The organism is Caulobacter sp. KR2-114 (assembly GCF_049446115.1).
Lineage (GTDB): Bacteria > Pseudomonadota > Alphaproteobacteria > Caulobacterales > Caulobacteraceae > Acaudatibacter.
In genome coordinates this window covers 334,592-389,775 of record NZ_JBMSEC010000005.1, presented here as the reverse complement: position 1 = coordinate 389,775, position 55,184 = coordinate 334,592, and the positions used below count along the sequence as shown (strand labels likewise).

The following is a 55,184-nucleotide window of genomic DNA, read 5'->3' as shown; positions in this document are numbered from 1 at the left end:
GAGGTCGAGCGCAACCGCATGCTGTTCGCCAACATGCCGCCGACCCTGTCGCTGGTGATCATGAGCGACATGGTGATCTACCTGATCGTCCGCGCCACCGGGCCTGAGACGCACGAGATGGACACCGGCGTGCTGGTGGCCCCCGGGGCCATGGAGGACCCGGCCTACGAGCATCGCATGAACATGAACATGGCGGCGGCCTACGAGATCATCGCCCAGGACATGCACGTCGACGAGATGGTGCAGATCGGTCTGCGCTCGCGCTTCGCCCCCCGCGGGCGCTATTCCTGGCAGGAAGGCGCCCAGCGCGCCTTCAACGGCTGGCTCACGCCGCGCTATCAGGAGACCTGGAAGAAGATGAAGGCCGAACAAGCCGCCAAGGGTCTGGCCAGGCCCGCGGGCGTCGCCTGATGGCGCGCCTGCCCGCCGTCTTCTTCGGGCACGGCAGCCCGACCATCGCCCTGGAGACCAACGAGACCACGGCGACCTGGAACCGGATCGGCCGCGAGATCGGCAAGCCCAAGGCGATCCTGTGCATCTCGGCCCACTGGCTGACCAACGGCGTGGGGGTCACGGCGATGGCGCGTCCGCGCACCATCCACGACTTCGGCCGCGGCCTGGGTGAGGCCCTGTTCCAGGTGCAGTACCCGGCCCCCGGTGATCCGGCGCTGGCCGCGCGGGTGAAGGAGCTCCTGTCGCCTGAGCTGAACGTAGTGCTGGACCAGAACCAGTGGGGCCTGGACCACGGCTGCTGGTCGGTGCTGTCGAAGGCCTATCCCGACGCCGACGTGCCGATCGTGCAGCTCAGCATGGACGCCTCCAAGCCGCCGGCCTGGCACTACGCCATGGGCCAGAAGCTGGCGCCCCTGCGCGAGGAGGGCGTGCTGATCGTCGGCAGCGGCAACGTCGTGCACAATCTGCGGGTCATGGACTGGCCCGGCCGCTGGGCTCAGCCCTACGACTGGGCGGTCCGCTTCAACGACTACATCCGCGACGCGGTGGCGACCGACCAGCCGCAGAAGGTCATCGACTACGCCAGCCAGGGGCAGGACGCGGTGATGTCGGTGCCCGACCCCGATCACTACTGGCCGCTGCTGTATGTGCTCGGAACGCGGGCGCCGGGCGAGGCGGCGCGCTTCGATCCTGATCACTTCGAGCACAAGTCGCTGAGCATGATGAGTATTGTGCTGGGCGCGCACGAGAATGGGGCTTCAAAGGCGGCGTAACATTTTACGCGAGACCCGAGAGGCACTTCATGGCGTTCATCTGCGAGGCCGGGGAAACCCGCGCCGACACCCTCCCCGGCGCCCTGCACCATCTGCCGGCCACGCCGGCCACCGTGCACTGGGGCTACTTCGACGCCGCCAAGGCGCCGGTGATGCGGGTGAAGAGCGGCGACCTGGTGCAGGCCGAGGCCGTCACCCACCATGCCGGCGACGCCCCCGAGCTGATGTTTGACGCCGGCGTCGAGGCGCTGTTCAAGGAGATCCCGGAGTCCGACCGCAACCCGGGCGTCCACATCATGACCGGGCCGATCTGGGTGGAGGACGCCAAGCCGGGCGACATCCTGGAGGTGCGCTACCTGCGGATGGTCCCGCGCTGCAACTACGGGTCAAACCTCGCCGCCAACTGGGGCTACCTGTACAAGGAGTTCGGCGAAAAGGAGCGGGTGACCATCTACGAGCTGGATGCCAACGCCGGCCACGCCCAGGCGCTGTACGCCTACGACTTCCCCGGCAAGTACCTGGTCCCCGGCACGATCACTCACTGCCCGGTCTGCGACCGCCAGCCGGCCCTGGCCGGGGTGCGGGTGCCGGCCCGGCCGCACCTGGGCACCGCCGGCGTGGCGCCGGACACCACCGGCCGCGTCTCCACCATCCCGCCCGGCCTGCACGGCGGCAACATCGACAACTGGCGCATCGGCGCTGGGGCGACGATGTACTATCCGGTGCAGGTGGACGGCGCCCTGTTCTCGATCGGCGATCCGCACGTGTCGCAGGGGGACGGCGAGCTGTCCGGCACGGCCATCGAGGCCTCGCTGAACGTGCTGTTCCAGGTGGTTCTGCGCAAGGATTTCCAGGTCGCGAGCCCGTTGCTGGAGACGCCGAAGTACTGGATCGTGCACGGCTTCAACGAGGACCTGAACGTGGCCATGCGCGACGCCTCCAAGGAAATGCTGAGCCTGCTCACCGAACACGTCGGCCTGACGGCCAACGACGCCTATTCGCTGATGAGCGTGGCCACCGACTTCGGCGTCACCCAGGTCGTGGACGGTCGCCAGGGCGTGCACGTCCGCATCCCGCGCGACATCTTCCCGGCCCGGGGGACGGTGAAGGGGTGACGTCAACGGTGCTGGTGTCGGGCAATAGCGCCCCTCCCCCCCGCGGGGAGGGGGTGGGGTGGGGGCGCCAGCACAAACCCGTCGACGTTGGCGCTACACCCCCACCCCCTGCCCCCTCCCCGCAAGGGGGAGGGGAGTGCGAGCTTCTTTCCCCATGAAGGCCTGGTCGTTCACCACCGACGTCTATCCGCTGCACGCCCGCCGCCAGGCCTGGCGCGAGGCGATGGTGCGCCTGCGCCTGCCGGTCGAGGCGGCGGCGGAGGACGATGGCTCCAGCGCCTCGGTGAGCTCCCTGGTCTCGCCGATGGGCATGGAGTTCTCCGTGGTCCGGGCCGGCGCCCAGACCATCTCCGGGCGCAACCCGGACCAGCCGGCGGCGATCTGGGTGGCGGCGCTGCTGGACGGCTCGGCGATCCTCAAGGACGGCCCGGCCGAGGCCGTGGTGGAACCGGGGGACATCGTCTTCGGCCCCACCGGCATGGCCGCCTCGCTGACCCTGAAGACCCGCTTCCGTCTGCTGTTCATCACCGCCCCGCGGGTGGCCCTGGACCACCGCCTGGTCTCGCCAAGATCGCTGCGCATCGGTCATCTGCCCGCGGCGATGGGGGTGAACCACGTGTTCTCCGGCCTGCTGCGCGCGGTGGCCGAGACGCTGGAGGACCTCGACGACGACCAGATGCGGCCGGTGGAGATGGCGGTGACCGAGTTCCTGGCCTCCAGCCTGTCGGCCGGCGAACAGCTGGCCCCCCGCGGCCCCGCCGCCACGCGCGAGGCGCACCTGCATCGCGTGCGCCAGACCATCGAGACCCTGCTGGCCGAGCCGGACCTCAGCCTGCGCCGGGTGGCCGAGACCGAAGGGGTCTCGCCGCGCTACCTGCAGAAGCTGTTCACCGCCGCGGGCGAGAGCTTCACCCATTACATCCGCTGGCGGCGGCTGGAGCGCTGCCGCATGGAGCTGGTCAGCCCGCGCTACGCCGACGCCTCGATCTCCAGCATCTGCTTCCGATGGGGCTTCAACGGCTCAGCCCACTTCAGCCGGGCCTTCCGTCAGCAGTACGGCGTCTCGCCACGGGAGTACCGGCGCGCAGGCGGGTAGGGGCGGGGAGAGTCTATCACCGTCTTCCCTCGCGCAGCGGGGGCGGCGCCCCTTCGCTGGGGGCGCGGGTGGCAGGCGACTGCCTACAGTCAAGTTTCTGACGCTATCGCGGAAAAGAACAAACCCGCCGCGGGGGATAATCGCGGCGGGTCTGAAAGGCCTTGGTCTATCGATCCAAGCGGGCGTTTCCTCCCCGAAACGCCGGAGACTTAAGGCTCTTTGGTAGGCCTCGTTGTCTCTCGCAGTGTCAGAAAACGGCAAAATCCGCCCGCTGTCAACGCGCCCGATACCCCAAAATGAAAGATTTCACGCCGAACTCAACACATCGGGGTGTTTTTTGGACTGACTGGTCAAAACTAGTCGCGCATCAGGCGACTACATTTTTGACGATCGCGTCAAAAGACCTTTCAGCCGCCCACGATCGCCGCCAGCGACTCGGCGACGGGGCTGGTCGGCTCGAACACATAGGCCGGGTGACTGACGCTGACGGGGCCAACGCCCGCGGCGGCCAGCGCCTGGGAGGCGGCGAACAGGTCGCGCGCATCGACCAGCACGCCGTTGGCGCGGGTGGCCTGGTCGGGCTGGGTGAACGGCTGGATCGCGGCGCGGGCCGCCGGCTCCTGTTCCGCCGGCCACACCAGCGAGCAGATGGTCTTGCCGCGCGCGCGCGCCTCGACGATCGCCATCAGCCGGCGCAGGGTCTCGATCTGGCCCGCGTCCCAGGTCGCGGCCAGGGAGCCGGCCAGCTGGGCCTGGCTCTTCAGGATCAGGCCGTCGCCGATGATCTTCAGGCTGTTGGCCTGCAGCGTGGCGCCGCTGCTGGTGATGTCGACGACGATCTCCGCCGCGCCCGCCGCCGGCGCGCCCTCGGTGGCGCCGCTGGATTCGACGATGCGGTAGTCGGCGACGCCGTGCCGGGCGAAGAAGCTGCGGGTCTGGGCCAGGTACTTGGTCGCCACACGCATCCGCCGGCCCGTGCGGGCCAGGTACAGGTGGGCGACATCGTCCAGGTCGGCCATCGATTCCACGTCGACCCAGCTCTTCGGCGCGGCCACCACCAGGTCGGCGCGGCCGAAGCCCAGGGCGCGCAGCAGCATCACCCGCGCGTCCAGCGTCTCGCCGAACTCGCGCAGCAGGTCCTCGCCGGTGACGCCCAGATGCACCTCGCCCTCATAGAGCGCCGCGGCGATGTCCGAGGCCGACAGCAGGCGAACCGAGACGCCGGCGATGCCGTCCATGCGCGCGGAATAGCCCCGACCGCCGCCGGCGTTGGTCACCGGCAGGCCGGCGTCCGCCAGCCAGTGCTCCACCTGTTCCTTCAGCCGCCCCTTGGACGGGATCGCCAGGATCAGATCTTCGCTCATCCTTGTTCTCCTCCCCCGATGGGGGAGGGGGACCGCGAAGCGGTGGAGGGGGCTCCAGCGGAGAACCGATCCATCGCGCCCGGCTGAAGCCCCCATCCCCGGCTTTGCCGGGACTTCCCCCTGAGGGGGAAGAGAGTCGCCTTGCTCATGGCCGTCCCCCAACCCAGGCCCGGCCTGGCCGGACCATGCAGCCCACCGCCCCGGTCGCGACCTTGGCGCCCAGGCGGGCGGGCAGGCCGTCGTAGCGGCCGCCGGCGGCCACGGGCTGGTCGTCGGGCAGGGCGGCGCTGCGCACCTCGAACAGCATGCCGTCGTAGTAGCCGAAGTTGCGGCCGAAGGCGGCGCTGAACCGCATCGCCTCGGCCGGCACGCCCTCGGCTCGCAGGGCGTCAAGCCGCCGGTTCCAGCCGGCCAGGGCCGCCTCCAGCTCGCGCCGGCCCGATCCGCCCAGCAGGGCGATGGCGGCAAAGGCTTCGCGCGGCGAGTCGGAGATGGCCAGGAAGCGGCGGATCAGCTGCGCCTGGTCCTCGCGCAGGCGCGTCGCCCGCGACAGGGCGGCCCGCTCGGCCAGCCGGTGCACGATCTCGCCGGCGGAACGGCCGCCCACCGGCTCGATGCCGGCCAGGGCCCAGACCTCTTCCAGCACGGCGGTGGCCTCGTGCTCCGGCAGGTTGGTCAGCAGCGCCGCCAGCCGTTCGCCGCCGCGGCCGCTGGCCCGTTCCGTCTCGGCGCTGCCGTCCAGCTCGGCGCGCAGCCGGCGCGGACTGCCGAAGGCGCGCTTCAGCCGCTGCGCCAGGGGCGCCGCCAGCTCCAGGGAATCGATGAAGGCGCCGAACAGGCCGACGTCGCCCAGCAGCAGCGTCAGGTCCTTGCGCCCGCCGGCGGCGGCGGCGCGCCAGCCCATGGCGGCGATCTCGGCGTCTGCGCCGGTGACGTCGCCGGCCTCGAACACCTCCAGGCCGATCTGCAGGAACTGCTCGGCGCGGTCGGACCCGCGCGGCGCCACGCGATAGGCGTGACCTTCGTAGAAATAGCGGCCGATGGTCTTGCCGCCGTCGATGAACGCCCGCACCGCGGGGATGGTGAAGTCGGGGCGCAGCGCCTCCTCCGCCGCGCCGTCGCCCTGCACCACGAACAGCCGCTCGCGCAGCTCCTCGCCGGCCAGGTCCAGCAGCACGCCCAGGGGCTGCAGGATCGGCGCGTCCAGAACCGTGGCGCCGGCCTCGTCGAACGGGGCGCGGATCTGGGCCAGCACCTTGTCCGGCGCGGGGATCTCCATCCTCATCGGCCGGCGGCCTCCACGATGGCGCGGACCGTGGCGACCAGCTCAGCGCGGGGGACGTTGACCTGTCCTGGCCGTTCCTTGCGCCAGGCCTCGTTGTCGGCGACCCCGGCCGACAGGGCGCGGCCCAGGTCCAGATCCTTGATGGTCACGGTCCCGGCGGCGATCTCGTCGCCGCCCAGGATCACCGCCGCCGGGGCCAACCGCCGGTCGGCGTACTTCATCTGCGCCTTCATGCCGGACGAACCCAGGTAGACCTCGGCCGCCACGCCCGCCGCGCGCAGGTCGGCCGCCGCCGCGAAATAGCTGGCCATGTGCTCGGCGTCGAAGGCGATCACCACCACCGGGCCGCGCGCCTGCGCCGCCGTAGCGCGGCCGCTGGCCGCGAGGGCCGCGGCCAGCCGCGAGACGCCGAACGAGAAGCCCGTCGCCGGGGTTCGTTCACCGGTAAACCTTGCCACCAGGTCGTCGTAGCGGCCGCCCCCGCCGATCGAGCCGAAGCGCATCACCGCCCCGCTCTCGTCGGTCACCTCGGCCAGCAGTTCGGCCTCGAAAACCGCGCCGGTGTAGTACTCCAGGCCGCGGACCACGGACGGATCGAAGATCGCGCGATCCTCGCCGACCCCGAGGCCGTTCAGCGCCGCGCCGATCCTCGCCAACTCGGCCAGGCCCTCGTCGCCTTCCGCCGATCCGCCGATCACCTGCGCCAGCCGGTCCAGGGTGGCGGTGCGACTGTCACGGCCCGCCTCGACGAAGGCCAGCACGCTGTCGATTGCCGCCGAGCCCAGCCCCGCGCCCTTGGTGAAGGCGCCGCTCTCGTCCTTGCGGCCGGCGCCCAGCAGGGCCTTGACCCCCTCGGCGCCCAGCCGGTCCAGCTTGTCGACCGCCCGCAGCACCACCAGCTTCTGCCCGGCGTCCTCGACCCCCGCCGCGCTCAGGAGGCCGTTCAGGAGCTTGCGGTTGTTGATCTTCAGCACATAGCCGTCGGTCGGCAGGCCCGCGGCGGCATAGCCCTCGACGGCCATGGCGATGATCTCGGCGTCCGCTTCCGGGCGGGCCGAGCCCACCGTGTCGGCGTCGCACTGCACGAACTCGCGGAAGCGGCCCGGTCCGGGCTTCTCGTTGCGCCACACTGTGCCGAACGCATAGCGGCGGAACGGCTTGGGCAGGCCGTCCCAGTGCTCCGCCACGAACCGCGCCAGGGGCGCGGTCAGGTCGTAGCGCAGCGCCATCCACTGCTCGTCGTCGTCCTGCAGGGCGAACACGCCTTCGTTCGGGCGGTCGGAGTCGGGCAGGAACTTGCCCAGGGCGTCGGCGTACTCGAACGCGCCGGTCTCAAGAGCCTCGAAGCCATAGGCCTCGTAGACTCTCGACACCGCCTCCAGGATGCGGCGCTCGGCGCCGAGGGCGGCCGCCCGGCGGTCCTGGAAGCCGCGCGGCGCGCGGGCCTTGGGTCGGAAAGGGGCCTCGCTGGTCATGGCCGCGCGCTTACCCGTTCGCAGGGGCGGGAGCAAGGAAAGCAGGGGTCCATCGTCGAATCCTCTTGCGGTGGTCGACGGATGGAGCGTCTGGCGCGCCCCATCCGGTTGGCGGGGCGCGGGGAGCGGGCTTGTCTCTTAAGCCAAGCGCATCCGGCCCGGCCCGCGGTGGCGGGTGGGATGAGAGCCGTGATGATGGTGGCCAAGGCCGGTCATGGCGGCGTCTCTAGCGCAGGCTCCGGGGCGGGGCAATCCCGCGCACCCGCGCTACGCCGGTCCACTTGAGAACAGATCGCAGAAATGCGCTTGCGTGCCGATATCTTTTCGATATATCAAAATAACAGATATATCGAAGATCGTCTTGGAGCACTCTCAAATGCCGGATTTGGAACAGCCCCGCCGCCGCCCGTCCCTGGCCGTCTGGCCGCTCACCGTCGTCGACGCCCTGGACGTCACCCCGCGCATGCGCCGGGTCCGGTTCGTCGGCGAGAGCCTGGAGGCCTTCCCCTGGCGGCCCGGCCAGGATGTTGTGCTGAACATCCCCACGCCGCAGGGCGAGGCGCGGCGGCACTATACGGTCCGGGCCTTCGACCGCGCCGAGCGCCGGCTGGACATCGACTTCGCCCTTCACGGCGACAGCCCGGCCACCCGCTGGGCCCGGCAGGCGAAGATGGGCGACACCCTGATGGCCAACGGTCCCCGGGGCCGCACCGTGGTCGACGCCGAGGCCGACTGGCATCTGTTCGTCGGCGACGAGACGGCCATGCCGGCGATCATGGCCATGATCGAAAGCCTGCGGCCGGGCGTCCGCGCCCAGGCGATCATCGAGGTCCGCGACGCCGACGAACGCCAGACCCCCTCGACTGTGGCCGACGTCGACATCGAATGGTTCTACCGCCAGGGACCGGCGCACGCCGCCAGCCGCGCCCTGATCGACCGCATGGCGCTCTACGCCATCCCGCCCGGCGTGGGCCAGGCCGCGGTGATCGGCGAGACCGCCATGGTCCGCGCGGTGCGCCAGGGCCTGATCGCCCGGGGCTTCCCGCGTGAACGGATCAGCGCCGAAGGCTACTGGCGTCCGGGCCGCATCGGCGGCCACGACCACGTGTTCGACGCCGCCGAGGTGATGGACCGTGTGGCCGGCAAGCTGCGCGACGGCGTCGCCGCGGCCTTCGGGGGGCGGTGAGGGCGGCGGTGGGACGGACGAACTCGTTGCGGGAACGCCCTCCTGACGCCTCCGCCTTTGACGCCTCTCCCTCTCGTCACCCCGGCCGGAGCGAAGCGCAGAGCCGGGGCCGGCGGTTCCGCCACCGAGACGAACTCCAGCGCATCGCGGCGGCCAACCGCCGTCTTCTAGAGAACGGCGCGGCTGGCCCCGGCTCTCCGCTGCGCTCCGGCCGGGGTGACGAGGGGAAGAAGCAAACGGCGGGCGGCTAGCCCTTCAGCCGCGCGATCAGCGCCGCCGTGGAGGGGTCGTGGCTCCCGCCCGGGCCGCCCTGCAGTTCGTCCAGCACCCGGGTGGCCAGGGTCTTGCCCAGTTCCACGCCCCACTGGTCGAAGCTGTTGATCCCCCACAGCGTGCCCTCGACGAAGGTCTTGTGCTCATAGAGGGCGATCAGCGCGCCCAGGCTCTCGGGCGACAGGTCCGGCAGCAGGATGAAGCTGGTCGGCCGCTCGCCGGGGAAGGTGCGTTGCGGCGCCAGCCGGTCGATCTCGTCCGGCGCCGCGCCCTTGGCCCTCAGCTCCTCGCGCACCGCCGCCTCGCTGCGGCCGGCCAGCAGCGCCTCGCCCTGGGCGATGGCGTTGGCCAGCAGCTTGGCGTGCGCGCCGGGCGGGCCTTCGTCGCTGCTCGCCGCGGCGATGATGTCCACCGGGATCACGTCGGTCCCCTGGTGGAGCAGCTGGAAGAAGGCGTGCTGGCCGTTGGTGCCCGCGTCGCCGAACACCGCGGCGGCCGTGCCGCGGCTCAGCGGGGCGCCGGCGGCGCTCACCCGCTTGCCGTTCGATTCCATCTCCAGCTGCTGCAGGAAGGCCGGCAGCAGGGCCAGTCGCCGGGCGTAGGGCACGACGGCGCGCATGCGCCGGTCCAGGCCGTTGCGGTTGGCCAGGTGGGCCAGCGCCAGCAGCACCGGGGCGTTGTGCGGCAGGGCCGTGTGCCGGAAATGCTCGTCCATCCGCCGCGCGCCCGCCAGGAAGCGGGCGAACACGTCCCAGCCCAGGCCGACGGCGCAGGACAGGCCCACGGCCGACCACACCGAATAGCGCCCGCCGACCCAGTCCCAGAAGGGGAATACCCGGTCCTGCGGCACGCCGAACGCCGCGGCGCCCTTCACGTTGGCGCTGACGGCGGCGAAGTGCTGCGTCGCGCCGTCCTTGCCCAGGGCCGCCTCCAGCCAGTCGCGCGCGGCCTCGGCGTTGGCCAGGGTCTCCAGGGTGGTGAAGGTCTTGGAGACGGCGATCACCAGGGTCTGGGCCGGGTCGAGCCCCGCGGTCGCCGCGGCGATCTCGGCGCCGTCGACATTGGCGGCGAAGCGCAGGGTGATCGGCGCGTCCAGCGGGCGCAGGGCCTCCCACACCAGCCGCGGCCCCAGGTCCGAGCCGCCGATGCCGATGTGCAAGATGGCGGTGAACGGCTTGCCGGTGGCCCCGCGGATCGCGCCGGAGCGCACCCCGTCGGCGAAGGCCGCCATCTTCGCCCGCGCGGCGTCCACCTCCGGCGATACCGGTTCGCCCATCGCGCGGTAGTCGGCGCCCTCTTCCGCCCGCAGCGCCATGTGCAGGGCGGGGCGCCCCTCCGAGGCGTTGACGATCTCGCCGGCGAACAGGCGGCTGCGCGCGCCCTCCAGGCCCGCCACTTGCGCCAGCGCCAGGGCCGCGTCGAGCGCCGCGGCGCTGAGCGGCTGCTTGGAAAGATCCAGCCGCAGCCCGGCGGCCTCGACCGTCAGCGTCCGCAGGCGCCCGGGCTCGATCCGGAACAGTTCGGCGATCGGCGCGGCGCCGTGAACGGCGGCCTCGAAAGCGGCCCAGGCGGCATTGCGGTCCATGACTGATCCTCTGACTTCGGTAGGCGCTCGTTTACCCTGTTCGCCCTACCCTGGCTTCCCAGACGCCCCGCCCCCCCAATCCGTTCCGAGGCGTCCGCCCGAAGGGGATTTTCAGATGTCCTGTGACGCCGTTTCCGCCGCCGCCATGCTCTGGCTGGCCTCCACCGCGCCGATGCATCCGGCGACGCCCGGCCTTACCCTCATCGCCGCCGAGGCGCCACCGCCCTCGGTCGCGACCGAGCCGCTGTTCGCCGACATCGTCGGCCGCGCCCGCGCGCTGAAGGCGCAGACCGAGGGCTACATGAAGGTCGACCTCTCCGGCGACGTCTCCGGCCTGCCCGACTACGCCACCTTCAAGGCGCGTGTGGCCCAGCTGTCCGACCTGGACATGCAGGGCCACGTCACCCTGACCCAGCGCGGGCTCAAGGACGACCTGAAGTGCATCCTCAAGGGCATCTCGCAGGACCTGCCGGTGCGCCTGCGCGACCTCGAGGCCGCGGCCACGCCCAAGGCCCGCGCCGACGCGCTGAAGGAGATGAGCTATCTGCTGCGCGACAACGTCGAGGTGATCACCGCGCCGCCACAGCCGGCGGCTTAGCGGCTGAATCCAGCGCTCCCGCGACCAGGGCCGGGGTCAGCAATTGCGGCAGCACCCTGGGCTCGCCGCCGCCCGCGCCATAGACCAGGTAAAGCGGCACGCCCGCCCGGCCATGCTCGGCCAGCGCCTTGGCGATCCGGGCGTCCGGCCTGGTCCAGTCCGCCACCAGATAGACCGCGCCCGAGCGCTTGAACGCCCGCGCCACGTCGCCGCTGGAGAAGGCCACCTGCTCGTTGACCTGGCAGGTCACGCACCAGGCGGCGGTGAAGTTGACGAACACCGGCTTGCCCTGGGCCTGCAGCTCGGCCACCCGCTCCGGCGACCACGGCTCGGGCGGGGCGGCCTTCGGCTCGGCCTCGACGGCCACGGCGCCGACGCTCAGCGCCGCCGCCAGCCCGGCCAGGGCGTAGAGTCCTGTCGCCCGGCCGCCCGCCATCCGCCGTCGCTGGGCCGCGCCGTACACCCAGGCGCCGAAGGCCAGCACCACGGCGGCGGCGAAGATCAGCTTCAGCCCGTCGCTGCCGGCGAGGCTGGCCAGCACCCAGGCCAGCCAGGCCGCGGCGGCGTACATCGGGAAGGCCAGGGTCTTCTTCAGCGCCTCCATCCACGGGCCCGGCCGGGGCAGGCGGCGGATCAGCCTCGGCGAGAAGGCCAGCAAGGTGAACGGGGCGGCGAAGCCGAGGCCCAGCGCTGCAAACACCGCTAGCCCCACCGCCGCGGGCTGGGTCAGGGCGTAGCCCAGGGCGCCGGCCATGAACGGCGCCGTGCACGGCGCGGCCACCACCACCGCCAGCACCCCGGTGAACGCTGCGCCGATCAGACCGCCGCGCCCGGCGAGGCCCTGGCCCAGGCCCTGCACCGAGGTCCCGATCTCGTAGAGGCCCGACATGTTCAGGGCCGCCGCCAGCATCACCAGGCACAGGCCCGCCACCACGGCCGGCGACTGCAGCTGGAACCCCCACCCGGCGCTGGCCCCGCCGGCGCGCAGGGCGAGCAGCAGCCCGGCCAGGCCCAGGAAGGTGGCCATCACCCCGCCCAGGAAGGCCAGGCCGTGCTCGCGCGCCGCGGTCGGCTCGCCGCCGTGGCCGGCCAGGGAGGCGGCCTTCAGCGACAGCACCGGGAACACGCACGGCATCAGGTTCAGGATCAGGCCGCCCAGGAAGGCGAAGGCCATGTACAGCGGCAGCGCCATCGGCCCGCTGGCGGCGGGGCCGGCGGCAGCGCCCTGCGGCGGTCCGAGGCCCGAAGTTCCGGCAGGCGGCGGTCCCGGCGTCGCGGTGATTTCATAGGCCTTGCCGTCCGCCGCCAGCACTCCCACCGCCTGGCCGGGGGCCTTGCCCTGGGTGAAGGCGTAGCCGGGAGCCAGCGCCAGGGTCAGCCCCTCGGGGCCGCGGTCCACGGCCTGCGGCCTGGCGTGGTCGATCAGCTTGTCGTCGTAGGGATAGAAGTAGGCGTCGCGGTCCGCGGCCCCCTTCAGCGCGGCCCCGGCAATGGCCAGCCGCACCTGGGTCGGGGAGGCCTGGAAGCTGGCGGTCAGCCCCTGCGGCTTGGGCGCGGCGGCCAGGGCGGCATCGATCAGGACCCCGCCGGTCGGGTCGCGGCCGCCGGACGCCGAGGCGATCGGCACGTCGAGGCTGAGGTTGGCGTCGGCCGGGACGCAGACGTCGGCGCAGACCAGGAAGGCGACGGCGGCCTTCAGCGACAGGGTCTGGCCGGGCCTGGCGTCGGCGGGCACCTTGATCGGCACGGGCAGGACCACGTCCCCCTCGTAGCCGTAGTTCATGATCGGCCCCACCGGCAGCCGCTTCGGCGCCGCCCAGACGATGTCGCCGGCGCTGGCGCCGGGCGGCAGGGTCCAGGTGATCTTCGTGGCCTCGCCGGCGTCGCCGGGATTGCGCCAGTAGGTGTGCCAGCCCTTGTCGATCTTCTGGGTCACGGCGACCCACAGCGTGCCGCCCGGCGTGGCCGAGGTGGTCTGCGCCACCAGGTCGGCGGTCAGGTGCTGCGCCTGCACCGGTGCGGCGGCGGCGGGAGCGGCGAAGGCGAACAGGCTCGCCAGGACGAGGACGGTGCGAAGGATCAGGTTCACCATGCTGTCTATACGGCCGAAACGGGCGTTTCGATACAGGACCTAAGCGGTTCGTGTGGAGCAAGGGAGGCGCGGCTGCAGGCTCAGCCGCCCCGCGCGCGCAGCAGGTCCGACCAGCGCCAGTTGCCCGAGCCCAGCGCCAGGCGCGGGGCCCCGGGGCTGTCGTTGAGGGTCAGCAGCACCAGGCCGTGCACCGCCTCGGTGCGGCAGGCGGCGGGGGCGAAGCCGACTTCCCAGAGGATCGCCTCGCGCACGGCGGCGAGGCCGGCGCCGTCCTGGCTGCCGCGGCGGATCCAGTCGCCGTTCCACAGGAAGATCACCGTGCCGGCGGCGCCCACCTGCCGGTCGGCGTCGGCCACGGCGCCCTGCACGCGGGCGTCGCGGCGCAGCGCCGCCTGGAGCCGGGCGGCCATGTCGCAGGCGCCGCCCCCGCCGCCCCCGCCACCGGCATGGCGGGCGCCCGCCATCTCGGCGGCGCTGGGCTGGACATCGGGGGCCTGGCCGTCGCCGTCACCGGCGTCCAGGGTCTGGGCGTCGGCGCGGGCGACCACGCTGCGCGCCTTCAGCGGCGCGGCGGCGGCATGCCGGGCCGGCGCGGCGGCCTTCTTCGGCGTCGGGGGGGCGGCCGCCTTGGCCGGCGCGGGCGGCTGCGGGACCGGCGGCGCAGGGGCGGGGGGAACGGGCGCGGGCGCCTTCACCGCCAATGGCAGCTGAAGCATCGCCACATTGATCGGCGGCGCCTCGGGCTGCGGCCCCGGCGGGGCGGGCGCCAGCACGATCGCCGCAAGCACCGCCAAGTGGGCGCCCAGGCTGAAGCCCCAGGCGGCAAGACGGCGTCGGCGGTGTCGCCGGGGGGGCTGCGGGCTCATGACAGGCCCAGGCCGCCCGGATCCCGCGGGATCCGGGCGAGCCCGGGAGCCGTCGCGAGGATCAGGACATTACGATCAGCATCACCCGGCGGTTGGCCTGGCGGCCGGCGCGGGTGTTGTTGGGCGCGATCGGCGCATCCTGCCCGTAGGAGATGGTGCTGATCCGGTTCAGCGCCACGCCGTGCTCGTTCAGATAGCGGCGCACGGCCTCGGCCCGCTCTTCGCCCAGCCGATAGTTGCCTTCCTTCGACCCGGTGGCGTCGGTGTGGCCCTGGATCTCGACGTAGACGTTGCGGTTGTCGGTCTTGAGCTTGTCGACGAAGGCGTCGAGCCGCTGTTGCGCCTCGGTGGAGAGCGCCGCCTTGGACACCGGGAACTTCATGCTGTCGTCGGACAGCACCATGGAATAGTCGAACTTGCCTTCGGCCAGCTTGCCGGCCGCCTCGGCGCGTTGCAGCGCGTCGCGGGTGGTCTGGTCGAGCTGTTGCAGGTGGTTGTCATCGTCGGCCAGCTTGGCGTCGTGCTGGTCGACGCGGGTGGAGACCACGCCCACCTGTTCGCGCACAAAGCCCTTGGTGGCGCATGCCCCCAGGCTGGTCATCGTCACGGCGGCGATACCCGCCATCAGTACCCTCGATACGGCTTGCATTGTGCAAGGCTCCCTCAGTCTGCGGCCCTAAGCCCTCAGTTGTTTTGACCTCCCCAACGAGCGGAGGCGTAAGCACCGAAGGCGGCCGATTGTGGGCGTAGCGTGGCCATAAGCCGGCCTTAACCGTGGCCGCTCGCCGGGAACAAACACTGAATCTGTTGCGATTGTGGCCCAGATTGCGACCCGGGGCGGCGTCCGGGCCCGGATCGACAAAAAGAATCTTACGCCGATCATTGCGTGGCGGGCGCCCGCGGATGGCCCGGCCTGACCTCACGCCACCCTCGACAAGCCGCGCCGGCGCGTGCTGATCATGCCGCATCGAAAAAACCGGGGAGGGGCCGATGCCGACCGTCAACCGCCAATGGGTGCTGCGTCGCCGCCCGGTGGGCGAGATCGAGCCCGGCGACCTGGAGTTCATCGAGACCCCGCTGCGCGCCCTCGCCGACGGCGAGGTGCTGATCCGCATGATCTATCTGTCGCTGGATCCCACCAACCGCATCTGGATGAGCGACATCGACCAGTACCTGCCGCCGGTGGAGGTGGGCGACGTGATGCGCGGCGGCGGCATCGGCGTGGTCGAACAGAGCCGCTCCGAGCGGCTGAAGGTCGGCGACCTGGTCAACGCCGGCCTCGGCGGCTGGCAGGACTACGCCATCGCCCACGAAGCCATGGTCAATCCCGTGCCGCGCATGCCGGGCGTGCCGCTGACGGCCTATATGAGCGTGCTCGGCATGACCGGGCTGACCGCCTATTTCGGCATGACCGACATCGGCGCGCCCAAGCCGGGCGAGACCGTGGTGGTGTCGGCCGCCGCCGGCGCCGTGGGCTCGATCGCCGGCCAAGTGGCCAAGCTGCAGGGCGCCCGGGTGATCGGCATCGCCGGCAATGACGCCAAGTGTGGCTGGCTGGCCAACGAGCTCGGCTTCGACGGGGTGATCAACTACCGCCGGGAGGATGTGGGCCAGGCGCTCGATCGCCTCTGCCCGAACGGCATCGACGTGAACTTCGAGAACGTCGGCGGCCAGATCATGGACGCTGTGGTGGCGCGGATGAATAACTTCAGCCGCATGCCGCTGTGCGGCCTGATCAGCGGCTACAACCTCGATGGCCTGACCCCGGGCCCGGCCGACTTCGGGCGGGTGCTGATGAAGCGCATCCTGATCAAAGGCTTCATCATCATCGACTACCTGCCGCGCGCCGCCGAAGGTTTCGCCGCCCTGGGCGGCTGGGTGGCGCAGGGCAAGCTGAAGTGGAAGGACCATCCGGTGGACGGGCTGGAGAACGCCGCCGAGGCGGTCAAGCGGCTGTTCAGCGGCGACCACGACGGCAAGCTGATGATCCGCGTGTCGCAAGAGCCCTGAGCCAGGAGACGTCCTCACCCATGCCCGCTTCTTTCGACGACATCGAGATCGGCCAGGTGGCCTCCCTGGGGGCGGTGGTGGTGGACGCCGAGGCGCTGGACGCCTTCATCGCCGCCTTCGCCCCCGGCTGGACCGCCGATCGCGGCGCCCCCGACCACATGGTGTTCGCCCTCTGGACCCGCCTCGACGCCGAGGCCGCTTCGCAGTGGCCTCAGACCAAGCGGGTGGGGGTCGACGCCCTGCGCTGGGCGCGCAACCCGCCGGCAGGCGAGCTGCTGCGGGGCCGCATGACCATCATGGGCAAGGACCCGGTGGGCGAGGGCAAGGGCATCGTCATCGCCCAGCACGACCTGCTGGACGAGGCCGGCCGGCTGGTCTTCTCCTGCCTGACCCGCAGCGTCTACGCCCGCTGAACGGGGGGTTGCGCCGGCGCAACGTCACGCCGGACAAAGAAAAACGCCGGCCGCTGCAAGCGACCGGCGTCTTGCCGTCCGGGTGTGTCGCGAACCCTAGTTGAGGTTCGCGGCCGCAGGCTGGTTCTGCTGCTGGCGCTGGATGGCCAGGGCGATCAGCCGGTCCCAGCCCATCAGCGAGGTCAGGTGGGCGTAGATCTGGGCCAGGGCGCCGTTGTCGAACAGCTCCTTGATCTTGTCCGCCGGCAGGGCGCGCAGCTTTTCCTCGGAGACCGCGAAATATTCGGCGATCTGCTGCGGCTCGCCGGGCGTGCCGTCCGGGTTCACCGGGGTGAACTGGGCGTGGCGGACCTCGAACAGGTCCAGGCTCTTGATCAGGTCGACGAAGGATTCGGTGCGGCGCGCCTCGGCCTCGAAGTCGTTGCAGAACTGGATGCAGCCCTGGGTGTACTCGGTCGGCTGGCCCTTGGCGTCGAAGAACGCCAGGTCCGGCAGCTCGCCCAGCATCGAGGCGCCGCGGTCGATGCACACCACCAGCTGCTGGTTCTGGGCGTCATTGGCCAGCACGAAGGGATAGCGGCGGATATAGGCCGGGATGTAGGCCCCGACCACGAAGGCGCCGTCGTCCTGGATGAACAGGTTGTCTTCCTGGTTGATGCCCATCACCGCCAGCGGCTGGTGCTTCTCGCCAGCGAAGATGATCGGATAGCTCAGCCCCGCCACTGGGAACTCGGTCACGGTCAGCGGCACGACGTGGCTCTTCGAGGCGAAGGCGAAGGGCTTGTCCAGGCGGCGCAGGCCGATCTTGGCGTGCGTCTCGGAATTCAGCGGCTCGGGCTGGGAATAGAAGAGCACCTGACCGGTGATCTGGGCGGGGTCGGTCTGCGCGGTCGTTGCCATAAAGCTCTGGATCCAGGGAAGATGAGGCCGGCGGCGACGCGCCGCCAAAGGCCGGGATGGGCCGGCCTTCTAGCCGATGATGGACGGACCGGCAATCGAGGCGCAAGGGGGCTGAAACACCACGCCGCGGGCCGCCTCAGGCAAGGCTTGCCCTTGCCTGCCCCCCCGGCGCCCGGCTTCAATGGCGGCATTTCAGGAGGAGACCCCTTTCATGCCGATCTATTACCCCGACATCCTCGACCAGAAGTCCGCGCCGCGGACCTTCACCTATGGCGACAAGGACGTGATGCTTTACGCCCTGGGCATCGGCCTGGGCGCCGATCCCATGAACGAGACCGAGCTGCCGTTCGTCTATGAGAAGGGCCTGAAGGTGGTGCCGACCGCCGCCACGGTGCTGGCCTCCGGCGCCGGGCGCAACGCCGGCCCCGCCCCGGACATGCCGGCCGGCCACCGGCCCAGCCAGATCAACTTCCTGATGGTGGTGCACGGCGAACAGAAGGTGGAGCTGCACAAGCCGCTCGCCGCCGGCGGGACCTTCACCGCCACCAGCCGCACCGTCGGCGCCTATGACAAGGGCAAGGACAAGGGGGCGGTGATCGTCAACGAGACGGTCTGGACCGACGAGGCGGGCGACAAGGTCGCCACCCTCACGGGCTCGACCTTCGCCCGCGGCGATGGCGGGTTCGGCGGCCCCTCGGAGGGGGCGCCGGAACCTCACCCGGTCCCGACCCGTGCGCCGGACAAGTCGCTGGACTTCGCCACCAGTCCCGACCAGGCGCTGCTGTACCGGCTGAATGGCGACCGCAATCCGCTGCACTCCGATCCGGACGTGGCCAAGCGCGCCGGCTTCCCGCGACCGATCCTGCACGGGCTGTGCACCTACGGCATCACCTGCCGCGCGGTTCTCAAGGGGGTCACCGGCTTCGATCCGGACAAGATCCTCAGCCACGAGGCCCGCTTCTCGGCGCCGGTGTTCCCCGGCGACGTGATCACCGTCGACCTGTGGATCGACGGCAAGGTGGTCAGCTTCGAGGCCCGGGTGAAGGCGCGGGGCGCCACGGTGATCAAGAACGGCAAGACCGTCCTGCGCTGATCGCGCCCGCGCCGCAGGCGAGACCGGCCACGACGGCCGGCGGGTGGCGACATCCGTCGGCCGGCGCTATGGGTCGGCTTCGTCTGTGGTCTGAGGAACGGTGATGGACAAGCGTTGGATCGGTTCAGGTGTCGTCGCGGCGACGGCCCTGGCGGCGACGGTTCTGACGGTGGCGGGCGCCTGGGCGGCCCCGCACGCGGTCAGAGGCGCCGCGGTGACGATCGCCCAGCCGGGGACGAACGCCTGGGCGACGGCCAAGGGCTACCTGCCCAAGGACGTGCTCGACGGCATCGCCCTGCTCGGTCCGCCGCCGGCGCCCGACAGCCTGATCGGCCAGGCCGATCGCCAGCGATTCGACGAGACCCGGTCGCTGCAGGGCTCACCGCGCTGGACCCTGGCGGCCCAGGACGCCGACCTCAACACCGGCGTGGTGCATCGCTTCTCCTGCGCGGTGGGCGGGCGGATCGGCGAGGGCACGCCGACGCTGCGCCGGCTGCTGTTCAAGCTGCAGTACGACGTGCGCGACGTCGGCAACCGGCCGAAGGACCACTATGCCCGCCCAAGACCGCTGATCGGCAACGACAAGCCGATCTGCGTCAAGCGCGAGGCCTGGATGGCGAGCAACGCCTCCTATCCCTCCGGCCATTCGATGATCGGCTGGAGCTGGGCCCTGGTGCTGGCCGAGCTGGCCCCCGACCGGGCCGAGACCCTCATGGAGAACGCCCGCGACTTCGCCGAGAGCCGGGTGATCTGCGGCGTGCACTACCAGAGCGACGTGGACGCCGGCCGGACGCTTGGCGCGGCCATGGTGGCGCGCGAACACGCCGAGCCGGCTTTCAGGGCGGACCTGGCCAGGGCGAAGCTGGAGCTGCAGCGGGCGCGCAAGGGTCCGCCGCCCGAGGACTGCGGCGCGTACGCGGCGGGCTGACGGCGGGAGCGGAACCCCTCACCCTCCCGCGCGCCTTGCTCGCGCAAGCCACGCGGGCCCCTCCCTTTCCCCTTGGGAGAGGTGCAGTAAACTTGCGGCCCGCAGCGAATAAACACCTCTCCCATAGAGAGAGGAAGGGGCCCAAGCTCAGCGCCCTGGCGCTGAGCTTGGGAAGGTGAGGGGCTCAGCCCGCCGCCTCAGTCCTCGGAACTCAGCATGAAATGCCCCCGCAGCGCCGCCACCGGCGAGGCGCGGGCCTCCTGCCAGGCCTCGACGTGCACGTTGGCGATCCGCCGGCCGACCTTGCGCAGGTCGGCGCGGGCGTAGGTGACCAGGCCGCCGCGCGCCGGGCGCAGGTATTCGATGGTCACGTCGATGGTCTTCGGCTGGCGGCGCTGCGGCGCGCGCACGGCCAGCTGCGCCAGGGCGGTCATCTCCAGGAAGGCGCCGATCACCCCGCCGTGCAGGGCCGGGATCGAGGTGTTGCCGATCAGGTGCGGGCTGAACGGCAGGATGGCGGTCATCTCGTCGCCCGCCAGCTCGGCCCGCATGCCCAGGAAGCGGACGTAGGGGATCCGCGCCAGGGTGGCGTCCAGCCGGGCCTGGGCGGTGATCGGCGTCTCGTCGCTCATGCGCCGTCTCCGGCCTTCGACGGCGCCGGGGCGATCGGCTGGGTCAGGGCGAACGCCGCCTGGGCCGTGGCCACCGGGTCGGACGGGTCGTCGTCGTAGGCGGTGGCGCGCACGAAGGCGATGGCGTGGGCGTACTTGTAGCACTCGGCCGTGGCGGTGATCCCCGCCCGGGGCCTGGCCGGTCGCATGTAGTCGATGCGCAGGTCCAGGGTCGCGGTGGGGGTCGGCTGGGCGCGACCGGCCTGCACCGCCAGGCCGCAGACGTGGTCCAGCAGGCTGGTCACCACCCCGCCGGCGATCACCAGGGTGTCGGGATCGCCGACCAGGTCCTCGCGCCAGGGGACCCGCAGCACGCCGACGCCGCCCTGCATGGAGACGAATTCGAAGCCCAGGGCGGCCGCCTGCGGCACGCCATGGGCCATGCGGGTGGCCAGGTCGCCGGCCCACATGGGATCGGTGGCGGCGCCGGACGGGGACTGCGGATGGTCGCTCATCCGCCGACTATAGGGAGGCCGCCGCTACGGCGCCTATATGGGTTGGAACATGCCCATCCGTTTCGAGGACCTGCTGTGCCCCCGGCCCGACGGGCTCTACTGCCCGCCGGGGGACTTCTATATCGACCCGGTGCGGCCGGTGGAGCGCGCCGTGATCACGCATGGACACGCCGACCACGCCCGCGCCGGCCACGCCCATGTCGCCGCGACGGCCGAGACCCTGGCGATCATGGCCGTGCGCTACGGCGAGGCCTATGCCGGCCAGGTGCGGCCGATGGCCTATGGCGAGACCATCGAGCGCGACGGCGTATCCGTGACCCTGGTTCCCGCCGGCCACGTGCTGGGCTCGGCCCAGGTGGTGGTGCGCTGGAAGGGCCTGACGATGGTAGTGAGCGGCGACTACAAGCGTCGGCGCGATCCCACCTGCCCCGCGTTCGAGCCCACGCCGTGCGACGTGTTCGTCACCGAGGCGACGTTCGGCCTGCCGGTGTTCCGCCACCCCGACGACGCCGGCGAGATCGCCAGCCTGCTGCACTCGGTGGCCCAGTTCCCCGAGCGCTGCCACATGGTTGGGGCCTATGCGCTGGGCAAGGCGCAGCGGGTGATCCGGCTGCTGCGCGAGGCGGGGTGGGAGGCGCCGATCCATGTGCACGGCGCCCTGGAGCGGCTGAACGGACTCTACCAGGATTTCGGCATCGACCTCGGCCCGCTGGCGCCGGCCACTGGGGACACCCGCAAGGCCGACTTCGCGGGCCAGATCATCGTCGCCCCGCCCTCGGCCCTGGCCGACCGCTGGTCGCGGCGCTTCCCCGATCCGGTGAACGCCTTCGCCTCCGGCTGGATGCGCATCCGCGCCCGGGCGCGGCAGCGGGCGGTGGAGCTGCCGTTGATCCTCTCCGACCACGCCGACTGGGACGAGCTGACCGGCACTCTCGCCGAACTGCGCCCGCAGGAGGTGTGGATCACCCACGGGCGCGAGGAGGCCCTGGCCCGCTGGGCCGGCCTCAACGGGCTGAAGGCCCGGGCCCTGGCCATCGTCGGCTACGAGGACGAGGAGGACTGATCGCCGTCTCGCGGCGATCGACGGCCATCGACCCCGTTCCGGAATGGCCTGCGTAACCCTGATCGCGCCCTCTGGATTGCCTCTTGTGGCGCTCACGAATCCGTGATCGATTGCTCACGGGAGCGTGATCATCTCGTGAGGAGATCGTGAATGCGACGTAGCCTGCAACTCCTGACCGTGCTGTCCCTCTGCGCCCTGGCGGCGTGCAGCAAGAGGGCCGACATTTCCGCGTTGAACCGGGCGCCGCCGCCGGGCGCCTCCGCTTCCGGCGCATCGCCGGCCACTGCGGACCAGGCTGCGAACGGCAAGCCCGCCGCCTCGCCGGCCGCCCCGCAGCCGCGCATGCCGATGCTGGCGATGGCCTACAAACTGGCCCTGGCCGTGCCCTCCGACCAGGTCCGGCTGCTGATGGAGAGCCATCAGGACGCCTGCGAGCGGGCCGGCCCGACCCAGTGCCAGGTGATGGGCGCCCAGGCGGACACTCAGGGCCGTGACGACGCCACCGCCGACCTCAACCTGCGCGCCACCCCGGCCTGGATGCGGGCGTTCCGCAGCCGCGCCGAGGCCGACGTGAAGGACGCCCACGGCAAGGTGATCCAGTCGGCGACCGAGGCCGAGGACCTGGCCAAGCCGATCGGCGACACCCAGGCCAGCCAGAAGACCCGCGCCGAGGAGGAGGCGCGGCTGAAGGACCTGCTGCAGCAGCGCTCGCGCCACCTGGGCGACAGCCTGGCCGTGGAGCAGGAGATCACCCGCGTGCAGGACGAGCTGAACGAACAGGCCTCCGCCCTGCAGGACATGCAGGATCGCGTGGCCCTGCAGACCCTGTCGATCCACTACCAGTCCCTGGCCCAGGTCGCGCCCACCGGCGCCAACGCCCCGGTGATCTCCGCCGCCCGGTCGTTCTGGGGCAACATGATGGGCGTGCTGGGCGGCCTGCTCGTGCTGTTCAGCTACCTGCTGCCGATCGCCCTGGTCGTCGGCGGCTCGGCCTGGCTGGTGCGACGCAGCCTTCGCCAGCAGGCGCCGCCCAAGAGCCCGTCGCCCAACGTGGAGGGCCCCGCCGTCAACTGACGATCTGTGGCCCGCCGCCAGAGCTCCCCGGCGGCGGGCTTCTTTTTCGGAACAGCTTGCCGAACCGCCACGGCCAGGTCCGCGGCGCGTTTTGCGCCTATATCTCTGTCATGCGCGCCTTCGCCCATCTGCTGGACCGGCTGTCCCTGACCGCCTCGCGCAACGCCAAGCTGACCCTGGTGCGCGACTTCCTGAAGGAGACGCCGGACCCGGACCGCGGCTGGGCCCTGGCGGCCCTCACCGGCGCGCTCAGCTTCAGCGCGGCCAAGCCGGCGGCGATCCGCAAGGCGGTGGAGGCCAGGATGGACCCGGTGCTGTTCGCCTGGTCCTACGACTATGTCGGCGACCTGGCCGAGACCGTGGCCCTGGTCTGGCCGGCGCAGCCCGGCGCCAACCGCGAGCCGGAGCTGTCGGAGGTGGTGGACGCCCTGTCGGTCGCGCCGCGCGGCGCCGTGCAGGGCCTGATCGAGGGCTGGCTCGACGCCCTCGATCCTGACGGCCGCTGGGCTCTCCTGAAGCTGCTGACCGGCGGCCTGCGCGTCGGCCTGTCGGCGCGGCTGGCGAAACAGGCGGCGGCCGACCTCGGCGGCGTGCCCCTGGCCGAGGTGGAAGAGGTCTGGCCGGTGCTGCATCCGCCCTACGAGGACCTGTTCGCCTGGCTCGAAGGCCGTTCCGAGCGCCCGTCGGCCGATGCACCCGGGCGGTTTCGCCCGGCGATGCTGGCCCAGGCGCTGGACGAGGCCAGCGATTTCGCCCGGCTGGACCCGGCCGACTACGCAGCCGAATGGAAGTGGGACGGCATCCGCGTGCAGGCGGTCAGCGAGCGTGGGGTGCGGCGCCTGTTCAGCCGCGCCGGCGACGACATTTCCGGCGCCTTTCCCGACGTGCTGGCCGAGCTCAACTTCGAGGGCGTGATCGACGGCGAGCTGCTGGTGATGCGCGGCGGGGCGATCGCCCCGTTCGGCGACCTGCAGCAGCGGCTGAACCGCAAGAGCGTGGACGCCAGGCTGCTGGCCGCCCATCCCGCCGGGATCCGCGCCTACGACCTGCTGCTCGATGGCGAGACGGACATCCGCACCCTGCCGTTCGCCGAGCGCCGCGCGCGGCTGGAGGCGTTCGTCGCCGCCGTCGGCTCGCCGCGCATCGACCTGTCGCCGCTGCAGCCGTTCGACAGCTGGGAGACGCTGGCCGCCCTGCGCGCCGAGCCGCCGCCCGGCGATGCCCAGGTCTCCGAAGGCCTGATGCTGAAGCGCTGGACCTCGATCTACGAGGCCGGGCGGCCGAAGGGGCCGTGGTTCAAGTGGAAGCGCGACCCGCGCCTGATCGACGCCGTGCTGATGTACGCCCAGCGCGGCCACGGCAAGCGCTCAAGCTTCTATTCCGACTACACCTTCGGCGTCTGGCGCCAGGACGGCGAGGGCGTCTGGTCGCTGACCCCGGTGGGCAAGGCCTATTTCGGCTTCACCGACGAGGAGCTGAAGCTCATCGACAAGTTCGTGCGCGACAACACCCTGGAGCGCTTCGGCCCGGTCCGCTCGGTGCGCGCCGACCGCGACTTCGGCCTGGTGCTGGAGGTGGCGTTCGAGGGGCTGCAGCGCTCGACGCGGCACAAGTCCGGCGTGGCCATGCGCTTCCCGCGCATCAACCGCATCCGCTGGGATAAGCCCGCGCGCGAGGCCGACGAGCTGGCGACGCTGGAGCGGATGCTGGAGGGTTGAGGCCGGGGGGCTTCGAACCGAGGGCCTGAACCCCTCACCTTCCCAATCGCTGATCGCGATTGGGCCCCTCCCTCTCCCTGCGGGAGAGGTGAAATTGCGCGGGCAGACTGAAAGAACACCTCTCCCGGAGGGAGAGGGAGGGGCCCGCGGCCCTTGCGTGAGCAAGGGGCGTGGGAGGGTGAGGGGTTGCGCCCTAGCCGTTGAACCCGCGCACCGCGGCGATGATCCGGTCCTGGACCTCCGCGGTCAGGTCGGCGTGCATCGGCAGGGCCAGCACCAGCTCGGCCTTGGCCTCGGAGACCGGCAGGCCGCCGGGCCCCTGCGGGAAGCCGGCATAGGGGGGCTGCCGGTGCATGGGCACGGGGTAGTAGACCGCCGTCGGAATGCCCTGGCGCTTCAGGTGCGCGGCCAGGGCGTCGCGGTTGGCGTGCTCGATGACGTACTGCGCCCAGACCGAGGTCCCGCCGTCGATCACCGTCGGCGTGGCCAGGCAGCAGCCCTTCAGGCCCTGGGCGTAGCGATCGGCTGCGGCCTGGCGCGCGACGATCTCGCCGGGGAAGGCGGCCAGCTTCTCGATCAGAATCGCGGCCTGCAGCGTGTCCAGCCGCGAATTCATGCCGATGCGCATGTTGAGGTACTTCGGATCGTGCTCGAGCTGCCGGCCGGCGACGTCGCCCGCCACCGCCTTGCCGTGCACGCGCAGGGAATCCATCCGCTCCCACAGCGCCGCGTCGTTGGTCAGCACCGCGCCACCGTCGCCATAGGCGCCCAGCGGCTTGGCCGGAAAAAAGCTGGTGGTGGCCGCGTCGGCCCAGCGAACCGGATGCTCGCCGTCCAGGGTGCAGCCGAAGCCCTGGGCGCTGTCGGCGATCAGCTTCAGCCCCTCGCGGCGGCAGATCGCCGCCAGGCGCGGATAGTCGGCGCTCTGGCCGAACAGGTCGACGGCGACCACCGCCGCCGGCTTCAGGACCCCCTCGGCGCGCACGGCGGCGATGGCGGTCTCGAGCCGCAGGGGATCGAGGCCATAGGTGTCCGGCAGGATGTCGACGAACACCGGCGTCGCCCCCGTCCAGGGGATCACCTCCGGCGTGGCGGCGAAGGTGAACGACGGGCAGAACACAGCGTCGCCGGGGCCAATGCCCCAGGCCATCAGGGGCAGGGCGATGGCGTCGGTGCCGTTGCCGCACGACAGGGCGTGCGCCGCGCCACAGAAGGCCGCCAGCCGGCGCTCGAAATCCACGACCTCCGGACCCATCACATACTGGCCGTGCGCCAGCACCCGCTGGATCGCCGCGTCGATCTGCGGCTTCAGCCGGGCCTGCTGGGCGGCGAGGTCGATGAAGGCGATCATGCCGCGGTCCTTATGAGCCGCAGGCGCAGCGGGCGACACACAGCCTGTCACCCATTGTTTCGCGTCGGCAGGAGGCCCTGGTCCTCCAGGAAGCTTTCCAGGTCGCCGCCGGGGAAGGCCAGGCCGCGCACGCCGGCGCGCCGGGCGGCCTCGATGTCGGAGGGCTTGTCGCCCACCAGCACGACCTGGTCGGCGTCCAGGGCGAAGTCCGCCAGGGCCTTCAGCACCATGCCGGGGTTGGGCTTGCGGTCCGGGTGGTCGGCGATGCGCCAGGCCTCGACGACCGCATCCTCGTGGAACGGGCACACATAGATGGCGTCCAGCCGGCCGCCGACGGCCGCCAGGTCGGCGCGCATGGCGTCGTGCAGGGCCTCGACCGCCGCCAGGTCGAAGAAGCCGCGCGCCACTCCGGACTGGTTGGTGGCGACGATCACCTTCAGGCCCGCGGCGTTCAACCGCGCCACCGCGCGCCGGGCGCCGGGCATCCAGGCCAGCCGCTCGACATGGCCGACGTAGCCGTGGTCGACGTTGAGCACCCCGTCCCGGTCGAAGATCACCGCGGCCAAAGCTTTCGGCATGCGCGCGCAGCCCTTAAGTTGCCTGCCTGACCTATCGGCGAGCGCGAGGCCCCTTGCAATCCGTTCCCCAAGCCGCCGCCGGCGAAGCCGGCCACGCCGCCTCGGCGCACCGCACCCTGGCGGCCGAGATCGCCGGGCTGCAGGCGCTGTCGATGGCGCTGGCTGGAGACCTGAAGGCCGCCTTCGCCCAGGCGGTGGACGTGGCGCGCGGCGCGACCGGGCGGATCGTCGTCACCGGCATGGGCAAGAGCGGCCACGTGGCGCGCAAGGTCGCCGCCACCCTGGCGTCCACCGGCTCGCCGGCCTTCTTCCTCCACCCCGCCGAGGCCAGCCACGGCGATCTGGGCATGCTGGCGGTGGGCGACGTGGTGCTGGCGCTCTCGCAGTCCGGCGAGACGCCGGAGCTGAAGGACGTGCTGCAGCACTGCAAGCGCTTCGCCATCCCGGTGATCGCCATGACCGCCGAGTCGGCGAGCGCGCTGGCCCAGGCGGCGGATGTGGTGCTCCTGCTGCCCCGCGCCGAGGAAGCCTGTCCCAACCAGCTGGCCCCCACCACCTCAACCACCATGCAGATGGCGCTGGGCGACGCCCTGGCCATCGCCCTGCTGGAGGCGCGGGGCTTTTCGCCGGCGGACTTCCGCACCTTCCATCCCGGCGGGCGGCTGGGCGCGCGGCTGGTCACGGTGGGCGAGCTGATGGGCCGCGACGAGGCCCTGCCGGCGATCCCGCAGCACGCGACGATCGGCCAAGCGGTGGTCGAGATCAGCGCCAAGCGCTACGGCGGCGCGGCGGTGGTCGACGCCGAGGGCCGGCTGGTGGGGGCCTTCACCGACGGCGACCTGCGCCGGGCCCTGCCCCAGGCCGGCCTCGACGCGCCCGTGGCGGCGCACATGACCCACGCCCCCGTCTCCGTCTCGCCGCAGACCATGGCCTCGGAGGCGCTGCGGGTGATGAACGAGCGGCCGCGACCGATCATGCTGCTGTTCGTCTGCGAAGAGGACCGCCTGGTGGGGGCGGTGCACATGCACGACTTCCTGCGCGCTGGGATCGCGTAGCGCTACCGGGTCACGCCACCTTCACCATCCGCTTGCCGATGTTCTCGCCCGCCAGCAGGCCGATCAGCGCCGACGGCAGGTGCTCCAGCCCGTCGATCACGTCCTCCGCCACCTTCAGCTGGCCGCTGTCCACCCAGCCCTTCAGCTCGGCCAGGGCGGCGTCCTTCTCGTCGTAGAAGTCCATCACCACGAAGCCTGTCACCGTCAGCCGCCGGGTGACGATGAGGCCGGGCACGCCGCGCGGCCCGTGCGCCGGCGCGGCGCCGTCGTACGACGAGACCGCCCCGCAGCAGGCGATGCGACCGTGGTTCCTCATGTTGAACAGCGCCGCCTCGAAGATGTCGCCGCCGACGTTGTCGAAATAGACGTCGATGCCGTCAGGACAGGCGGCCCGCAGCGCGCGGCGCGTGTCGCCGGCCTTGTAGTCGACCACCGCGTCGAACCCGTAGTCCTTCATCAGCAGGGCGCCCTTGGCCGCGCCGCCGGCGATCCCCACCACGCGGCAGCCCTTGATCCGGGCGATCTGCCCGACCAGCAGCCCCACCGATCCCGCCGCCGCGGAGACCGCAACCGTCTCGCCTTGCCTGGGGCGGCCGCACTTCAGGAGGCCGAAATAGGCTGTCAGGCCGGCGACGCCATAGACGCTCAGAAGATGGGTCAGCGGCTCCAGGCGCGGCTGGGGGGAAAGGCCCTTGGCCGGGAGCACCGCGAAGTCCTGCCAGCCCATGTCGGCAAACACCAGGTCGCCCGGCTTCAGGTGATCGGCCTTGGACTCGATGACCTCGGCCAGCGCCCCGCCGGCCATCACCTGGCCGGCGTTCAGCGCCGAGCGGTAGGTGGCGCCCTGCATCCAGGCGCGGTTGGCGGCGTCGAGGGAGATGTAGCGGGCGCGCAGCAGCACCTCGCCATCGCCCGGCGCCGCAAGCGGCCCCTCGACCAGACGGAAGTGATCGGGCGCCAGCTTGCCCTGCGGCAACTGGTCCAGGACGATCTGGCGGTTGATCTCGGCCATGGGTTCCTCCGGCGGGCCCGCTTGGACGGGGCCCTGGCCGGCGGATCATGCGCCCCGCCGCGCGATCAGGAAAACCGGTTTTCCGGCGCGCCTAGCTCGGCGGCTTGTGCTCCTCGCCCTTCTCCGGCGGACCCTTGCCCTCGGGCTTCGGGGGCGGCTTGGGCGTGGGCGGTCCCGGAGGATGGGCGGGCTGCGGATGGACCGCCTCGGCGATCTGGGCGCGATGCTGCGCCGCCGCCGCCTGGGCCTGGTGGATCGCCTGGGCCTGGGCCTGGTTGCGCGCCGCCGCCTGCTGCTGGGCCGCCGCGACCTGGGCGTGACGCGCCGCCTCCGCCTGGGCCCGGGCCGCGGCCTGGGCCTGAAGCTGGGCCTGCGCCTGGGCGTGGGCCTGAGCCTGGGCATGCGCCTCGGCCTGCGCGCGCGCCTGGGCCGCCAGCTGCTGCTGCTGCTGCTGGGCGTGCAACGCCTGCGCGGCCTGGGCTTGCGCGGCCTGGGCCTGGTGCGCCGCCTGGGCCTGGCGAGCCGCGTCGGCCTGGCGGGTCGCCTCGGCCTTCAGGGCGGCCGCGTGGGTGGCGTCGGCCTGGAGCTGGGCGTTGTGCGCCGCCTGAGCCTTCTGCGCCGCAAGGGCCTGCTGCGCGGCCAGCCGCTGCTGGTCCTGCGCCGCCTTGGCCTGCTGCGCCTGCAGCGCCGCCGTCCGCGCGGCCTGCTGCTGGGCCAGCGCCTGCTGGCGCGCGGCCTGGGCGGCCTCGGCCTGATGCTGCGCCTGGTCGTACTGCGCCGCCTGCTGCGCGGCGGCGGCCTGTTGCGCCGGCGTCAGTCCGCCGGGCGGCGGGCCGCCGGGGCCTTCGCGGCGCCCGGGTCCGCCGAAGGGCGCCGGGCCGCCCGTGGGGGCGCCCTGCCATCCGCCCGGCTGCGGCGGACCGCCCCGCTGTGGCCAAGGTCCCTGGGGCGGGGGCGGCTGCGGGCCCTGCGCCTGGGTCCAGGGCGCGGCGCCCCCGCGCTGATCGTGCTCGTGTCCCGGCGGCGGCCCCCAAGCGGGGGGCGGGGGCGGCCCCTGGTAGCTGGCCTGGCGCCAGGCGTCGAAACGGGCGCGGGACGCCTCGCGCTCGGCGCGCTCCTGGCGCCAGTAGGCCGCTTCCTCGGCCTCGTGCTGGTCATGGTAGGCGCGCCATTCGGCGTCGCGGGCCTGCTGCGCGGCCCAGTCGGCGTTCTGCGCCTGGATCTGGGCGCGGCGGGCGGCCCAGTTGGCGGCGATCACCGCATGCCGCTGGCTGTTCAGCTGCGCCTGGTAGAGCGCCCGCGCCCGGGCCAGGTAGCGGCCGGCATAGTCGGCGCGGCGATCGATCTCCTCGGGCGGCAGCGGCTGGCCGCCGGGGCCGTAGACCGCCGCCAGCTGGCCGTTGTCGTAGCCGTAGGCGTATTGCGGATCCTGCACCAGGTACGGCTGGTCCGCGCCCGGGCGGTAATAGTAGTAGCGATAGCCGCCGCCTTGCACCGGCTCGGCGACGCGGTAGGACCTGTCGGCGCTGCGCCACACCCACGGGCGCACGCCGTCATAGTCGAAGCCATAGTCCGGCGGCGCGTCGGCCAGGGCGTCCGACATGTCGTAGGCCTGGTCGAGCCAGGCGTAGGACTGCCGGCGATCGACCACATGCACTACCCTGGGCGGTGGCGCCGCCGGCAGGGCCGCCGCGGGCGGCGCGGGCGCCACCGGCGTCTCCGCGCCGGCGGTCAGGGGCAGGGCCAGTGGCGCGGCGGAGGCCGCCGGCGACGGCGCGGCCTGGCGGTTGCAGCCGCCCAGGGCGGCCGAGGCGAGCAGGACGCCGGACAGGACCGCGAGGGACGCGCCGCCGGCGCGGAAACGGGCAGGACGATGGGGCATGGGGAAACCTCCTGGATGCCCAACCCTGGCGGAGGTGGGGCGTTCCATGGCGAGGTTGCCCTCCTGCGCCTGAACCGCGCCCGGCCAGGCTGTTCATCTCCGGTTGGGGGGCGGACGGCCCGGCCCAGGCGAGGCTGCCTAACGGAACGCGCGGCTTTCCCGGGCGATCCGCCGCCGGGTCTGCCAGATGACAAGGGCCCCCAGGGTGGCCAGCACGGCCACCCACATCAGCCACACCCGCCACAGGCCGGTGCTTGAGAGAATCAGTCCGCAGCCTGGAAACGTCGCCATGCGACCGCCCGGCGCCCGGCAGCCGAGCTGAAGGGCAATGTGGGCGTGCGCCGCCTGGAAGTATTGCACCTCGATCCGATGCGGTCCCGCCCCGAGGGCGACGTCGGCTTCGCCGGCCCGCCTGGAAACCACCCCCTCGTTGGCGATCACCGTGCGTCCGTCGATCATCAGGCGCGCGCCGTCGTCGCTCAGCAGCCGGAATCCGTAGACGCCGGGCGTGGAGGCGTTGAACGTGCCCGTGTAGTCCACCGCGAACGGCTGCTCCTGGCGGACGCCGTCCGGGAACACCGTGTTCAGATCCTGGTCCGGAATGTCCAGGCTTCGGACGTAGAGGGCCGCCGCCGGCTTCAGTCGCCGCAGATCTGGCAGATGTTCCGTGCCCGGCGCCAGCAGATAGAGTTCGCCCTTCAGCGCCCGGTCCATCGGCGTGGCGCCGCCCAGGGGCGCGGTGGACGGCCCTGGCGCACGCTGGCAGCCACCAGTCAGCAGAACCAGCAGCAACCCGGCGGCACAGATCGGCCTGAGCTCCATCGCCCTCGCCCCTACCTCGCCCCACGTCTCCGGCGCGCCGGCCCCAAGGCTAACCACAGGGTTGGCTGCGGTCGAGCCGCTCGGCGCGCGGGGAGAAAAGGCCAGCTCGCTTTCCGACGGCGCGCACGTCGTCAGCCCGTCGACATGGCGCCATGCCTGTCAGTTTCGCCACACAATTTTTTTCGCCTCGAATGGCGCGAAACTGAGCTGTTCCATCGCGGTACGCGCGAGGGGAAACCGGTGTTACGCGAAAAGGCGATCTGGAAAATCACAGTCGTCGAACACTGCAATCTGCCCCATTTCGGCACACCGGGCAGTGCGGCTATGCTCCAATACTAAATGAGGCGGCTCTGTGGCGCAGAATTCAGCTGTGCCTTACTTTAGGATAAAACGGTTAAGATTTACCTAATCGCCTGATAGGCGAAAGTGTTACTAAGTTTTTGACGCCAGTTAACAGTTCACGGGAGGAGAGTTAACTGGCTTTCTATTCGGAAGTAATTCAAGGCTCGACGCCGAATCCACTTGCATCGCATTTTGCTCTGTGGTTGTGATGCCGGCGACTGAGTGCGGGACATCAATCGGCAGACGCAGCCGGCAGATGGTTAAGCGCTCACAGGGGTGGGGTAGAATGCGGACATCCGCGATTGCCATTGCTGCTATGACGACCGCCTGGGCGGTGTCGGGGACGGCGTATGCCGCCACGACCGCCTATGCCGGCGGCAGCCCGGGCGATGTCACGCTCAGCATTCCGGTCTACGCCCAGATCGGCAGCACCTGCGGTTTCGGCACGGGCCTGGCCCCTTCCGGCACGTACCAGCTGGGCGAGATCAGCGATGGCTTCTCCCAGAGCGTCAGCTTCGCCATTGCCTGTTCGGCCCCTGCCCGCGTGGCGGTGGTGTCGACGAACGGCGGCCTCAAGGCGGCCGCCTCGGCGCCCACGGGCTACGCCGCGCAGATGGACTACACGGTGGCGCTGACCCTGGCCGGCGACACGACGACGGCCTCGGCCAACTGCCTGGCCTCGACCCTCAACACCAGCGGGGCGTGCAGCTTCCGGGGCCCGTCCGCGGGAACCCGCGGCCTGAAGCTCAACGACACCTCGCACGATGCGCAGGGTTCGTCCCTGACGGTCAGCGCGCCGGCCTGGTCGAGTTCGAACATCCTGGTGTCGTCGACCTACTCGGACACGCTGACGGTGACGATCTCGCCCTCGTCGTGAGGGCGCCGCCGGCCTGTTCCCGACAGGCCGGTGTGAAGCAGTTCGGGGGGCGCGGCGGACCTACCGCCGACGGAATATCCGGGCCCGGCGGGCTCGAACGGAAGTCGAAGTGATCGAGATGAAGCGCATTGTGGTTTCCACCGCGGCCGCCCTGGCCCTCAGCGCCCTGGCCGCCGCGCCGGCGAGCGCCGCGACGACGTCGGGTGCGACCGGTACGGTGAACCTGTCCGGCACGGTTGCGCCGTCCTGCCAGGCTTTGGGCGGCGGCAATGCCGCGACCTTCGGCGCGGCGTTCGACCTGGGCGAGATGAGCCAGGCGGGCGGCACGATCAGGAACGGCCTGTCGTTCAGCACCTCGGGCGCGGGCAACGGCAATTTCCAGATCGTCTGCTCCGGCGTGTCGCCGACCATCAAGCTGGACGCCACCTCGCTGACCACCGGGGGCGGTTCCGCCCCGAACGGCTATGCCGCGGTCGTCACCTACAATGCGACGGTCTCGGTCGCGACGATCAGCGCCGCCAACCAGCTGGCCACGAAGAGCGCTCATCTGACCTCCGGGGCTTCGACCCAGACGGTGCCGATGAGCAGCCTCTACCTGGCCAACCAGGCCAACAACGTCGTCGTCACCGCCGACACCTTCGCCACCGCACACAGCACCGACATCCTGGTCGCCGGCACGTATGCGGGCGCCATCACCGTCACCGTCACGCCGTAAGCGCCGACAGCAAGGACGATCCCAGTCATGCACAGCTTCTCCAAGATCGGCGCCCTGGCCCTGGCGGCCACCGCCCTCTCCACCGGCGCGGTGGCCGCGACCGGCAGCACGGGAACCGTGACCCTCGGCGGCCACGTCGACGCCAAGTGCTCCGTGGTCGGCGGGTCCGGCTCGACCTTCAGCTCATCGGTGGATCTGGGCGACCTGTCCGGTTCCGATGGCCAGCTCCGCGCGGCCCTGGCGGCCACCACCGCCTCTTCGCCGGCGGGCGGGGTTCAGAACTTCCAGATTGCCTGCACCGGGGCGGGCAACACGATCACCCTGAAGGCCGATCCCATCAAGGCGCAGACGGCGGCTGCGACGGGCTACGCCAACACCATCAACTACACCGCCGAGGTGGATGTGGCGCTGGCCAGCGGCTCGACCTCGAGCACGAGCCACGCCTCAGACTCGACGGTCACGACGACCAATCTGAACGCGGCCGACCGCCTCGCGAACCTGGCGAACAACGTCCAGATCAAGGCCTACGGCCTGAACACCACCGCCGGCGCGCTGCTGGTGGCCGACCCGAACTACTCGGGCCTGATCTCCGTCACCATCAGCCCCGGCGCCTGAGCCGAAAGGACGACAACCGCCATGAACCGTCTGCCGCGCATCGCGATCGCCGGGCTGGCCCCGACTTCCTAACCCCCATGGCGACGAGGCTCCGGCCGAAGCGCCACCACCAACCGTGTCAACCTTCAACCTACGAATACTGAGGAACTAAAATGGCTCACATCAAGACTCTCGCCGTGGTGGCTATGGCCGCGTCGGCCTTCGCGACTTCGGCCCTGGCCTTCGGCGAACCCGGCGGCGGCGGCGGCGGCGGTGGCGGTGGCGGTGGCGGTGGCGGCAACCAGTCGCAAACCGACGGCGTGGCCATCACCGGCACCGTGGCGGCGAACTGCGGCTTCTCGGGCGCCAACTCGGTGTCCCTGAACCTGGGCGAACTGGCCAACACCGACGGCACCCTGAACCAGGCCGCCGTGAACAGCCCGCCGACCGTGTCCATCACCGGCTGGTGCAACAGCGCCGGGTCGAAGATGGCCGTGGAAGCCACCAAGCTGGCCCTGCAAAATGCGCCGCAGAACATCCCGAACGGCTTCGACGCCACCGTCGACTACACCGCCTCGGCGGCCGCCAACGGCCACACCGCGACGGACACCACCACCAGCAACGGTGCGGGCACGCCGGTGACCGTCGGCGCCTTCACCGGCACCAACGACATCGTCATCTCCCTGGCCCTGGCCCAGGCTTCCGGCCTGCTGCTGGCCGGCAACTACCAAGGCACCGTGACGGTCACGCTCTCCCCGAGCTAGGCCCGGATCAGCGTCTTAACGAGGTATCTTCGCGATGAAGATTCATAGCACTCTCTTCGCGGGCGTCTCCCTGGGTCTCGGCCTCATGGCCGGGGCCCAGGCGATGGCCGCCGACGCCGGCAACCCGCCGGTGACGAACATCGTCAACATCGACGCCACCGTCGCGGCCAAGTGCCTGTTCACCGGCGAAAGCCCGGTGTCCCTGCATCTGGGCGAGCTGGCCACCGCGGTCGGCAACCTCGACACCTCCAAGGTGGACAACCAGTCGGTGACGCTGAACGGCTGGTGCAACAGCGCCGGCTCGCAGATGCATGTCGAGGCGACCAGGCTCTCGCTGACCCCGGCGATCGTTCCCAATCCGACCGGCTTCGTGCAGCAGGTGGACTACACCGCCACCGCGGTGGCCAACGGCCACAACGCCACGGACGACACCTCCATTTCCGGGCCCGGGACCGATGTCAACGTCGGCATCTTCACCGGTCAGGTTCCCGTCACGCTGAGCAACGCCTCGGCGGTCGGTCTGCTGATCGCCGGCTCCTACCAGGGCACGGTCACCGTCACCCTGTCGCCGGGCTGAGCCCGGTCCGACATCGAAGGAATTCTGAGATGAACCCGCGCAAGATTCTGATCGCCAGCCTCAGCCTGGGCTTCGCCCTGGCCGGCGCCGGCGCGGCCATGGCGCAGCAGGAAGGCGGCTCCAAGGACACCTCCCAACAGGTGGTGGACGTCGGCGGCACGGTGGCCAACCTGTGCGTGCTGGGTACGCCCAGCTCGACGTCGATCAACGTCGGCCAGCTGGCGGACACCTCGACCGCCAACGTCGGCAAGATCACCACGATCGCCAACCAGACGGTCACCCTGCCGGGCTCGTTCTGCAACTTCGCCGGCACGCACCTGACCATCACCGCCGACGCCCTGCTGGCGCAGGACAATTCGACGGTGCAGAGCGGCTTCTCGCGGGCGGTGAACTTCACCTCCACGGTGGCGCCCTGGGCCAACCAGATCGCCTCGGTCACGACCACGGCGGATCTGAACGGCGGCACGCCGGAGATCGTCGGCTCGGGCGGCACGCAGAACACGCCGAAGCTCACCGACCTGACCCTGACGCTGTCCAGCTTCACCACGGGCGGCGGCAACAGCCTGCTGCTGGTGGCGGGCGGCTACACGGGCTCGGTGACTATCACCCTCGGCCCGGCGGCCGTCGCCGAATAACGCTGGACCCGTTCTTGAAAGGACCGTCGCGATGAAGCGGCTTGTGACCATTTCGACCCTGATGGCCAGCATGGCCTTCGCCAGCGCCGCCTTCGCGGCGGAGGGCGGTGACCAGCCGTCGACGTCCACCTCGACCGTCGGCCCCATGCCGGTGACGGGCAACGTTCCGGCGATCTGCTCCAGCGGCGCGATCAGCGGCGGCGACAACGTCTTCGGCGTCGGCGTGCTGATCGACACCGGCACCGGCCTGCTGCTGCAGAACCTGACGGCGCCGCCGAAGACGATCGGGGCCTCGTTCTGCAACTCGCGCAGCACGATCACCGTCTCGGCGACCCCGCTGGTGGCCCAGAACTTCACCGACACCGCGCCGACCAACTTCTCCAAGAGCGTCGACTTCACGGCGACGGCGAGCGGCTGGACCGACACCGCGGCGGTGACCAACACCGGCGCGGCGCAAAATCCGAACGCCACGCAGACCCGCACGACGCCCTTCACCGGGCCGATCACCGTGACGGTCAGCAACTTCACCACCACGGGCGGGTCCAACCTGCTGATGGTGGCGGACACCAACTACCAAGGCACGGTCACCGTCACCCTCGCGGTGGCGAGCTGAGCCTTCGGCAACCGAACGGGAAACGGGCCATGCGCCGCGGCGTGATCATTGCGGGACTTCTGGGCGGCCTGTCCGCGGCCGGGGCGGCGAACGCCGCCGCGACCAGCAGCGTCCCCATGTCCGTGTCGGCCAACGCGCCTCAGGTGTGCGCCGTGCAGCAGCCGGTGCTCAGCCAGGGGGCCCTGATCAACTTCCGGGCGCTGGACGGCACAAACCTGCGCATCGACCAGCTGACCGATCCGTCGACCCTGGCCACCGCGGCCGCGTCGGTGTCGGTGAGCTTCGACGCGGTGTGCAACTATCCGCACCGCATCGTCCTGGAATCGCAGAACAACGGCCTGTGGCGGACCACCACCACGGCCCCGGCCCCCACCGGCTTCGCCGATGCGGTGCCGTACACCGCCCAGCTGACCTGGGGCACGATCAACAACACCTTCCGCGCCGACGCCACCGCGCGGCGGCTGAACACCGACTCCATCCCGGTGGGCAATCCCACCGCCGGCAAGATCGTCATCAACCTGTCGATCCAGGCCGGGGACTCGAACCTGCGCGCCAACGCCCCGCTGATCGCGGGGATCTATGGCGACACCCTGCGCGTGACGGTGGAACCCCAATGAGCGTCCTGACCCGAGCCTCACTGGTCTGCGCCGCCGTGCTGGCGGCCGCACCGGCCTTCGCCCAGACCACGACCGTCGGCCAGGGCCGCCTCGACATGGAAGGCACGGCGCCCAGCACCTGCCTGGTGCAGTCGCCGCAGTCCGCCGTCGGCACCAACACCACCTTCTCATCCGGCAACGCCCAGCAGGGCCAGGTGACGATCACCGAACTGGCCGATCCGCAGACGGCGGTGGCCAAGCAGGCGACCATCAGCGTCGCCCTGCCGGCGATCTGCAACACCGCGCACCACGTCACGGTGACCAGCCTGAACCGCGGCCTGCTGCGCCAGGGCGGCGTCGCCTCGCAGACCCCGGTGAACGGCTTTCGCGAATTCATTCCGTACTCGGTCACCGCCAGCTGGGCCGGCCAGACCGCCACGGGCCAGAGCCTGACCGGCACGCCGGTGAACATCACCACCCAGGACGGCGCCGCCGGCCAGGTGTCGCTGACCATCGACGTGCCCGGCGGCGGCGATCCGCTGGTCGCAGGGACCTATTCAGATTCTCTGACTATTGAGCTGCAGGTCGCGAGCTAAGCCATGGGTTGTTCAGGTCTCGCGTCGTCCGGCTCGGGGGAGACATCATTGCGTGCGTTTCTGAAGTCCAGCGTCCTGGGCGCTCTGGCGCTGTTCGGGGCCACGGCCCTGCCGATGGCGGCCGACGCCATGACCGTGCAGCCGGTGGTGCTCGACTTGTCCACCGCCGGGCGCGGCATGTCGCAGGTGGTGACCGTGGAAAACACCTTCACCACCCCGCTGCCGGTGGAAATGCGCATCGAGTCGCTGAGCTTCGATGAGCAGGGGGCCAAGGGCACCGGCAAGGATCCCGGCGATCTGCTGGTGTTCCCGCCGCAGGCGCTGATCCAGCCCGGCCAGACCCAGACCTTCCGCGTGCAGTACGTGGGCGATCCGGCGCTGCCCGAGAGCAAGCACTACTACGTCACGGTGGCGCAGCTGCCTGTGAAGCTGCCGGAGGGGCAGTCGGCGATCCAGATCCTGTACAACTTCCAGGTTCTGGTCAGCGTCGCGCCGCTGGGCGTGAAACCCGCGTTGGCGGTCACCGCCGCCGAGGTGGGCAAGAACGACGCCGGCAAGCCGGTGCCGGTGCTGACGGTGACCAATGCGTCCAAGGCGCACGGCTACCTGTCGCACGGGCGCCTGCGCATCGTCGAGAAGGACGCTTCGGGCAAGGAGGTCTTCCGCAAGACGCTCCCGGGTCCGGAAATTCAGCAGACCATCGGCTTCGGTCTCGTGAGCTCGGGCCAGACCCGGAAGATCACCGTGCCGCTGGTGTTGCCAGTCGAGGGGGGAACCGTTGAGGCGCAATTTACACCGGACAACCAGCGCTGAGCTGCGCCTCAGCCGCTGGCTGCTGGCGTCCTGCGCCGCGGTCGGATTCGGCGGAACGGCGCTAGCCCAGCCGGGGGTCACCCCCCAGGCCCAGGAACGCACGATCACAGTTGGTCAGCCGACGGCGCCGACCAATGCGCCCGTGCGCCTGAACCCCACGGGGCGGGCGATCAACCTGACGGTCCCGGCCAAGGACGGCAACGTCTACCTGGGCGACATCGTCATCTCGATCGACACGGCCGACCATCTGAGCCTGTCAGGGCAGCGGATCATCGACCTGCTGTCGAACGTGATCGACGCCAAGCGCCTGGAGACCCTGCGCGGCGCCTTCGCCGGCAAGGGCGTGATCTCGCCTGACGATCTCACCGGCGCCGGACTGAAGGTCACCTACGACCCGCAGAACCTGGAACTCAGCCTGCAGATCCCGTCGGAGTGGCGGGCGTCGCAGAACCTGCAGGTCTCGCCGCTGGACCGCGCCCGCTTCGGCGCCTTCGAGCACCCGGCGAAGTTCAGCGCCTATCTGAACATGCGCGGCTCAGTCGACTATGTGGAAAAGGGCGGGCCGACCGGCTTCGACGCGCCGAACATCTTCCTCGACGGCGCCGCGCGGTTCGAAAAGTTCGCGGTCGAGAGCCAGGGCGTCTGGCAGCCCGGCGCCCAGGGCTCCGACTTCCAGCGCACCGGCTCGCGGCTGATCTACGACGACACCAAGAACGTGGTGCGCTTCACCCTCGGCGACCTGCAGCCGGTGACCCGCGCCGACCAGTCCGCGCCGCAGATGGCGGGCTTCTCGGCCTTCCGGTCGTACAGCGTGCTGGAGCCGCAGAACATCGTGCGCCCGCGCGGCGACCGCTCGTTCAGCCTGGACCGTCAGTCCACGGTGGAAGTCTATGTGAACGGCCAGCTGGTGCGCCGGGTGATCCTGGACGCCGGCAACTACAATCTGCGCGACTTCCCGTTCACCCAGGGCGCCAACGACGTCCGGCTGTCGATCACCGACAACACCGGCCGCACCCAGACCCTGCGGTTCAACATCTTCTTCGACCAGTCGCAGCTGGGCAAAGGCCTCAGCGAGTTCGGCTTCTACGCCGGCGTGAAGGCGCCGCTGGAGACCGACGGTCCGCATTACACCAAGGAATGGATCGTCACCGGCTTCTACCGCCGTGGCATCACCGACAACCTGACGATCGGCGGCAACTTCCAGGCCGATTCCAAGACCCTGCTGGGCGGCATTGAGGGTGTGGCGGCGACCACCATCGGCACCTTCGGCGGCGGCGTCTCGGTCTCGCACCTCGACGGCTTCGGCATGGGCGTGGCCACGGCGTTCACCTTCCAGCGGCTGATCCAGCGGGCCGGCGGCCAGTCCGACTCGCTGAACTTCTCGCTGCAGACCCACTCCAAGAACTTCGCGCCGGTGGACACGGTCCTGCCCGATAATCCGTTCTCGTACGAAGTCGGGGCGGGCTACTCGCATGCCTTCAACGACTTCATCTACGCCGGCGTTGACCTGCGCTATTCGCACGGCCGGGGCGCGAACCACGACGTCGCCAACTACCGCGGCACGGTGGGCTGGCGCCTGACGTCGAACATCTCGATGACGGCGGACCTGCTCTGGGAAGACGGGCCGCAGGGCCACGACATCGCCGGCCTGCTGTCGATCACCGCCCGCCTGGGCACCTATTCCAACGTCCGCGCCGACTACGACAGCCGCGGCGAGCGCGCTCGGCTGTCGTACCAGACCCTGCACGGCGAAGGCGTCGGCTCCTACAACCTGGCCGCCGACATCGAGCGCACCAACACCGACTCCGGCTTCAACGCCACGGCGAACTACATCACCAACCGAGCCGAGCTGGGGGTGAACCAGTTCTCCAGCTTCTCGGGCAACTTCGGCGCCAGCACCGACCAGCGCACGTCGCTGCGCTGGGGCACCGCCATCGCCATGGCCGACGGCGCGTTCTCGATCGGCCGGCCGGTGTACGACAGCTTCGCCATCGTCGTGCCGCACAAGACGCTGAACGGCACGGACGTGATCGTCGACCCGACGCCGCAGGGATACACCGCCAATACCGGCATCCTGCACTCGGCCATCGAGCCGAACCTCAGCTCGTACAACGAGCGCACGGTGACGGTGGATGCGCCCAAGGCCCCCGAAGGCGTCGACCTGGGCAAGGGGGCCTTCCGCCTCTATCCGCCGTACCGCGCCGGCTACAAGCTGGAGGTCGGCTCCGACTACTCCATCACCGCCATCGGCCGCATGGTCGGCGAGGACGGCAACCCGCTGTCGCTGATCTCCGGCAAGGCCACCGAGCTGGCCCACCCTGACCACGAGCCGCTGATCATCTTCACCAACCGCGAGGGCCGTTTCGGCGCCGCGGGGCTGAAGGCCGGCCGCTGGCGAGTGGAAATGCTGACCGAGCCGGCCAGCGTCTACATCATCGATATTCCGGCCAGCGCCGTCGGCGTCGTGAAAGTCGGCGACCTGAAGCCCTCCACGGACGGTAAATGACCATGCGCACGCTGCGTAAAATCGAACTGGGCGTCCTGACCCTCGCCGCCACGGCGCTGACCAGCACCCTGGCGCAGGCCGCCACCTGCGGCCTGAGCGACCCGAACGGCTCGGCCAGCCTGGGGTCGTACGACCCGTTCGGCGGCGCCGGGATTCCGAGCGGCCCGTTCACCCTGACGCTGCACCGGACCAATTCGGCGACCGCCGCGGTGGACCTGATGTTCTATCTGCCGAGCAGCGGCGGCGCCTACGACGTCAAGTCGGCCGGGACCAGCATCGTCACCCACTCGACGAACCCGAACCTCAACGCCAGCAACCCGCCTATCGGCACGCTGTTCGTCAGCAACTGGGACACCAACGGCAACGCCACCGTCTCCCTGACCGGCGTGGTCCCCGCTGGGCTCGACCAGGCGTCGGGAACCAACACCGTCAGCTTCGACCTGCGCTACGACTGCAAGGCGACCTCGGGCAACACCTCGGCCAACAACCAGCTGATCACGACAGCCCTGACCATGAGCTATTCGGTGCAGTCGGCGCTGCAGGCCAGCTATTCCGGCACGGCCTTCGACTTCGGCGACGTCAGCAACCTGAACAACGGCCAGGCGTCGCAGCGGTCGGTGAGCGGCAATGTGCGGGTCGCCAGCTCCGGCCCGTTCTCGGTGGCCGTGGCGCCGGGCTCGGGCACGGCCTGGGCGATGACCTATCCAGGCGGCAACACCGGCACGGCCAGCCAGCGCATCTATTATGCGCTGAACTTCCTCGGTCAGACGGGGTCGCACTCCAACGGCCAGAACACCTTCGACACGGTGACGTGCCAGCGCACCGGCGTCTCGGGCCAGAACCTGCCGATCTCTGCGTCCCTGGCGGAAGCCACCACCGGCAAGACGGCCGCCCCGGACTACAGCGACTACATCTCGGTGACCGTGACGCCGCTGGCGGCGGCCGGCAGCCCGCAGAACTGCTCGACCATGGGCCAGGGCGAGCGGCACTAGGCGTCGGTCGCCCGCCGGGCCACGCCCTGCGGCAAGCCTCAGAGCGGCACGATCCTGACGGTGACGTCGCCGGCGGCGGCGCCCAGCAGGGTCAGCGTGTGCGTCGCCTGCCCGGGAGCGCTCGCCTGGTCGATCCGGGTGGCGCCGCCGGCCGTCAGCGTCACGGGCGCGCCGTCCACCATCAGCTGGGCGTTGGCCAGGGTCTCGGGATAGTCCACCCAGACCTGAAAGCCCCTTGGGTCGTTGCAGAACTCGCTGACTTGCCCCAGCGGACGCGCGCCGTCCTGGGCCGACGCCGCGGGCGGAGCGAGGCGGGCGGCGCACACCAACGGCGCTTCGCCGCCAAAGGTCATGCCGCTGTCGGACGCCAGAGCCGCCGCCCCGCACAGGTTGAGAAGCCCGAAGGCGCTGATGAGCAGCGCCGTGCGAACAGTGTTAACAGGAGGTTTACCAGGCATTGCGCTCCCCAGATCTTATCTGCTTGAGGGAACAGTGCCTGGTGATTCGCGGCGTCTTTATGTCTGGAGCGCGGCTAAAACAGTAACCGGTGGCGGTATCGGGCCGCAGTGAAGCATCTGTACCGTCAGACCTCGGACCACATCCTGACGAGGTTGGCATAGATGCCGGTCAGGCTGACGACGGACGGATCCTTTTGCGTGACCTGGTTGGCCAGCGCCTGGATCGCCAGGTCCATCTCGAACAGGGTGGTCCTTTGCGCATCGTCGCGGATCATCGACTGCATCCACATGAACGAAGCCCAGCGCGACCCGCGGGTGACGGGCTCGACCCTGTGGCGGCTGGTGGAGGGGTAGAGGATGAGATCCCCGGCGGGCAGCTTCACGGCGTGGGCGCCGAAGGTGTCCTCGATCACCAGTTCGCCGCCCTCGTAGTCGTCGGGATCGGTCAGGAACAGCGTCGCCGAAAGGTCCGTGCGGTAGTGGACGCTGCTCATGTCTGCGCCAGCCGGCCTGTACGTGCGGATCGCGCCGTCGACGTGGGTGCCGTAGGTCATGCCGACGTCGTAGCGATTGAACATCGGCGGCGCGATGCGCGCCGGAAAGGCCGCAGCGACGAACACCGGGCTGCGCATCAGGGCGGCCACCACGCGCTGCGACAACTCGCGTCCCTGCGGCGAGTCTTCCGGCACCTGCAGATTGTTCTTCACCGTGGCGCCTTGGGGCCCGGCCGAGACGCGGCCGTCGATCCAGTTGGTGCCCTCGAGAATCGCCCGAATGCTCGCCACTTCCTCTGCGGAAATGACGCCCTGGATGTGCGCCAGCATATTGCCCCCTGGCGGCCCGGATAGAGCCGCACGGATTGTGCCAAATCAGGCGCGAGTTTCCCGCGCCGGCCAAGGACACGCAAGGGGCGAGCCAGGGGCGGTCAGGCCCCTGGCCGTGTGGCGTCGTCGCCTAGAGGGCGACGACGCGGATCGAGATATTGCCCTGCGCGCCGTCGGCCTGGTTCAGCGCCAGGTCCTTGCTGGTGATGGCGGCGGTGGTGGAGGAATCGATCAGCGCGCTGCCGGAGCTGTCGAGCTGCACCGTGCGCCCGTCGATGATGATCGACGAGTTCGCCAGGGTCGGCGAATAGTCGACCCACACCTGGTAGCCGTTGGGGCTGTTGCAGAACTCGCTGAGCTGGCCGAGCGGGGTCTGGCCGGTCTGCGACGCCACCTGGGTGGCGTTGACGCTGGCGCGGCAGATCACTGGCACGAAGCCCTGGATGCCGATGGTGAACGAGCTCTGCTGCGGCAGGACGCTCGGGGCGCTGGCCGAAGCCGCGCCGGCAAACAGAGTCGCCATCGCCGCAACCGCAATCAGTTTCTTCTTCAGCATGGGAGTGGTCCCCTCCAAATCTGGGGACATCATGCATTCGTCAAACTAAAATATGGTTTTCAACTATAGTCAAAGGCGAGTAAATAACATCGATATATGGTTTACGAGGCGTTAGGTGTGACAATTAGTATTCGATTCACTGGATTAACACATGGTATATTGAAGATTAACCTTACGGTAAGGGGAATCCCCGCAGGCCTGGAACCAGTCGACGCGCGCCGGCATTTCGGTCGGCGTGGCGCTTGTCCGCCTTGCCCGCTATCACGGGATCCACGTCCCTTTGGTCCCTTGATGTCCGATCCCCCCGCCGCTCCACCCGGGCCAGGCCCCGCCGACCAGACCGGCGCCCGCTTCGGCCGCCGCCCGGCCTCGCCGTCGCGCCAGCCGTCCGCCGCCGGCGCGGAGCCGCCGCGGCCGGGGCGGCGCGGACCCGGCGGTCCGTCGCGACCACGCCGCGGCGCGCCGCGCTGGCTGGCCGTCGTCGCCGTCACGGGCCTGGTGCTGCTCGGCGTCGCCGGCCTGGGCTTCGCCTGGTTCGCCCAGACCTGTCTGCAGGGCATTCCGGAGATCCCGTCGCAGCAGGCGCTGTGGGCGATCCGCCGCTCGCCGGGCATGACCTTCCTGGACCACAGCGGCGGCGTCATCGCCACCCGCGGCGCCAAGTACGGCCAGGCGGTCACGCTGAAGGTCCTGCCGGCGTACGTGCCCAGGGCCTTCCTGGCGGCCGAGGACCGGCGCTTCTACCAGCATGGCGCGGTCGACCTGCGCGCCATCGCCCGCGCCGCCCGCCGCGATCTGCAGGAGCACCGCGCGGCCGAAGGCGCCTCCACCCTGACCCAGCAGCTGGCCCGCACCCTGTTCCTGAAGCAGGAGCACACCCTGCGCCGCAAGGTGCAGGAGGCGGTGCTGGCCTCGCGCCTGGAGGACATGCTGGGCAAGGACCAGGTGCTGGAGCTCTATCTCAACCGCACCTTCTTCGGCGCCGGGGCCTACGGCCTGGACGCCGCGTCCGAGACCTATTTCGGCCACCCCGCCAGCCAGCTCAGCCTGACCGAGGCGGCCTTGCTGGCGGCCGTGCCCAATGCGCCTTCGCGCCTGGCGCTGACCAACGACATGGCCGGCGCCATGGTGCGGGCGCGCAAGATCCTGGGCGTGATGCGCGACGAGGGCTGGATCACCCCGGCGCAGTACGCCGAAGCCCTGTCGACGCCGCCGTCCCTGGCGCCGCCCCGGGCCGGGGAGGGCGACTACAGCTACATCCTCGACCAGGCCGCCTCGGAGGCCAGCGCCCTGGCCCAGGGCCAGTCGCCGGACCTGGTGGTGCGCCTGACCATCGATCCCAAGCTGCAGGCGGCGGGGCTGGAGGCCGTGCGCTACGGGGTCCAGACCCTCGGCCGCGGCCGCCGCGTCTCCCAGGGGGCGCTGGTGGCCCTGGCGCCCGATGGGGCGATCCGGGCCATGGTCGGCGGCCTCGACCACGAGAAGAGCGCCTTCAACCGCGTCACCCAGGCCCGCCGCCAGCCGGGCTCGTCGTTCAAGGCCTTCGTCTATGCCGCCGCGGTGGAGCATGGCGTCGGGCCGAACGACATCCGCCAGGACTCGCCGATCGCCATCAAGGGCTGGACGCCGGAGAACTACGGCGGCCATTTCTCCGGCGCGGTGCCGGTGCGCGTGGCGCTCGCCCGCTCGATCAACACCATCTCGGTGCGCCTGGCGCAGGAGGTCGGCCCCGAGGCGGTGGGCGAACTGGCGCGGCGCTTCGGCGTCACCTCGATCCCTCCGCACCCGGGTCTGTCCATCGCGCTTGGGGCCTACGAGGTGACCCTGATGCAGATGGCCGGGGGGTACCAGGTGCTGCAGAACGGCGGCGGCAAGACCACGCCCTATCTGATCGAGGACCTGCGCTCGACGCGCGGCGACCTGATCTATGCCCACGCCCCGACCGCACCGGCGCTGGTCTACGACAACCTGTTCGCCACCCGCATGGTGCAGATGATGGAGGGGGTGATCACCGGCGGCACCGGGACCAGCGCCAACCTGGGCCGTCCCGAGGCGGGCAAGACCGGCACCAGCCAGAACTGGCGCGACGCCTGGTTCATCGGCTTCACGCCCGACATGCTGGCCGGGGTCTGGGTGGGCAACGACGACAACAGCCCGATGGCCAAGGTCACGGGCGGCGAGATCCCCGCCGCGATCTGGAAGCGGTTCATGACCGTGGCCCTGAAGGACACACCGCCCTCCGACTTCCCCTGGCTGTCCAAGGAGCCCGAGCCGGCCGCCCAGGCGCCGCCGGACGCCGAGAGCGGAGCCGGCCCCTATCTCGATGAGCCGGACGCCGGCGGCATGACCCCGCCCCCTGGCGAGACCGCGCCCGACGACGACGGCTACAATCCCTACGCGTCGCACAGCGGCGACGGGCAGGACGGCGACGAGGACGCTGCGCCGCCGCCCGGCGCGCGCTATGCCCCGTCGGACCCCTACGCGAACCGACGCCCGCCGGCGCCCGACAGCTATCCGACGGCGCCGAGCGAGTACCCGCGCCGTGGCGGGTCCTACTATGACGCCGGTCCGCGCACCCGATCCGCGCCCAGCGACGACGGCCAGGATGCGGACGCGCCCCAGTCCGGCCCCTATCCCCGCCCTCGCGACCCGCGCAGCCGCTATCCGGCGGATGGCGACACCCAGGACGATCCGCCGCCCCGCTACCGCTACTGACGGATGTTGCGTCGCCGCTGGGCGCGCTATGCTGCGCCGATTGCAGATCGAGGCGTGTGATGTCTTCCGAGTGGACGCATAACGGTCCGGTGTCCCTGCCGCCCAGGTCCGTCGCCTATGGCGCGGGCGTTCTGGTGCTGCTGGTGGGCTTGGCGGGCCTGGGATTCGGCTTCAAGACCGGCCTGCGCAGCAGCCAGCCCGGGGCGGCCGACGCCAGCGCCCGCGTGGCCGCCGACGGCTCGGCCGAAGAGGCCAAGCCGATCGTGGTGCTGCCGCCGCCGGTGACCGCGCCGGTCGCGGCCACCGCCGCGCCGAAGAAGGATGACGGCGATTCCAGCGCCGACGACGCCAAGGAGGCCCAGGCCCAGGCCGCGGCCGCCCAGCAGGTGCAGGGCAAGGGCAAGTCCGGCCAGGACATCGACGACATCCTGACCTCGTCCAGCGAGAAGCCGCCCGCCCCCGTCAAGCCGTCGAACGACGAAGCCCCGCCGACCCGCTCGGACGTGCCGTACTGACGTCCGGCGTTGTGACTCCCGGCTAGGGGATCACCCCGCAGGCCAGGCGCGCGCCGCCGCCGCCCAGCGGCGCAGGCTGGTCGGCATAGTTGTCGCCCCCGGCGTGCAGCATCAGCGCGTGACCGTGAAGATCGGCCACCGACTTGATATGCGGCGCGGTCAGGTCGGCCTTGGCCACGCCATCCGCCGCAGCGGTGACGAACGGCAGGTCGCCCAGGTGTCCGCCCCCGTCCGGACCCATGTGCATGCCGGTCTTGGCCGGGTCCAGGTGGCCGCCCGCGCCGCCGGCGGGCGTCACCTTGCCGTCGGCCGCGGTGGCCGGAGCGCAGGAGGGGTTGGCGTGCACGTGGAAGCCGTGCTGGCCGGGGGGAAGGCCGTGCAGGTCGAGGTGGAACACCACGCCGCCGGCGCCATCCGTGGCGGTGACCTCGCCGATCGGCGCGCCGGGGCCGGCCGGGGTGGTCAGGCTCATGGGCACGGTCACGCTCTCGGCGCTGGCCGCGCCTGCCGCCAGCAGGACCGTTGCCGCGCCCGCCGTCAGACCCGCCCACCGCCGCCTTGCCGCCGCCATAACCGTCGCTCCTGCCTCGTTCTTCGGAGAGCCGACCATGCGCCGGTCGGGTGGTCGACTCAAGCGCAAGCCCGGCGCGAGCCCGGCGTTCAGCGCGCCCGACGTTCCGGACGTTCGGCGCCGACCTGAACGGCGTGGGGTTCGTTCGCCCTCCCGCCGCTGACCCGCCTGAGTGGGGCGCATTGCTCAAACACCGGGCGCCTCGCGCCTGCGATCGCGGCGCCCTGTCCTCGATTCACCCTTGAGCCCCAGGCGCCGTGACGCCAGACCGCTTTGCCAAGCCGGCCCGGGCCGGCTAGCCCTGTCGCGCCATGCGCGTGCTGCTCATCGATCCCGACCCCGCCCGCGCGGCCCTCGTCGCCGAGGGGCTGGAGGGAATCCGTCCGCTGGAGGTCTGCCAGATTCCGGTGCTGGAAGAGGCGCAGATCGCCGACTTCGCCCCCGATGTGATCATCATCGCCTGCGACAGTCCCGAGCGCGACACCCTGGAGAGCCTGCGCGAGGCGACGGAGGCCAACCCGCGCCCGGTGGTGATGTTCACCGATCGCTCCGCGCCGGGCCTGGCGGAGGCGGCGGTGCAGGCGGGCGTGGCGGCCTATGTGGTCGACGGCCTGGCGTCGGCGCGGGTCCGGCCGGTGCTGGAGGTGGCCATGAGCCGCTTCGAGCTGATGCAGGGCCTGCGCGCCGACCTCGCCAAGGCCCGCGCCGATCTCGCCTCGCGCAAGGTGATCGACCGCGCCAAGGGGCTGCTGATGAAGGAGCGCGGGCTGGACGAGGAGGCCGCCTATGGGGTGCTGCGCAAGCTCGCCATGGACTCCGGCCGCCCGATCGGCGCCGTCGCCGCCGATCTGGTGGCCTTCGCCAACGTGCTGAAGGGGCGGGACGCATGACCGGCAACCTCGAGCAGACCGAACTGCGCCTCGGCTTCATCCCGCTGAACGACGCCGCTCCGCTGATCGCCGGCAAGGCTCTGGGGCTGTTCGCGGACGAGGGCCTGGATGTGACGCTGGCGCGGGAGGTGTCCTGGGCCAACGTCCGTGACAAGGTCGCCGTCGGCCTGCTGGATGGGGCCCACATGCTGGGTCCGATGCCGATCGCCGCCACCCTCGGCCTCAGCGGTCCGGCGACGCCGATGATCGCCCCGTTCTCGCTGAACCTGAACGGCAGCGCGATCACTGTCTCCAGGGCCCTGGCCCAGGCGATGCGCGCCGCCGATCCCGCGGGCATGGCCCGTCGCCCGCGCGCCGCCCGGCCGCTGCGGGCGGTGATCGAGGCCCGCCGCGCCGCTGGCGAGCCGCCGCTGACCTTCGCCGTGGTGTTCCCGTTCTCGATGCACAACTACGAGCTCCGCTACTGGTTGGCGGAGGCGGGCGTCGATCCCGATCGCGACGTACGCTTAGTGATCACCCCGCCGCCGCGCATGGCCCAGCGCCTGGCGTCCGGCGAGATCGACGGCTTCTGCGTCACCGCGCCCTGGAACGCCCTGGCCGTCGCCGAGGGGAGCGGCGAGATCGTCACCTACGCCTCGGAAATCTGGCGCGTCGGCCCCGACAAGGTGCTGGGCGTGACCGCCGAGTGGGCCGAGCGGCGGCCGAATACCCTGCAGGCGCTGCTGCGCGCCCTGCTTCGGGCCGCCGCCTGGTGCGACGCGCCGGCCAACCGGTCGGAACTGGGGGCGATCCTGGCGGGGCCGGACTACCTGGATGCGCCGGTGGACGTGGTGCGCCCGTCGCTGGTCGGCTCGCCGCCCTATTCGCCGGACGAGCCTGGAGAGGCCTCGCTCGACTACGTCATCTACCACCGCTACGCGGCCAGCTTCCCCTGGCGCAGCCATGCGGTCTGGTTCCTGACCCAGATGCTGCGCTGGGGCCAGATCGGGCCGCAGGTCGATATCGCCGCCGTCGCAGAGTCCGTCTATCGGCCCGACCTGTTCCGCCCCGCCGCCGCCGCGGTGGGCCAGGCGGCGCCGCTGGTGGAGGAAAAGGTCGAGGGCGCCCACGCCGAGCCCTGGACCCTGGACGAGGCCACCTCGCCGATCCGCATGGCCCCGGACCTGTTCTTCGACGGCCGCCGCTTCGACGCCGCGCAGCCGCAGCGCTACGCCGCGGGGTTCGAGATCGGGCGGATGGGTTAGGGCGGCTGGCGTTCGTTGACGCCGCCTTGCGCCCCCTCCGTCACTCAGCCCTGGCGGGCTGAGCGCCACCTCCCCCGCTACGCCTTCGGCTTCGCATGGGAGGAGGAATCGCGCCTGACCTTCTCCTCCCCTGCGCAGCCCAGCGAAGCGGGGGAGGTGGCGGGCCGCGAAGCGGGCTGACGGAGGGGGCGCAGGGCCCCTCCAGCACCCCCTCCGCCCAAAATCTGATCGCCATGCTGCACCGCAAACGAGCGGGCCGCCCGTAATTTGAGCGAATGCGTCCTCGGCGCCGCGCCGGGCGCGGCCGCCGATTTTGCACCGCACGCAGGTTCGCTAGGCAGATCGTGAAGCGGGGCAACGGCGTCCCGTGCGGCCGAGAGGCCAACGTCGGCGACGCAGCCGACGCTCACAAGGACAACGGCGTCCGGAACGGGTTCATCCCCGTCCGGGCGCTTTTTCGTTTTGGGCCTTCGGGTCCGCAGGAGCACGGATGGCGCCGTACCGACGACCTCTCGCGAGCCTGGGCCTCGCCGCCGGCCTGACCGGACTCTCCGGAGCGGCCGTCGCCGCCGACGCCACGCCGGCCGTCGACAGCCCGATGGCCGCCATCGTCCAGGGCAAGCTGATCCTCGAGATCCGCGCCCGCTACGAGGACGTCGACCAGGCCAACCTGGCCAACGACGCCCAGGCGTTCAGCGTCCGCACGCGACTGGGATGGCAGACGGCCTCCTGGCAAGGCCTGCAGGCCCTCGTGGAGATGGAGAACGTCTTCCACCTCGACGACAGCCACTACAACGTCGCCGTCCCGGGCGGGACCAGCCTGAACGGCAGGACCCAGTACCCGATCATCAACGATCCTTCGGTCACCGAACTCAACCGCGCCCAGCTGACCTGGACCGCGTCGCCGCACCTCAGCCTTACGGCCGGCCGCCAGCGGATCCTGATCGACGACCAGCGCTTCGTGGGCAATGTCGGCTGGCGTCAGGACGAGCAGACCTTCGACGCCGTGCGCGCCGACGCCCACCTCGGCGGCTTCCAGGCGACCTACGCCTACGTCTTCCACGTCAACCGGATCTTCGGCCAGAGCCTGGACTGGCGCTCTGACAGCCACCTGGTCAACGCCAGCTACACGGTCTCGCCGCGCCTGAAGCTGGAAGGCTTCGTCTATGCCCTGGACTTCGGCAACGCCGCGACCAGCTCGACCCTGACCCGCGGCCTGCGGCTCAGCGGCAAGGCGCCCGCCGGTCCGCTGAAGCTGACCTACGACGCCACCTGGGCGCGCCAGGGGGCCTACGGCGACAACCCGGCGCGCTTCGGCCTCGACTACTGGCAGGCTTCGGCCACGGCCACCTGGAAGATCGCCAGCGTGCGGGCCGACTACGAGCAGCTGGACGGCAACGGGACCCGCGGCTTCATCACGCCCCTGGCCACCACCCACGGGTTCCAGGGCTGGGCCGACGCCTGGGCGGCGGTGGGCGGCAACAAGACCGCGGTCGACGGCCTGAAGGACGTCAACGTCAGCCTGGCGCTGCGCCCGCCGGTGAAGCTGCCGCTCCTGCGCGACCCGGAGCTGCTGGTGCGCCGCTACGACTTCTGGGCCGCGCGCACCGGCGCAAAGCTCGCCGGCGAATGGGACGCGCAGATCCAGGCGGCGGTGACGCCCCGGCTGACCTGCGCCGTCAAGTACGCCGCCTTCGACCGCGAGAGCGTGGTCCCGGCCGGGACCGCCCTGGCCCCGCCGTCGCGCACCAAGGTCTGGCTGACCTTCGACTTCAAACTCTGACCCCCGTTTCCCGAACCCCAAGGAGCGTTGCCATGCGTGCGAAAGGTTTCCTGAAGTCGGGCCATATCCCGACCCTGTTCTCGTCCTTCCTGTATTTCGACCTCAGCTTCATGGTCTGGGTGATCCTGGGCCCGCTTGGCGTGGCGATCGCCAAGAGCCTGCATCTCGATGCGGCGCAGAAGGGCTTCATGGTGGCCACGCCGCTGCTGGCGGGCGCTGTGCTGCGGGTGGTGTTCGGGGTGCTGGTCGACCACATTGGCCCCAAGCGCGCCGGGATCATCGGCCAGCTGATCGTGCTCGCCGGCCTGGGCCTGGCCTGGTTGCTGGGCATCCACAGCTACAGCCAGGTGCTGTGCCTGGCGGTGGTGCTGGGCGTCGCCGGCGCCTCGTTCGCCGTCGCCCTGCCGCTGGCCTCCCGCTGGTATCCGCCCGAGCACCAGGGCCTGGCGCTCGGCATCGCCGGGGCCGGCAATTCCGGCACCGCCCTGGCCGCCCTGTTCGCTCCGACCCTGGCCAAGACCTACGGCTGGACCAACGTCATCGGCCTGGCCGCCCTGCCGCTGGCCCTGGCCTTCGTCGTCTACCTGGTGTTCGCCAAGGACAGCCCCACCCGTCCGCCGGCCAAGAAGGCGGCCGAATACCTGGACGTGCTGCGCCAGGCCGACTGCTGGTGGCTGATGGCGCTTTACGGGGTGACCTTCGGCGGCTTCTCCGGCCTGGCCTCGTCCCTGACCATCTATTTCAACGGCGAGTACCACCTGGACCCGGTGATCGCCGGCTTCTTCACCGCGGCCTGCGTGTTCGCCGGCTCAGCCGTGCGGCCGGTGGGCGGGGCGCTGGCCGACCGGCTGGGCGGGGTGAACACCCTGACGGTGGTCTACGGCATCGCCGCCCTGGCCCTGTTCGGCGCCAGCTTCCACCTGGCCGGACCGGCGCTGGCCCTGGGCGTGCTGATGCTGGCGATGATGGCGCTCGGCGCCGGCAACGGCGCGGTGTTCCAGCTCGCGCCGCAGCGCTTCGGCCGCGAGATCGGCGTGGTCACCGGCCTGGTGGGGGCGATGGGCGGCATCGGTGGCTTCTACCTGGCCTCGACCCTGGGCCTGGCCAGGCAGCTCACCGGCTCGTTCCAGCCCGGCTTCCTCGGCTTCGCCGCCCTGGCGATCGGCGCCCAGTTCGCCCTGCTGGCGCTGAAGAGCCGCTGGCGCGCCGTGTGGCCGACCCTGCGCGGCGCCGGCGACGCCGTTCCTGTCCGCGTCTGAACTGGCCGCCTCTGACTGTCCACCGGAGTATCGCACCGTGACCGAACAGCTTGTGATCATCGGCAACGGCATGGCCGGCTGCCGCCTGGCCGAGGAGGTGCTGGCCCGCGACCCCGGTCGCTACGCCATCACCATCTTCGGCGCCGAGCCCCGCGTGAACTACAACCGGATCATGCTCTCGCCGGTGCTGGCCGGGGAGAAGGCCTTCGAGGACATCGTGATCAACGACGCGGCCTGGTACGCGTCGAACAACATCACCCTGCATGCCGGCCGGGCCGTGACCGCGATCGACCCGGCGGCGCGCACGGTGACGGCGGAGGGCGGGCTGACCGTGGCCTACGACCGGCTGGTGCTGGCCAATGGCTCCGACCCGGTGCGCCTGCCGCTGCCGGGCGCCGACCTGAAGGGGGTGGTCACCTTCCGTGACCTCGACGACGTCGAGGCCATGGTCGCCGCGGCCGACGCCGGCGGCGCGGCGGTGGTGATCGGCGGCGGCCTGCTGGGGCTGGAGGCGGCCTATGGCCTGGCCCGCCGCGGCATGAAGGCCACCGTCGTGCACCTGATGGACGTGCTGATGGAGCGCCAGCTCGACAGCGCGGCCGGCTACCTGCTGACCCAGGCCCTGGCCGAGCGCGGGGTCGAGACCCTGCTGTCGGCCCAGTCCGAGGCGATCCTGGGCGAGAACGGCCGGGTGTCGGGGCTGCAGCTGAAGGACGGCCGCGTGCTGCCGTGCACGGTGCTGGTGATGGCCGTGGGCATCCGGCCGAACACCGCGCTGGCCCGGGCCGCCGGCCTGCAGGTCGGCCGCGGGGTGGTGGTCGACGACCGGATGCGCACCTCCGACCCGGCGATCCATGCGGTGGGCGAGTGCGCCGAGCACCGCGGGGTCGCCTATGGGCTGGTCGCGCCGATCTGGGACATGTGCCGCACCCTGGCCGCCACCCTGACCGGCGACGACGAGGCGGCCTATGCCGGCTCGGTGCTCTCCACCCGGCTGAAGGTGTCCGGGGTCGACGTGTTCTCGGCCGGCGAGTTCGCCGGCGGCGAAGGCTGCGAGGACGTGGTGTTCCGCGACGCGGGACGGGGCGTCTACAAACGCCTGGTGCTGCGCCAGGGGCGCCTGGCCGGGGCGGTGATGTTCGGCGATGCGGCCGACGGCGCCTGGTACTTCGAGCTGATGCGGTCCGGCGCCGACGTCAGCGACATGCGCGAGACCCTGGTGTTCGGCCAGGCGATCACGGAGGGCCTTCGGGGGCTGGACCCTAGCGCGGCCGTTGCGGCCATGCCCGATACCGCGGAGATCTGCGGCTGCAACGGCGTCTGCAAGGGGACCATCCGCAAGGCGATCGACGGCGTGCGCGCGGTGACCAAGGCCTCGGCCTCGTGCGGGTCGTGCACGCCGCTGGTGGAACAGCTGCTCAGGCTGCAACTCGGCGACGGCTTCAAGGCCGAGACCGGGCCCAAGCCGGTCTGCGGCTGCACCACCCTCGGCCACGGCCTCGTCCGTAGACGGATCGTCGAGGAGGCCCTGAAGTCCATGCCGGCCGTGATGCAGGCGCTGGAATGGTCGACGCCTGACGGCTGCGCGACCTGCCGCCCGGCGCTGAACTACTATCTGGTCTGCGCCTGGCCCGGCGAATACGCCGACGACAAGCAGTCGCGCTTCATCAACGAGCGGGTGCACGCCAACATCCAGAAGGACGGCACCTATTCGGTCGTGCCGCGGATGTGGGGCGGCGTCACCTCGCCCGCCGAGCTGCGCGCCATCGCCGACGTGGCCGACAAGTTCGCCATCCCGACGGTCAAGGTCACCGGCGGCCAGCGCATCGACCTGCTGGGCGTGCGCAAGGACGACCTGCCGGCCGTGTGGGCCGACCTCAACGCCGCGGGCCTGGTCTCCGGTCACGCTTACGGCAAGGCCCTGCGCACGGTGAAGACCTGCGTCGGCTCGGACTGGTGCCGGTTCGGCACCCAGGACTCCACCGGCCTGGGGGTGCGGCTGGAGAAGTTCATGTGGGGCGCCTGGTCGCCGGCCAAGGTCAAGCTGGGCGTCTCCGGCTGCCCGCGCAACTGCGCCGAGGCCACCTGCAAGGACATCGGCGTGATCTGCGTCGACTCCGGCTACGAGATCCACGTCGGCGGCGCGGCCGGCCTGCACATCCGCGGGACCGAGGTGCTGACCCGGGTCGAGAGCGAGCAGCAGGCCACCTGGGTGATCTGCGCCCTGTTCCAGTACTACCGGGAGGACGCCTGGTACGGCGAGCGGATCTACAAGTGGATGGACCGCATCGGCCTGGAGGCCCTGAAGGCCGCGGTGGAGGACGAGGACCAGCGCCGCGCGCTCTACGACCGCTTCGCCGCCTCGCAGCGCGTCTACCGCACCGACCCCTGGGCCGAACGGGTGGCCGGTCGCCACGCCGACGAGTTCGCCCCCCTGGCCCGCAGCATGGAGCTCGCTCCCAACGTGAGGATCGGCGCATGACCATCCATGTCCCGCAAGCCGATCTGGCCCGCTGGATCGACGTCGGCGCGGTGACCGACATCCCCCGCCGGGGCGCGCGGC

53 protein-coding genes (2 of these 53 running past the window's edge) are annotated in these 55,184 nt (G+C 71.0%); 34 read left to right on the top strand and 19 right to left on the bottom strand.

The annotated features are described in order from the left end of the window. From ACO2Q3_RS19510 to ACO2Q3_RS19495, 4 genes are all read left to right on the top strand, one after another. A protein-coding gene (locus ACO2Q3_RS19510; protein WP_423309621.1) for an aromatic ring-hydroxylating oxygenase subunit alpha crosses the window boundary here: on the top strand, positions 1-411 show its final stretch. 810 nt of this gene lie to the left of the window's left edge; 411 of the gene's 1,221 nt are visible here — the last part of the coding sequence; its start codon lies beyond the left edge, outside the window; it ends in the stop codon at positions 409-411. Further along, positions 411-1,226, top strand: coding sequence for a 4,5-DOPA dioxygenase extradiol (ygiD, locus tag ACO2Q3_RS19505; protein WP_423309619.1), 816 nt, complete (start codon positions 411-413; stop codon positions 1,224-1,226). The genes ACO2Q3_RS19510 and ygiD overlap by 1 nt, the downstream gene beginning before the upstream one ends. Positions 1,227-1,255: 29 nt before the next feature. Further along, positions 1,256-2,341: an acetamidase/formamidase family protein gene (locus tag ACO2Q3_RS19500; RefSeq protein WP_423309617.1), complete on the top strand. Its 1,086-nt coding sequence runs from the start codon at positions 1,256-1,258 to the stop codon at positions 2,339-2,341. A 154-nt stretch (positions 2,342-2,495) separates the two neighbouring features. Continuing rightward, on the top strand, positions 2,496-3,437 hold the full coding sequence (locus tag ACO2Q3_RS19495; RefSeq protein WP_423309615.1) for a helix-turn-helix domain-containing protein: 942 nt from the start codon (positions 2,496-2,498) through the stop codon (positions 3,435-3,437). A gap of 407 nt (positions 3,438-3,844) precedes the next feature. On the opposite strand, the gene hisG is transcribed toward ACO2Q3_RS19495, so the two are convergent. The 3 genes from hisG to hisS all read right to left on the bottom strand — a co-directional run bounded on the left by hisG (position 3,845) and on the right by hisS (position 7,561). After that, positions 3,845-4,801, bottom strand: a complete 957-nt coding sequence (gene hisG / locus ACO2Q3_RS19490; RefSeq protein WP_423309613.1) for an ATP phosphoribosyltransferase — start codon at positions 4,799-4,801, stop codon at positions 3,845-3,847. 145 nt (positions 4,802-4,946) lie between these two features. Then, complete coding sequence (locus ACO2Q3_RS19485) at positions 4,947-6,086, bottom strand: ATP phosphoribosyltransferase regulatory subunit (protein ID WP_423309611.1); 1,140 nt, start codon at positions 6,084-6,086, stop codon at positions 4,947-4,949. Continuing rightward, complete coding sequence (gene hisS / locus ACO2Q3_RS19480; protein ID WP_423309609.1) at positions 6,083-7,561, bottom strand: histidine--tRNA ligase; 1,479 nt, start codon at positions 7,559-7,561, stop codon at positions 6,083-6,085. The genes ACO2Q3_RS19485 and hisS overlap by 4 nt, the downstream gene beginning before the upstream one ends. Positions 7,562-7,937: 376 nt before the next feature. Between hisS and ACO2Q3_RS19475 the strand changes: the two genes are divergently transcribed. Further along, entirely contained in the window at positions 7,938-8,747 is an 810-nt protein-coding gene (locus ACO2Q3_RS19475; protein ID WP_423309607.1) for a siderophore-interacting protein, read from the top strand. Positions 8,748-8,994: 247 nt separating this feature from the next. Here ACO2Q3_RS19475 and pgi read toward each other — a convergent pair whose 3' ends face one another. Further along, entirely contained in the window at positions 8,995-10,605 is a 1,611-nt protein-coding gene (pgi, locus tag ACO2Q3_RS19470) for a glucose-6-phosphate isomerase (RefSeq protein ID WP_423309605.1), read from the bottom strand. Positions 10,606-10,720: 115 nt separating this feature from the next. Here pgi and ACO2Q3_RS19465 point away from each other — a divergent pair, with 115 nt between their 5' ends. After that, entirely contained in the window at positions 10,721-11,203 is a 483-nt protein-coding gene (locus tag ACO2Q3_RS19465; protein ID WP_423309603.1) for a hypothetical protein, read from the top strand. On the opposite strand, the gene ACO2Q3_RS19460 is transcribed toward ACO2Q3_RS19465, so the two are convergent. The 3 genes from ACO2Q3_RS19460 to ACO2Q3_RS19450 all read right to left on the bottom strand — a co-directional run bounded on the left by ACO2Q3_RS19460 (position 11,175) and on the right by ACO2Q3_RS19450 (position 14,786). Next, a complete protein-coding gene (locus ACO2Q3_RS19460) occupies positions 11,175-13,292 on the bottom strand; it encodes a protein-disulfide reductase DsbD family protein (protein ID WP_423309601.1) in 2,118 nt (705 codons plus the stop codon). The genes ACO2Q3_RS19465 and ACO2Q3_RS19460 overlap by 29 nt on opposite strands. A gap of 83 nt (positions 13,293-13,375) precedes the next feature. Next, complete coding sequence (locus ACO2Q3_RS19455; protein ID WP_423309599.1) at positions 13,376-14,161, bottom strand: hypothetical protein; 786 nt, start codon at positions 14,159-14,161, stop codon at positions 13,376-13,378. A gap of 61 nt (positions 14,162-14,222) precedes the next feature. Then, on the bottom strand, positions 14,223-14,786 hold the full coding sequence (locus tag ACO2Q3_RS19450) for an OmpA family protein (RefSeq protein WP_423309597.1): 564 nt from the start codon (positions 14,784-14,786) through the stop codon (positions 14,223-14,225). A gap of 365 nt (positions 14,787-15,151) precedes the next feature. Here ACO2Q3_RS19450 and ACO2Q3_RS19445 point away from each other — a divergent pair, with 365 nt between their 5' ends. Together ACO2Q3_RS19445 and ACO2Q3_RS19440 are read left to right on the top strand one after the other, a co-directional pair. Then, a complete protein-coding gene (locus ACO2Q3_RS19445) occupies positions 15,152-16,171 on the top strand; it encodes an NADP-dependent oxidoreductase (RefSeq protein ID WP_423309595.1) in 1,020 nt (339 codons plus the stop codon). 20 nt (positions 16,172-16,191) lie between these two features. Continuing rightward, positions 16,192-16,584 (top strand): acyl dehydratase, encoded by a 393-nt coding sequence (locus ACO2Q3_RS19440; RefSeq protein WP_423309593.1) that lies wholly within the window; start codon positions 16,192-16,194, stop codon positions 16,582-16,584. A 96-nt stretch (positions 16,585-16,680) separates the two neighbouring features. Here the strand turns inward: ACO2Q3_RS19440 and ACO2Q3_RS19435 are convergent, their stop codons facing one another. After that, positions 16,681-17,484, bottom strand: coding sequence for a SapC family protein (locus tag ACO2Q3_RS19435; protein WP_423309591.1), 804 nt, complete (start codon positions 17,482-17,484; stop codon positions 16,681-16,683). Between the two features lie 211 nt (positions 17,485-17,695). Here ACO2Q3_RS19435 and ACO2Q3_RS19430 point away from each other — a divergent pair, with 211 nt between their 5' ends. Both ACO2Q3_RS19430 and ACO2Q3_RS19425 read left to right on the top strand, forming a co-directional pair. Next, positions 17,696-18,577, top strand: a complete 882-nt coding sequence (locus ACO2Q3_RS19430; protein WP_423309588.1) for a MaoC/PaaZ C-terminal domain-containing protein — start codon at positions 17,696-17,698, stop codon at positions 18,575-18,577. A 103-nt stretch (positions 18,578-18,680) separates the two neighbouring features. Then, positions 18,681-19,505 (top strand): acid phosphatase, encoded by an 825-nt coding sequence (locus tag ACO2Q3_RS19425; protein ID WP_423309586.1) that lies wholly within the window; start codon positions 18,681-18,683, stop codon positions 19,503-19,505. A 197-nt stretch (positions 19,506-19,702) separates the two neighbouring features. Here ACO2Q3_RS19425 and ACO2Q3_RS19420 read toward each other — a convergent pair whose 3' ends face one another. Together ACO2Q3_RS19420 and ACO2Q3_RS19415 are read right to left on the bottom strand one after the other, a co-directional pair. Beyond that, positions 19,703-20,137: a PaaI family thioesterase gene (locus ACO2Q3_RS19420; protein ID WP_423309584.1), complete on the bottom strand. Its 435-nt coding sequence runs from the start codon at positions 20,135-20,137 to the stop codon at positions 19,703-19,705. After that, a complete protein-coding gene (locus ACO2Q3_RS19415) occupies positions 20,134-20,631 on the bottom strand; it encodes a PaaI family thioesterase (RefSeq protein WP_423309582.1) in 498 nt (165 codons plus the stop codon). Before ACO2Q3_RS19415 ends, ACO2Q3_RS19420 begins: the two co-directional genes overlap by 4 nt. A gap of 49 nt (positions 20,632-20,680) precedes the next feature. Here ACO2Q3_RS19415 and ACO2Q3_RS19410 point away from each other — a divergent pair, with 49 nt between their 5' ends. From ACO2Q3_RS19410 to ACO2Q3_RS19400, 3 genes are all read left to right on the top strand, one after another. Next, the gene (locus tag ACO2Q3_RS19410) at positions 20,681-21,694 is read left to right on the top strand and encodes a ligase-associated DNA damage response exonuclease (RefSeq protein WP_423309580.1); all 1,014 of its coding nucleotides are present in this window, start codon (positions 20,681-20,683) and stop codon (positions 21,692-21,694) included. 150 nt (positions 21,695-21,844) lie between these two features. Beyond that, entirely contained in the window at positions 21,845-22,768 is a 924-nt protein-coding gene (locus tag ACO2Q3_RS19405) for a DUF4349 domain-containing protein (protein ID WP_423309578.1), read from the top strand. A gap of 110 nt (positions 22,769-22,878) precedes the next feature. Beyond that, positions 22,879-24,486 carry a cisplatin damage response ATP-dependent DNA ligase gene (locus tag ACO2Q3_RS19400; RefSeq protein WP_423309576.1) on the top strand — a complete coding sequence of 536 codons (1,608 nt, stop codon included), beginning with the start codon at positions 22,879-22,881 and terminating at the stop codon, positions 24,484-24,486. Between the two features lie 193 nt (positions 24,487-24,679). Here ACO2Q3_RS19400 and ACO2Q3_RS19395 read toward each other — a convergent pair whose 3' ends face one another. Together ACO2Q3_RS19395 and ACO2Q3_RS19390 are read right to left on the bottom strand one after the other, a co-directional pair. Continuing rightward, a complete protein-coding gene (locus ACO2Q3_RS19395) occupies positions 24,680-25,837 on the bottom strand; it encodes a DegT/DnrJ/EryC1/StrS family aminotransferase (RefSeq protein WP_423309574.1) in 1,158 nt (385 codons plus the stop codon). Between the two features lie 47 nt (positions 25,838-25,884). After that, positions 25,885-26,415, bottom strand: a complete 531-nt coding sequence (locus tag ACO2Q3_RS19390) for a D-glycero-alpha-D-manno-heptose-1,7-bisphosphate 7-phosphatase (RefSeq protein ID WP_423309572.1) — start codon at positions 26,413-26,415, stop codon at positions 25,885-25,887. A gap of 53 nt (positions 26,416-26,468) precedes the next feature. Between ACO2Q3_RS19390 and ACO2Q3_RS19385 the strand changes: the two genes are divergently transcribed. Then, on the top strand, positions 26,469-27,470 hold the full coding sequence (locus ACO2Q3_RS19385) for a KpsF/GutQ family sugar-phosphate isomerase (RefSeq protein WP_423309570.1): 1,002 nt from the start codon (positions 26,469-26,471) through the stop codon (positions 27,468-27,470). 10 nt (positions 27,471-27,480) lie between these two features. Here ACO2Q3_RS19385 and ACO2Q3_RS19380 read toward each other — a convergent pair whose 3' ends face one another. From ACO2Q3_RS19380 to ACO2Q3_RS19370, 3 genes are all read right to left on the bottom strand, one after another. Next, the gene (locus ACO2Q3_RS19380; RefSeq protein WP_423309568.1) at positions 27,481-28,482 is read right to left on the bottom strand and encodes an NADP-dependent oxidoreductase; all 1,002 of its coding nucleotides are present in this window, start codon (positions 28,480-28,482) and stop codon (positions 27,481-27,483) included. A 91-nt stretch (positions 28,483-28,573) separates the two neighbouring features. Beyond that, positions 28,574-30,364, bottom strand: coding sequence for a hypothetical protein (locus ACO2Q3_RS19375; protein ID WP_423309566.1), 1,791 nt, complete (start codon positions 30,362-30,364; stop codon positions 28,574-28,576). A 138-nt stretch (positions 30,365-30,502) separates the two neighbouring features. Beyond that, positions 30,503-31,186, bottom strand: coding sequence for a PA14 domain-containing protein (locus tag ACO2Q3_RS19370; RefSeq protein WP_423309564.1), 684 nt, complete (start codon positions 31,184-31,186; stop codon positions 30,503-30,505). Between the two features lie 658 nt (positions 31,187-31,844). On the opposite strand from ACO2Q3_RS19370, the gene ACO2Q3_RS19365 reads away from it, so the two are divergent. The 12 genes from ACO2Q3_RS19365 to ACO2Q3_RS19310 all read left to right on the top strand — a co-directional run bounded on the left by ACO2Q3_RS19365 (position 31,845) and on the right by ACO2Q3_RS19310 (position 41,806). Further along, entirely contained in the window at positions 31,845-32,405 is a 561-nt protein-coding gene (locus ACO2Q3_RS19365; RefSeq protein WP_423309562.1) for a hypothetical protein, read from the top strand. A 118-nt stretch (positions 32,406-32,523) separates the two neighbouring features. Then, positions 32,524-33,120, top strand: coding sequence for a hypothetical protein (locus ACO2Q3_RS19360; protein ID WP_423309560.1), 597 nt, complete (start codon positions 32,524-32,526; stop codon positions 33,118-33,120). A 27-nt stretch (positions 33,121-33,147) separates the two neighbouring features. Next, positions 33,148-33,735: a hypothetical protein gene (locus ACO2Q3_RS19355; protein WP_423309558.1), complete on the top strand. Its 588-nt coding sequence runs from the start codon at positions 33,148-33,150 to the stop codon at positions 33,733-33,735. Between the two features lie 152 nt (positions 33,736-33,887). Further along, positions 33,888-34,478: a hypothetical protein gene (locus ACO2Q3_RS19350; RefSeq protein WP_423309556.1), complete on the top strand. Its 591-nt coding sequence runs from the start codon at positions 33,888-33,890 to the stop codon at positions 34,476-34,478. A gap of 34 nt (positions 34,479-34,512) precedes the next feature. Then, positions 34,513-35,055 (top strand): hypothetical protein, encoded by a 543-nt coding sequence (locus tag ACO2Q3_RS19345; protein WP_423309554.1) that lies wholly within the window; start codon positions 34,513-34,515, stop codon positions 35,053-35,055. Between the two features lie 29 nt (positions 35,056-35,084). After that, positions 35,085-35,690, top strand: coding sequence for a hypothetical protein (locus ACO2Q3_RS19340; protein WP_423309552.1), 606 nt, complete (start codon positions 35,085-35,087; stop codon positions 35,688-35,690). Positions 35,691-35,721: 31 nt separating this feature from the next. Beyond that, positions 35,722-36,303: a hypothetical protein gene (locus ACO2Q3_RS19335; protein WP_423309550.1), complete on the top strand. Its 582-nt coding sequence runs from the start codon at positions 35,722-35,724 to the stop codon at positions 36,301-36,303. A gap of 29 nt (positions 36,304-36,332) precedes the next feature. Further along, positions 36,333-36,920, top strand: a complete 588-nt coding sequence (locus tag ACO2Q3_RS19330) for a hypothetical protein (protein WP_423309548.1) — start codon at positions 36,333-36,335, stop codon at positions 36,918-36,920. Continuing rightward, positions 36,917-37,495, top strand: a complete 579-nt coding sequence (locus ACO2Q3_RS19325; protein ID WP_423309546.1) for a hypothetical protein — start codon at positions 36,917-36,919, stop codon at positions 37,493-37,495. The genes ACO2Q3_RS19330 and ACO2Q3_RS19325 overlap by 4 nt, the downstream gene beginning before the upstream one ends. A gap of 48 nt (positions 37,496-37,543) precedes the next feature. Next, complete coding sequence (locus ACO2Q3_RS19320; RefSeq protein WP_423309544.1) at positions 37,544-38,308, top strand: fimbrial biogenesis chaperone; 765 nt, start codon at positions 37,544-37,546, stop codon at positions 38,306-38,308. Then, entirely contained in the window at positions 38,274-40,814 is a 2,541-nt protein-coding gene (locus ACO2Q3_RS19315; RefSeq protein WP_423309542.1) for a fimbrial biogenesis outer membrane usher protein, read from the top strand. Before ACO2Q3_RS19320 ends, ACO2Q3_RS19315 begins: the two co-directional genes overlap by 35 nt. Continuing rightward, the gene (locus tag ACO2Q3_RS19310; protein WP_423309541.1) at positions 40,811-41,806 is read left to right on the top strand and encodes a hypothetical protein; all 996 of its coding nucleotides are present in this window, start codon (positions 40,811-40,813) and stop codon (positions 41,804-41,806) included. Before ACO2Q3_RS19315 ends, ACO2Q3_RS19310 begins: the two co-directional genes overlap by 4 nt. Before the next feature lie 38 nt (positions 41,807-41,844). Here ACO2Q3_RS19310 and ACO2Q3_RS19305 read toward each other — a convergent pair whose 3' ends face one another. The 3 genes from ACO2Q3_RS19305 to ACO2Q3_RS19295 all read right to left on the bottom strand — a co-directional run bounded on the left by ACO2Q3_RS19305 (position 41,845) and on the right by ACO2Q3_RS19295 (position 43,644). Beyond that, positions 41,845-42,264 carry a hypothetical protein gene (locus ACO2Q3_RS19305; protein WP_423309539.1) on the bottom strand — a complete coding sequence of 140 codons (420 nt, stop codon included), beginning with the start codon at positions 42,262-42,264 and terminating at the stop codon, positions 41,845-41,847. A 125-nt stretch (positions 42,265-42,389) separates the two neighbouring features. Then, positions 42,390-43,088, bottom strand: a complete 699-nt coding sequence (locus ACO2Q3_RS19300) for a Fe2+-dependent dioxygenase (RefSeq protein ID WP_423309537.1) — start codon at positions 43,086-43,088, stop codon at positions 42,390-42,392. Between the two features lie 130 nt (positions 43,089-43,218). Then, positions 43,219-43,644: a hypothetical protein gene (locus ACO2Q3_RS19295; RefSeq protein ID WP_423309535.1), complete on the bottom strand. Its 426-nt coding sequence runs from the start codon at positions 43,642-43,644 to the stop codon at positions 43,219-43,221. A 291-nt stretch (positions 43,645-43,935) separates the two neighbouring features. On the opposite strand from ACO2Q3_RS19295, the gene ACO2Q3_RS19290 reads away from it, so the two are divergent. Together ACO2Q3_RS19290 and ACO2Q3_RS19285 are read left to right on the top strand one after the other, a co-directional pair. Then, a complete protein-coding gene (locus ACO2Q3_RS19290; protein ID WP_423309533.1) occupies positions 43,936-46,359 on the top strand; it encodes a PBP1A family penicillin-binding protein in 2,424 nt (807 codons plus the stop codon). A 59-nt stretch (positions 46,360-46,418) separates the two neighbouring features. Next, positions 46,419-46,874: a hypothetical protein gene (locus ACO2Q3_RS19285; RefSeq protein ID WP_423309531.1), complete on the top strand. Its 456-nt coding sequence runs from the start codon at positions 46,419-46,421 to the stop codon at positions 46,872-46,874. 22 nt (positions 46,875-46,896) lie between these two features. Here the strand turns inward: ACO2Q3_RS19285 and sodC are convergent, their stop codons facing one another. Then, entirely contained in the window at positions 46,897-47,445 is a 549-nt protein-coding gene (sodC, locus tag ACO2Q3_RS19280; RefSeq protein WP_423309529.1) for a superoxide dismutase [Cu-Zn] SodC, read from the bottom strand. Positions 47,446-47,756: 311 nt separating this feature from the next. Here sodC and ACO2Q3_RS19275 point away from each other — a divergent pair, with 311 nt between their 5' ends. From ACO2Q3_RS19275 to nirD, 6 genes are all read left to right on the top strand, one after another. Then, positions 47,757-48,335, top strand: coding sequence for an ANTAR domain-containing response regulator (locus ACO2Q3_RS19275; RefSeq protein ID WP_423309527.1), 579 nt, complete (start codon positions 47,757-47,759; stop codon positions 48,333-48,335). Next, positions 48,332-49,579 (top strand): CmpA/NrtA family ABC transporter substrate-binding protein, encoded by a 1,248-nt coding sequence (locus ACO2Q3_RS19270; protein ID WP_423309525.1) that lies wholly within the window; start codon positions 48,332-48,334, stop codon positions 49,577-49,579. Before ACO2Q3_RS19275 ends, ACO2Q3_RS19270 begins: the two co-directional genes overlap by 4 nt. A 490-nt stretch (positions 49,580-50,069) precedes the next feature. Beyond that, the gene (locus tag ACO2Q3_RS19265) at positions 50,070-51,362 is read left to right on the top strand and encodes an alginate export family protein (RefSeq protein WP_423309523.1); all 1,293 of its coding nucleotides are present in this window, start codon (positions 50,070-50,072) and stop codon (positions 51,360-51,362) included. Between the two features lie 32 nt (positions 51,363-51,394). Further along, positions 51,395-52,621 carry a nitrate/nitrite transporter gene (locus tag ACO2Q3_RS19260; protein ID WP_423309521.1) on the top strand — a complete coding sequence of 409 codons (1,227 nt, stop codon included), beginning with the start codon at positions 51,395-51,397 and terminating at the stop codon, positions 52,619-52,621. A 37-nt stretch (positions 52,622-52,658) separates the two neighbouring features. Next, on the top strand, positions 52,659-55,103 hold the full coding sequence (nirB, locus tag ACO2Q3_RS19255; protein ID WP_423309519.1) for a nitrite reductase large subunit NirB: 2,445 nt from the start codon (positions 52,659-52,661) through the stop codon (positions 55,101-55,103). Further along, positions 55,100-55,184: the 5' portion of a nitrite reductase small subunit NirD gene (gene nirD / locus ACO2Q3_RS19250; RefSeq protein WP_423309517.1), read on the top strand. Its footprint extends 272 nt past the window's final position; 85 of the gene's 357 nt are visible here — the first part of the coding sequence; it begins with the start codon at positions 55,100-55,102; its stop codon lies beyond the right edge, outside the window. The genes nirB and nirD overlap by 4 nt, the downstream gene beginning before the upstream one ends.

Coding starts and splice junctions, on each gene's coding strand:
- ACO2Q3_RS19340 (WP_423309552.1), top strand. CDS start 35,085: ATGAACCCGCGCAAGATTCTGATCGCCAGCCTCAGCCTGGGCTTCGCC.
- ACO2Q3_RS19345 (WP_423309554.1), top strand. CDS start 34,513: ATGAAGATTCATAGCACTCTCTTCGCGGGCGTCTCCCTGGGTCTCGGC.
- ACO2Q3_RS19310 (WP_423309541.1), top strand. CDS start 40,811: ATGACCATGCGCACGCTGCGTAAAATCGAACTGGGCGTCCTGACCCTC.
- ACO2Q3_RS19390 (WP_423309572.1), bottom strand. CDS start 26,415: ATGCCGAAAGCTTTGGCCGCGGTGATCTTCGACCGGGACGGGGTGCTC.
- ACO2Q3_RS19465 (WP_423309603.1), top strand. CDS start 10,721: ATGTCCTGTGACGCCGTTTCCGCCGCCGCCATGCTCTGGCTGGCCTCC.
- ACO2Q3_RS19395 (WP_423309574.1), bottom strand. CDS start 25,837: ATGATCGCCTTCATCGACCTCGCCGCCCAGCAGGCCCGGCTGAAGCCG.
- sodC (WP_423309529.1), bottom strand. CDS start 47,445: ATGGCGGCGGCAAGGCGGCGGTGGGCGGGTCTGACGGCGGGCGCGGCA.
- ACO2Q3_RS19265 (WP_423309523.1), top strand. CDS start 50,070: ATGGCGCCGTACCGACGACCTCTCGCGAGCCTGGGCCTCGCCGCCGGC.
- ACO2Q3_RS19400 (WP_423309576.1), top strand. CDS start 22,879: ATGCGCGCCTTCGCCCATCTGCTGGACCGGCTGTCCCTGACCGCCTCG.
- ACO2Q3_RS19360 (WP_423309560.1), top strand. CDS start 32,524: ATGAAGCGCATTGTGGTTTCCACCGCGGCCGCCCTGGCCCTCAGCGCC.
- ACO2Q3_RS19260 (WP_423309521.1), top strand. CDS start 51,395: ATGCGTGCGAAAGGTTTCCTGAAGTCGGGCCATATCCCGACCCTGTTC.
- ACO2Q3_RS19455 (WP_423309599.1), bottom strand. CDS start 14,161: ATGAGCCCGCAGCCCCCCCGGCGACACCGCCGACGCCGTCTTGCCGCC.
- ACO2Q3_RS19495 (WP_423309615.1), top strand. CDS start 2,496: ATGAAGGCCTGGTCGTTCACCACCGACGTCTATCCGCTGCACGCCCGC.
- ACO2Q3_RS19475 (WP_423309607.1), top strand. CDS start 7,938: ATGCCGGATTTGGAACAGCCCCGCCGCCGCCCGTCCCTGGCCGTCTGG.
- ACO2Q3_RS19335 (WP_423309550.1), top strand. CDS start 35,722: ATGAAGCGGCTTGTGACCATTTCGACCCTGATGGCCAGCATGGCCTTC.
- ACO2Q3_RS19485 (WP_423309611.1), bottom strand. CDS start 6,086: ATGAGGATGGAGATCCCCGCGCCGGACAAGGTGCTGGCCCAGATCCGC.
- ACO2Q3_RS19305 (WP_423309539.1), bottom strand. CDS start 42,264: ATGCCTGGTAAACCTCCTGTTAACACTGTTCGCACGGCGCTGCTCATC.
- ACO2Q3_RS19300 (WP_423309537.1), bottom strand. CDS start 43,088: ATGCTGGCGCACATCCAGGGCGTCATTTCCGCAGAGGAAGTGGCGAGC.
- ACO2Q3_RS19295 (WP_423309535.1), bottom strand. CDS start 43,644: ATGCTGAAGAAGAAACTGATTGCGGTTGCGGCGATGGCGACTCTGTTT.
- ACO2Q3_RS19325 (WP_423309546.1), top strand. CDS start 36,917: ATGAGCGTCCTGACCCGAGCCTCACTGGTCTGCGCCGCCGTGCTGGCG.
- ACO2Q3_RS19415 (WP_423309582.1), bottom strand. CDS start 20,631: ATGAGCGACCATCCGCAGTCCCCGTCCGGCGCCGCCACCGATCCCATG.
- hisG (WP_423309613.1), bottom strand. CDS start 4,801: ATGAGCGAAGATCTGATCCTGGCGATCCCGTCCAAGGGGCGGCTGAAG.
- ACO2Q3_RS19380 (WP_423309568.1), bottom strand. CDS start 28,482: ATGGCCGAGATCAACCGCCAGATCGTCCTGGACCAGTTGCCGCAGGGC.
- ACO2Q3_RS19410 (WP_423309580.1), top strand. CDS start 20,681: ATGCCCATCCGTTTCGAGGACCTGCTGTGCCCCCGGCCCGACGGGCTC.
- ACO2Q3_RS19500 (WP_423309617.1), top strand. CDS start 1,256: ATGGCGTTCATCTGCGAGGCCGGGGAAACCCGCGCCGACACCCTCCCC.
- ACO2Q3_RS19355 (WP_423309558.1), top strand. CDS start 33,148: ATGCACAGCTTCTCCAAGATCGGCGCCCTGGCCCTGGCGGCCACCGCC.
- ACO2Q3_RS19375 (WP_423309566.1), bottom strand. CDS start 30,364: ATGCCCCATCGTCCTGCCCGTTTCCGCGCCGGCGGCGCGTCCCTCGCG.
- ACO2Q3_RS19435 (WP_423309591.1), bottom strand. CDS start 17,484: ATGGCAACGACCGCGCAGACCGACCCCGCCCAGATCACCGGTCAGGTG.
- ACO2Q3_RS19330 (WP_423309548.1), top strand. CDS start 36,333: ATGCGCCGCGGCGTGATCATTGCGGGACTTCTGGGCGGCCTGTCCGCG.
- ACO2Q3_RS19420 (WP_423309584.1), bottom strand. CDS start 20,137: ATGAGCGACGAGACGCCGATCACCGCCCAGGCCCGGCTGGACGCCACC.
- ygiD (WP_423309619.1), top strand. CDS start 411: ATGGCGCGCCTGCCCGCCGTCTTCTTCGGGCACGGCAGCCCGACCATC.
- ACO2Q3_RS19430 (WP_423309588.1), top strand. CDS start 17,696: ATGCCGATCTATTACCCCGACATCCTCGACCAGAAGTCCGCGCCGCGG.
- ACO2Q3_RS19440 (WP_423309593.1), top strand. CDS start 16,192: ATGCCCGCTTCTTTCGACGACATCGAGATCGGCCAGGTGGCCTCCCTG.
- ACO2Q3_RS19365 (WP_423309562.1), top strand. CDS start 31,845: ATGACGACCGCCTGGGCGGTGTCGGGGACGGCGTATGCCGCCACGACC.
- ACO2Q3_RS19290 (WP_423309533.1), top strand. CDS start 43,936: ATGTCCGATCCCCCCGCCGCTCCACCCGGGCCAGGCCCCGCCGACCAG.
- ACO2Q3_RS19405 (WP_423309578.1), top strand. CDS start 21,845: ATGCGACGTAGCCTGCAACTCCTGACCGTGCTGTCCCTCTGCGCCCTG.
- pgi (WP_423309605.1), bottom strand. CDS start 10,605: ATGGACCGCAATGCCGCCTGGGCCGCTTTCGAGGCCGCCGTTCACGGC.
- ACO2Q3_RS19270 (WP_423309525.1), top strand. CDS start 48,332: ATGACCGGCAACCTCGAGCAGACCGAACTGCGCCTCGGCTTCATCCCG.
- ACO2Q3_RS19285 (WP_423309531.1), top strand. CDS start 46,419: ATGTCTTCCGAGTGGACGCATAACGGTCCGGTGTCCCTGCCGCCCAGG.
- ACO2Q3_RS19350 (WP_423309556.1), top strand. CDS start 33,888: ATGGCTCACATCAAGACTCTCGCCGTGGTGGCTATGGCCGCGTCGGCC.
- ACO2Q3_RS19450 (WP_423309597.1), bottom strand. CDS start 14,786: ATGGCGGGTATCGCCGCCGTGACGATGACCAGCCTGGGGGCATGCGCC.
- hisS (WP_423309609.1), bottom strand. CDS start 7,561: ATGACCAGCGAGGCCCCTTTCCGACCCAAGGCCCGCGCGCCGCGCGGC.
- ACO2Q3_RS19275 (WP_423309527.1), top strand. CDS start 47,757: ATGCGCGTGCTGCTCATCGATCCCGACCCCGCCCGCGCGGCCCTCGTC.
- ACO2Q3_RS19425 (WP_423309586.1), top strand. CDS start 18,681: ATGGACAAGCGTTGGATCGGTTCAGGTGTCGTCGCGGCGACGGCCCTG.
- ACO2Q3_RS19445 (WP_423309595.1), top strand. CDS start 15,152: ATGCCGACCGTCAACCGCCAATGGGTGCTGCGTCGCCGCCCGGTGGGC.
- ACO2Q3_RS19370 (WP_423309564.1), bottom strand. CDS start 31,186: ATGGAGCTCAGGCCGATCTGTGCCGCCGGGTTGCTGCTGGTTCTGCTG.